Source organism: Streptomyces sp. NPDC040610 (assembly GCF_055594065.1).
Map to the genome: position 1 here is coordinate 1,119,371 of NZ_JBVIXA010000001.1, position 56,559 is coordinate 1,175,929.

General features: G+C 71.5%; 49 protein-coding genes (1 of these 49 running past the window's edge). 25 read left to right on the forward strand and 24 right to left on the reverse strand.

The features are described from left to right. The 7 genes from ACZ6AA_RS05035 to glxA all read left to right on the forward strand — a co-directional run. Positions 1–301: the 3' portion of a DUF3817 domain-containing protein gene (locus ACZ6AA_RS05035; RefSeq protein WP_468452378.1), read on the forward strand. 44 nt of this gene lie to the left of the window's left edge; only the last 301 of its 345 coding nucleotides appear in the window; the start codon falls outside the window, past its left edge; the stop codon is at positions 299–301. Continuing rightward, a complete protein-coding gene (locus tag ACZ6AA_RS05040; RefSeq protein ID WP_087885865.1) occupies positions 298–591 on the forward strand; it encodes an MTH1187 family thiamine-binding protein in 294 nt (97 codons plus the stop codon). The genes ACZ6AA_RS05035 and ACZ6AA_RS05040 overlap by 4 nt, the downstream gene beginning before the upstream one ends. Positions 592–810: 219 nt before the next feature. Continuing rightward, positions 811–1,587, forward strand: a complete 777-nt coding sequence (locus ACZ6AA_RS05045) for a hypothetical protein (RefSeq protein ID WP_471456305.1) — start codon at positions 811–813, stop codon at positions 1,585–1,587. Continuing rightward, complete coding sequence (locus tag ACZ6AA_RS05050) at positions 1,584–2,264, forward strand: DUF4166 domain-containing protein (protein ID WP_468452374.1); 681 nt, start codon at positions 1,584–1,586, stop codon at positions 2,262–2,264. Before ACZ6AA_RS05045 ends, ACZ6AA_RS05050 begins: the two co-directional genes overlap by 4 nt. Beyond that, on the forward strand, positions 2,261–2,905 hold the full coding sequence (locus ACZ6AA_RS05055) for a TetR/AcrR family transcriptional regulator (RefSeq protein ID WP_468481174.1): 645 nt from the start codon (positions 2,261–2,263) through the stop codon (positions 2,903–2,905). The genes ACZ6AA_RS05050 and ACZ6AA_RS05055 overlap by 4 nt, the downstream gene beginning before the upstream one ends. 378 nt (positions 2,906–3,283) lie before the next feature. Further along, on the forward strand, positions 3,284–5,086 hold the full coding sequence (locus ACZ6AA_RS05060; RefSeq protein WP_471456627.1) for a glycosyltransferase family 2 protein: 1,803 nt from the start codon (positions 3,284–3,286) through the stop codon (positions 5,084–5,086). A 4-nt stretch (positions 5,087–5,090) separates the two neighbouring features. Then, positions 5,091–7,070, forward strand: a complete 1,980-nt coding sequence (glxA, locus tag ACZ6AA_RS05065; protein ID WP_468452370.1) for a radical copper oxidase GlxA — start codon at positions 5,091–5,093, stop codon at positions 7,068–7,070. A gap of 54 nt (positions 7,071–7,124) precedes the next feature. On the opposite strand, the gene ACZ6AA_RS05070 is transcribed toward glxA, so the two are convergent. From ACZ6AA_RS05070 to ACZ6AA_RS05080, 3 genes are all read right to left on the reverse strand, one after another. Further along, positions 7,125–7,883: a 2-phosphosulfolactate phosphatase gene (locus tag ACZ6AA_RS05070; protein WP_468452368.1), complete on the reverse strand. Its 759-nt coding sequence runs from the start codon at positions 7,881–7,883 to the stop codon at positions 7,125–7,127. Between the two features lie 107 nt (positions 7,884–7,990). Then, positions 7,991–9,013 (reverse strand): glycoside hydrolase family 6 protein, encoded by a 1,023-nt coding sequence (locus ACZ6AA_RS05075; protein WP_468452366.1) that lies wholly within the window; start codon positions 9,011–9,013, stop codon positions 7,991–7,993. A gap of 160 nt (positions 9,014–9,173) precedes the next feature. Beyond that, positions 9,174–10,154, reverse strand: coding sequence for an ArsR/SmtB family transcription factor (locus ACZ6AA_RS05080; protein ID WP_471456308.1), 981 nt, complete (start codon positions 10,152–10,154; stop codon positions 9,174–9,176). A gap of 125 nt (positions 10,155–10,279) precedes the next feature. Here ACZ6AA_RS05080 and ACZ6AA_RS05085 point away from each other — a divergent pair, with 125 nt between their 5' ends. The 4 genes from ACZ6AA_RS05085 to ACZ6AA_RS05100 all read left to right on the forward strand — a co-directional run bounded on the left by ACZ6AA_RS05085 (position 10,280) and on the right by ACZ6AA_RS05100 (position 14,462). Continuing rightward, the gene (locus tag ACZ6AA_RS05085; protein WP_471456310.1) at positions 10,280–11,626 is read left to right on the forward strand and encodes an MFS transporter; all 1,347 of its coding nucleotides are present in this window, start codon (positions 10,280–10,282) and stop codon (positions 11,624–11,626) included. A 10-nt stretch (positions 11,627–11,636) separates the two neighbouring features. After that, positions 11,637–12,143 carry a MarR family winged helix-turn-helix transcriptional regulator gene (locus ACZ6AA_RS05090; protein WP_468452360.1) on the forward strand — a complete coding sequence of 169 codons (507 nt, stop codon included), beginning with the start codon at positions 11,637–11,639 and terminating at the stop codon, positions 12,141–12,143. A gap of 189 nt (positions 12,144–12,332) precedes the next feature. Next, positions 12,333–12,665 (forward strand): DUF3817 domain-containing protein, encoded by a 333-nt coding sequence (locus ACZ6AA_RS05095; protein ID WP_468452358.1) that lies wholly within the window; start codon positions 12,333–12,335, stop codon positions 12,663–12,665. 96 nt (positions 12,666–12,761) lie between these two features. Next, complete coding sequence (locus ACZ6AA_RS05100) at positions 12,762–14,462, forward strand: acyl-CoA mutase large subunit family protein (RefSeq protein ID WP_468452356.1); 1,701 nt, start codon at positions 12,762–12,764, stop codon at positions 14,460–14,462. Positions 14,463–14,529: 67 nt separating this feature from the next. Here the strand turns inward: ACZ6AA_RS05100 and ACZ6AA_RS05105 are convergent, their stop codons facing one another. Beyond that, positions 14,530–15,972: a sensor histidine kinase gene (locus ACZ6AA_RS05105; protein ID WP_468452354.1), complete on the reverse strand. Its 1,443-nt coding sequence runs from the start codon at positions 15,970–15,972 to the stop codon at positions 14,530–14,532. Next, positions 15,969–16,706 (reverse strand): response regulator transcription factor, encoded by a 738-nt coding sequence (locus ACZ6AA_RS05110; RefSeq protein ID WP_468452352.1) that lies wholly within the window; start codon positions 16,704–16,706, stop codon positions 15,969–15,971. Before ACZ6AA_RS05110 ends, ACZ6AA_RS05105 begins: the two co-directional genes overlap by 4 nt. A 132-nt stretch (positions 16,707–16,838) precedes the next feature. On the opposite strand from ACZ6AA_RS05110, the gene ACZ6AA_RS05115 reads away from it, so the two are divergent. Together ACZ6AA_RS05115 and ACZ6AA_RS05120 are read left to right on the forward strand one after the other, a co-directional pair. Further along, positions 16,839–18,035 carry a UDP-N-acetylglucosamine--N-acetylmuramyl-(pentapeptide) pyrophosphoryl-undecaprenol N-acetylglucosamine transferase gene (locus ACZ6AA_RS05115; RefSeq protein ID WP_471456314.1) on the forward strand — a complete coding sequence of 399 codons (1,197 nt, stop codon included), beginning with the start codon at positions 16,839–16,841 and terminating at the stop codon, positions 18,033–18,035. Then, on the forward strand, positions 18,032–19,081 hold the full coding sequence (locus ACZ6AA_RS05120; RefSeq protein ID WP_471456316.1) for a GDP-mannose 4,6-dehydratase: 1,050 nt from the start codon (positions 18,032–18,034) through the stop codon (positions 19,079–19,081). Before ACZ6AA_RS05115 ends, ACZ6AA_RS05120 begins: the two co-directional genes overlap by 4 nt. Before the next feature lie 9 nt (positions 19,082–19,090). On the opposite strand, the gene ACZ6AA_RS05125 is transcribed toward ACZ6AA_RS05120, so the two are convergent. Then, positions 19,091–19,765, reverse strand: a complete 675-nt coding sequence (locus tag ACZ6AA_RS05125) for a TetR/AcrR family transcriptional regulator (protein ID WP_471456318.1) — start codon at positions 19,763–19,765, stop codon at positions 19,091–19,093. A 372-nt stretch (positions 19,766–20,137) separates the two neighbouring features. Between ACZ6AA_RS05125 and ACZ6AA_RS05130 the strand changes: the two genes are divergently transcribed. From ACZ6AA_RS05130 to ACZ6AA_RS05145, 4 genes are all read left to right on the forward strand, one after another. After that, entirely contained in the window at positions 20,138–21,121 is a 984-nt protein-coding gene (locus ACZ6AA_RS05130; protein WP_468452344.1) for a tetratricopeptide repeat protein, read from the forward strand. A 718-nt stretch (positions 21,122–21,839) separates the two neighbouring features. Then, the gene (locus ACZ6AA_RS05135; RefSeq protein WP_380847693.1) at positions 21,840–22,457 is read left to right on the forward strand and encodes a DUF6230 family protein; all 618 of its coding nucleotides are present in this window, start codon (positions 21,840–21,842) and stop codon (positions 22,455–22,457) included. 212 nt (positions 22,458–22,669) lie between these two features. Continuing rightward, complete coding sequence (locus tag ACZ6AA_RS05140) at positions 22,670–23,248, forward strand: DUF6114 domain-containing protein (protein ID WP_471456320.1); 579 nt, start codon at positions 22,670–22,672, stop codon at positions 23,246–23,248. A gap of 37 nt (positions 23,249–23,285) precedes the next feature. Next, positions 23,286–24,704, forward strand: a complete 1,419-nt coding sequence (locus ACZ6AA_RS05145; RefSeq protein ID WP_471456322.1) for a hypothetical protein — start codon at positions 23,286–23,288, stop codon at positions 24,702–24,704. Between the two features lie 170 nt (positions 24,705–24,874). Here the strand turns inward: ACZ6AA_RS05145 and pyk are convergent, their stop codons facing one another. The 3 genes from pyk to pta all read right to left on the reverse strand — a co-directional run bounded on the left by pyk (position 24,875) and on the right by pta (position 29,733). Then, positions 24,875–26,305 (reverse strand): pyruvate kinase, encoded by a 1,431-nt coding sequence (pyk, locus tag ACZ6AA_RS05150; RefSeq protein WP_468452338.1) that lies wholly within the window; start codon positions 26,303–26,305, stop codon positions 24,875–24,877. Between the two features lie 102 nt (positions 26,306–26,407). After that, positions 26,408–27,616 (reverse strand): acetate kinase, encoded by a 1,209-nt coding sequence (locus tag ACZ6AA_RS05155; RefSeq protein WP_471456324.1) that lies wholly within the window; start codon positions 27,614–27,616, stop codon positions 26,408–26,410. Next, positions 27,613–29,733 (reverse strand): phosphate acetyltransferase, encoded by a 2,121-nt coding sequence (gene pta, locus ACZ6AA_RS05160; RefSeq protein ID WP_468481169.1) that lies wholly within the window; start codon positions 29,731–29,733, stop codon positions 27,613–27,615. The genes ACZ6AA_RS05155 and pta overlap by 4 nt, the downstream gene beginning before the upstream one ends. A gap of 251 nt (positions 29,734–29,984) precedes the next feature. Between pta and ACZ6AA_RS05165 the strand changes: the two genes are divergently transcribed. Beyond that, complete coding sequence (locus tag ACZ6AA_RS05165; protein ID WP_468452332.1) at positions 29,985–31,010, forward strand: ATP-dependent 6-phosphofructokinase; 1,026 nt, start codon at positions 29,985–29,987, stop codon at positions 31,008–31,010. 51 nt (positions 31,011–31,061) lie between these two features. Here the strand turns inward: ACZ6AA_RS05165 and ACZ6AA_RS05170 are convergent, their stop codons facing one another. The 6 genes from ACZ6AA_RS05170 to ACZ6AA_RS05195 form a co-directional block, all read right to left on the reverse strand. Further along, positions 31,062–31,691 (reverse strand): helix-turn-helix domain-containing protein, encoded by a 630-nt coding sequence (locus ACZ6AA_RS05170; protein ID WP_468452633.1) that lies wholly within the window; start codon positions 31,689–31,691, stop codon positions 31,062–31,064. A 193-nt stretch (positions 31,692–31,884) separates the two neighbouring features. Then, positions 31,885–32,727, reverse strand: coding sequence for a carbohydrate ABC transporter permease (locus ACZ6AA_RS05175; protein WP_471456326.1), 843 nt, complete (start codon positions 32,725–32,727; stop codon positions 31,885–31,887). Continuing rightward, positions 32,728–33,534 (reverse strand): carbohydrate ABC transporter permease, encoded by an 807-nt coding sequence (locus ACZ6AA_RS05180; RefSeq protein WP_468452631.1) that lies wholly within the window; start codon positions 33,532–33,534, stop codon positions 32,728–32,730. Between the two features lie 74 nt (positions 33,535–33,608). After that, positions 33,609–34,973: an extracellular solute-binding protein gene (locus ACZ6AA_RS05185; protein ID WP_471456328.1), complete on the reverse strand. Its 1,365-nt coding sequence runs from the start codon at positions 34,971–34,973 to the stop codon at positions 33,609–33,611. A gap of 229 nt (positions 34,974–35,202) precedes the next feature. Beyond that, entirely contained in the window at positions 35,203–35,889 is a 687-nt protein-coding gene (locus tag ACZ6AA_RS05190) for a response regulator (RefSeq protein WP_468452326.1), read from the reverse strand. Continuing rightward, a complete protein-coding gene (locus ACZ6AA_RS05195) occupies positions 35,886–37,658 on the reverse strand; it encodes a sensor histidine kinase (protein ID WP_468481168.1) in 1,773 nt (590 codons plus the stop codon). Before ACZ6AA_RS05195 ends, ACZ6AA_RS05190 begins: the two co-directional genes overlap by 4 nt. A gap of 166 nt (positions 37,659–37,824) precedes the next feature. On the opposite strand from ACZ6AA_RS05195, the gene ACZ6AA_RS05200 reads away from it, so the two are divergent. Further along, positions 37,825–39,261, forward strand: coding sequence for a cation:dicarboxylate symporter family transporter (locus tag ACZ6AA_RS05200; RefSeq protein ID WP_468452322.1), 1,437 nt, complete (start codon positions 37,825–37,827; stop codon positions 39,259–39,261). Between the two features lie 81 nt (positions 39,262–39,342). On the opposite strand, the gene ACZ6AA_RS05205 is transcribed toward ACZ6AA_RS05200, so the two are convergent. Next, complete coding sequence (locus tag ACZ6AA_RS05205) at positions 39,343–40,311, reverse strand: ArsR/SmtB family transcription factor (RefSeq protein WP_471456629.1); 969 nt, start codon at positions 40,309–40,311, stop codon at positions 39,343–39,345. A gap of 177 nt (positions 40,312–40,488) precedes the next feature. On the opposite strand from ACZ6AA_RS05205, the gene ACZ6AA_RS05210 reads away from it, so the two are divergent. After that, positions 40,489–42,300: a helix-turn-helix domain-containing protein gene (locus tag ACZ6AA_RS05210; protein WP_471456331.1), complete on the forward strand. Its 1,812-nt coding sequence runs from the start codon at positions 40,489–40,491 to the stop codon at positions 42,298–42,300. After that, a complete protein-coding gene (locus tag ACZ6AA_RS05215) occupies positions 42,297–44,693 on the forward strand; it encodes an NACHT domain-containing protein (protein WP_471456333.1) in 2,397 nt (798 codons plus the stop codon). Before ACZ6AA_RS05210 ends, ACZ6AA_RS05215 begins: the two co-directional genes overlap by 4 nt. A 63-nt stretch (positions 44,694–44,756) precedes the next feature. On the opposite strand, the gene ACZ6AA_RS05220 is transcribed toward ACZ6AA_RS05215, so the two are convergent. The 5 genes from ACZ6AA_RS05220 to ACZ6AA_RS05240 all read right to left on the reverse strand — a co-directional run bounded on the left by ACZ6AA_RS05220 (position 44,757) and on the right by ACZ6AA_RS05240 (position 48,819). Then, positions 44,757–45,233, reverse strand: coding sequence for a hypothetical protein (locus ACZ6AA_RS05220; RefSeq protein ID WP_471456335.1), 477 nt, complete (start codon positions 45,231–45,233; stop codon positions 44,757–44,759). A gap of 79 nt (positions 45,234–45,312) precedes the next feature. Continuing rightward, a complete protein-coding gene (locus ACZ6AA_RS05225; protein WP_471456337.1) occupies positions 45,313–47,001 on the reverse strand; it encodes an alpha/beta hydrolase in 1,689 nt (562 codons plus the stop codon). Between the two features lie 147 nt (positions 47,002–47,148). Beyond that, the gene (locus ACZ6AA_RS05230; protein ID WP_468452312.1) at positions 47,149–47,592 is read right to left on the reverse strand and encodes a hypothetical protein; all 444 of its coding nucleotides are present in this window, start codon (positions 47,590–47,592) and stop codon (positions 47,149–47,151) included. Positions 47,593–47,736: 144 nt separating this feature from the next. Further along, on the reverse strand, positions 47,737–47,958 hold the full coding sequence (locus ACZ6AA_RS05235; RefSeq protein ID WP_471456339.1) for a DUF397 domain-containing protein: 222 nt from the start codon (positions 47,956–47,958) through the stop codon (positions 47,737–47,739). A gap of 3 nt (positions 47,959–47,961) precedes the next feature. Continuing rightward, the gene (locus ACZ6AA_RS05240) at positions 47,962–48,819 is read right to left on the reverse strand and encodes a helix-turn-helix domain-containing protein (RefSeq protein WP_471456341.1); all 858 of its coding nucleotides are present in this window, start codon (positions 48,817–48,819) and stop codon (positions 47,962–47,964) included. Positions 48,820–48,996: 177 nt separating this feature from the next. On the opposite strand from ACZ6AA_RS05240, the gene ACZ6AA_RS05245 reads away from it, so the two are divergent. Beyond that, positions 48,997–49,431: an ATP-binding protein gene (locus ACZ6AA_RS05245; RefSeq protein ID WP_471456343.1), complete on the forward strand. Its 435-nt coding sequence runs from the start codon at positions 48,997–48,999 to the stop codon at positions 49,429–49,431. Between the two features lie 19 nt (positions 49,432–49,450). Here ACZ6AA_RS05245 and ACZ6AA_RS05250 read toward each other — a convergent pair whose 3' ends face one another. Then, positions 49,451–50,221 carry a TetR/AcrR family transcriptional regulator gene (locus tag ACZ6AA_RS05250; protein WP_471456345.1) on the reverse strand — a complete coding sequence of 257 codons (771 nt, stop codon included), beginning with the start codon at positions 50,219–50,221 and terminating at the stop codon, positions 49,451–49,453. 140 nt (positions 50,222–50,361) lie between these two features. On the opposite strand from ACZ6AA_RS05250, the gene ACZ6AA_RS05255 reads away from it, so the two are divergent. Continuing rightward, positions 50,362–52,050, forward strand: coding sequence for an MFS transporter (locus tag ACZ6AA_RS05255; protein WP_468452302.1), 1,689 nt, complete (start codon positions 50,362–50,364; stop codon positions 52,048–52,050). 54 nt (positions 52,051–52,104) lie between these two features. On the opposite strand, the gene ACZ6AA_RS05260 is transcribed toward ACZ6AA_RS05255, so the two are convergent. Further along, positions 52,105–52,836 (reverse strand): GbsR/MarR family transcriptional regulator, encoded by a 732-nt coding sequence (locus ACZ6AA_RS05260; RefSeq protein WP_468452300.1) that lies wholly within the window; start codon positions 52,834–52,836, stop codon positions 52,105–52,107. Positions 52,837–53,100: 264 nt separating this feature from the next. Here ACZ6AA_RS05260 and ACZ6AA_RS05265 point away from each other — a divergent pair, with 264 nt between their 5' ends. Further along, complete coding sequence (locus ACZ6AA_RS05265) at positions 53,101–54,327, forward strand: serine hydrolase domain-containing protein (RefSeq protein ID WP_471456348.1); 1,227 nt, start codon at positions 53,101–53,103, stop codon at positions 54,325–54,327. A 69-nt stretch (positions 54,328–54,396) separates the two neighbouring features. Further along, positions 54,397–54,804, forward strand: a complete 408-nt coding sequence (locus ACZ6AA_RS05270; RefSeq protein WP_468452296.1) for a hypothetical protein — start codon at positions 54,397–54,399, stop codon at positions 54,802–54,804. Between the two features lie 83 nt (positions 54,805–54,887). Here ACZ6AA_RS05270 and ACZ6AA_RS05275 read toward each other — a convergent pair whose 3' ends face one another. Further along, a complete protein-coding gene (locus ACZ6AA_RS05275; RefSeq protein WP_468452294.1) occupies positions 54,888–56,336 on the reverse strand; it encodes a glycoside hydrolase family 16 protein in 1,449 nt (482 codons plus the stop codon). Positions 56,337–56,559 lie beyond the last annotated feature (223 nt).

Genomic DNA, 56,559 nt, shown 5'->3' on the forward strand with positions numbered 1-56,559 from the left:
CTCCATTCCCGAGGCCGTGTCCTTCCTGCTGCTCATCGTCTGCTCGGTGCTGAAGCGGACCACGGACTTCAACGCCGTACCGGCGATGGGCATGATCCACGGCCTGCTGTTCATCCTGTACGTCCTGTTCTGGCTCGACGCCTGGAACCGCACCAAGTGGGACGCCAGGACGGGCATCCTCTACTTCGTCCTCTCCGTGCTGCCCACCGGCGGCTTCTTCGCCGACCGCAAGCTGAAGCGTGAGGCCGAGGCCGCGGTCATGGCCTCGCGCGCCCGCCGCGAAGGGGTCGTGAACGCATGATCGTCGCTTTCTCCGTGACGCCGCTCGGCGTCGGCGAGGACGTCGGCGAGTACGTGGCCGACGCCGTCCGCGTCGTCCGCGAGTCCGGGCTGCCCAACCGGACCGACGCGATGTTCACCTCGATCGAGGGCGAGTGGGACGAGGTGATGGACGTCGTCAAGCGCGCCGTCGCCGCCGTGGAGGCGCGGGCGCCGCGCGTCTCCGTCGTCCTCAAGGCCGACATCCGGCCGGGCGTGACCGACGGGATGACCTCCAAGGTCGAGACAGTGGAGCGCCATCTGTCGGCGTGACCGCCACCGCGTGACCGCTGCTGAGCCGCGCCCGAACTCCGGCCGCGCCCGAGCCCCCGCCAGGGAGACCAGGCGGGGGCTTTCGCATGCCCGCGCGGGACGACGCCTCCACTACGGAGTGATCGGGCCCGTACTTGAGCGACTGCTCAAACTCGCTGTAGATTGCCGCCCAGGCTATTTGAGCAGTCGCTCAAACACGGGTCTGCCTGGAGGTTTGCCATGGGGTACGGGAGTCCGCCGAGTCTGTACGTCGAGGCGCTGATCCGCGCCGACCTCGACGCGCTGTGGGAGCGCACGCAGGAGCCCGCGTCCCACCAGCGCTGGGACCTGCGCTTCACGGAGATCGACTACCTGCCCGCCGCCCCCGACGAGCCACGGCGCTTCCGGTACGCGACGCGCGTCCTGCCCTTCCTCACCGTCGCCGGGACCGGCGTCAGCGCGGGCGAGAAGCGCCGCCCCGACGGGACCCGGACCTCGGCGCTCCGGTTCGCCTCGCCGCACCCGCTCTCCCTCCTCGCGGAGGGCAGCGGCTACTGGCGCTACGTACCGACCGACGACGGCGTCCGCTTCCTCACCGGCTACGACTACCGGGTGCGCTGGGGGCGGCCGGGGGCGCTCGCCGACCGTTTCGCGCTGCGCCCGCTGATGGGCTGGGCGACGGCGTGGTCCTTCGACCGGCTGCGGCTGTGGCTGGAGCGCGGGATCAGCCCTCGGCAGGCCCTGGTCCACGGTGTGGCGGAGGTGGTCGGGCGGGCGCTGGCCGTCGCCGGGGCGGGGGTGCTCGCCGGGTCGGTGACCGCGGCGACGGGGCCGGTGGCCGCCCTCGTGGCCGTCGCCGCCGCCGCTGCCGTCGCCGTGCTGGTGTGCCTCGTGCCGCCGCTGCCGACGACTCCGGCGGCGCGGCGCTGCGGGCGCACGCCCCCGGCGCGGGCGCGTGCGCCACGGCTCCTGAACGCCCTCACCCCACCCCCCGCCCGGACGGAGCAGCCCGCATGACCTCGATCTTCCGCACCGTGATGGGCGCCGACTTCGAGCGGCTGCACCCGGCGCTCCAGCGGCGCTTCTCCGTGGGGCTCGACAGTGGCGAGGCGTGCTTCGGGCACGGCGTGATGGACCGGATCTGGCACGGGGGCAGCTTCGTGAAGCCGTTCCTGGCGGTCGGCGCGACCCGCAACATCCTCGTCCCGCGCGCCGGCCGGAACATCCCCTTCACCATCGAGAACGTGCCGTACGCCGACTCCTTCGGCCGTGAGACGGTGACCTTCGTGCGTACCTTCCAACTGCCCGGCCGGGCCCGGCGCTTCGACGCCCAGATGGTCCTCGGCCCCCGTGGCGACCGGGTGCTCGACTACCTGGGCACCCATCAACACCTCGCCAGTGACCTGCACTTCTCCGCGCGGCCCGACGGGTCGCTGGTCATCCGGTCCGGGGCGCACCGGTTCCGGGAGGGGCCGGTGGACGTGCCCGTGCCCGAGGTCGTCGGGGGCGACGCGGAGGTGCGTGAGTCGTACGACGACCGGACCGGGCGCTTCCGGATCCGGGTGCGGGTCGTGAACCGGTACTTCGGGCCGCTGTTCGGGTACGAGGGGTCGTTCGCGGCGGAGTACCGCGACGTGCGGGAGTGCGGGGTGCGGGACGGGCTGCGGCCCGTGCGCGAGGAGGTGCGCGCGTGAGTCCGCAGGCGGGACCAGGAACGCGGGAGAAGCTCCTCGACGGGGCCGTGCGGACGCTCACCGAGCAGGGGATCGCCAAGACGTCGGCGCGGAGCGTGGCGGCTGCCGCCGGGGTGAACCAGGCGCTCGTCTTCTACCACTTCGGGTCGGTCGACGAGTTGCTCTCCGAGGCGTGCCGGTACGCGACGGAACAGCGGGTCGGCCGCTATCGGGAGCGGCTCGCCGGGATCTCCTCCCTCTCCGAACTCCTCGCCTTCGGGCGCGAGATGCACGAGGTGGAGCGGGACGCGGGGCATGTGGCGGTGCTGGGGCAGTTGCTCGCCGGGGCGCAGACGCAGCCGCGGCTCGCCGCCGCGACGGCCGCGGGGCTCTCCCTGTGGGTGGCCGAGGTCGAGAAGGTCCTCGTGCGCGTCCTCGGCTCGACGCCGCTCGGGGAGTTCGCCGATCCCGTGGGGCTCGCGCGGGCCGTCGCGGCGTCGTTCGTCGGGATCGAGCTGTACGAAGGCGTCGACCGTGGTGGGGCGCTGCGGGCCCTGGACGCCCTGGACCAGCTGGGCGCGCTGGTCACTGCCCTGGACGAGCTGGGCCCCGTGGCCCAACGAGCAGTCCGCCACCACCTGCGCCGAGCGACACGAAGCTGACGCCCCGGGGTCGGCGTGCCTTTCCCCTCGCATCACAGTGACCGTCGCCCTGGGCTGTGCCCACCCGTTCCGCCCTGCGGAACGCCTGCCCCCAGAGGGGGTGGCAGCACCGGCGCTCGCCCGACGCCTGCTGCCGCCGAACAACCTCAGGCGGCACAGGCGGCCCGAGCCCTGAGGTCGGGTGGAAACGGGCGGGCGGGTGGGAGAGACCCGCCGCGAAGCGGGCGGGAAAGGGCGGCCGCCCAGGGGCACGGGGTGACCCCCGTCCTCAAGCGATCCGCAGGGTAAAACCGCTCGCACGGACGCGCCCCGTTCGACACGCCGACAAATCTCCACTTTTGTGTGGGTATCGGCTTGTTCGATCACCTGGAGGGCGCTGTGCGGCCGGAGGGCTACGACTACGACACCCACAGCCGGCTCGCCGGACCGCTCACCGAGCCGGAGGGCGGCGCCGGCACCGGCACCGGCCACGCCGGTTACCGGGTGCAGTACCGGCCGCTCCTCGCCCGCGAGCCCCACCGAATACGCGCTCTCCTGCTGATGACGCTGGCCCCCCTCCTGACCGGCGCCCTGCTCGTGTACCTCGTCTGGCCCACCCACTGGACGGAACGTGAGGGCGGCGACCGCTGGCTGGTCGGCCTGGATGTGACGATGCTCGTCGCGATCGGCCTGATCGAGCTGTTCATGCTGGTCAACGTGGTGTCCATCGCGCACGCCACGATGGTCGCCCGCGACCCCGTCCCGGTCGTGCCCGAGGAGGGCACCCGCGTCGCCTTCCTCACCACGTACGTACCGGGCAAGGAGCCGCTCGCGATGGTCCGCGCCACCCTCGAAGGCGCCGTGCGGATACACCACACCGGACCGCTCGACGTCTGGCTGCTCGACGAGGGCGACGACGACCAGGCCAAGGCGCTCTGCGAGGAACTCGGCGTACGCCACTTCACCCGCCTCGGCGTCGCGGAGTGGAACCGCAAGAAGGGCCCCCACAAGACCCGCACCAAGCACGGCAACTACAACGCCTGGCTGGCCATGCACGGCGGCGACTACGACTTCTTCGCCTCCGTGGACACCGACCACGTACCGCTGCCGAACTTCCTGGAGCGGATGATGGGCTTCTTCCGCGACCCGGACGTGGCGTTCGTCGTGGGCCCGCAGGTGTACGGGAACTACGTCTCACCCGTCACCAAGGCCGCCGAGTCACAGCAGTTCCTCTTCCACGCCCTGATCCAGCGGGCCGGCAACCGCTACCGGGCGCCCATGTTCGTCGGCACCAACAACGTCGTGCGCATCGCCGCCCTGCGCCAGGTCGGCGGCCTCCACGACTCGATCACCGAGGACATGGCCACCGGCTTCGAGCTGCACCGGCACAAGAACCCGGTCACCGGACGGCACTGGCGGTCGGTGTACACCCCGGACGTGCTCGCCGTGGGCGAGGGCCCGGCCTCCTGGACGGACTTCTTCACCCAGCAGCTGCGCTGGTCGCGCGGCACGTACGAGACGCTGATCAAGCAGTACTGGAAGGCGCCGTTCACGATGCCGCCCGGCCGCCTCTTCTCGTACACGCTGATGCTCGTCTACTACCCGATGACGGCCGTCAACTGGCTGCTCGGCATCCTCAGCTGCGTGCTGTTCCTGTGGTTCGGGGCCTCCGGCACCCAGGTCGCCGCCTCCGTGTGGCTGATGCTCTACAGCGACGCCGCCGCCCTGCAGATCGGGCTCTACCTGTGGAACCGGCGCCACAACGTCTCGCCGCACGAACCCGAGGGCTCCGGCGGCCTGGCCGGGATGGCGATGTCCGCGCTGTCCGCGCCCATCTACGCCAAGTCGCTCGGCGCCGCCGCGCTGCGCCGCCCGTGCCGCTTCGTCGTCACCCCCAAGGGCGGCGGCGCGACCCCCGACCGGCTGCTCACCTTCCGCATCCATCTGTTCTGGGCGGCGGTGCTCGCCAGTTCGCTCGTCGCCTCCTTCGTGCTCGACCACACCCATGTCGCCATGCGGACCTGGGCGGTGCTCGCCATGGCCATCTCGCTGGCGCCGGTCTCGGTGTGGTCCTTCACCGCCGTGCGGGAGCAGCGGGCCCGCAAGGCCGCCGCGGCCCGGCGGCGGCAGGACAGCGGCGCGGACGCCGACGGCGAGCCGGAGCCCGCCTTCGCCACCGGAACGACGACTGGAGGTAACTGACGCCATGCCCCTTCGGCCCCCCGAGTTCTCCAAGCGCACCAAGAAGATCGTCTTCGGCGTGGGTGCGGGCGCCGTGCTCATCGGCCTCAACGCCCCCGCCGCCGTCTCCTTCGCCGAGGAGAAGTACCACGCGTACAAGATCTCCCGGCCCGGCTACATGAAGAAGTACGGGTCGTGGCAGCAGGTCGGCATCCCCGAGGAGTTCCGCACCAACGCCATCCACGCGGCCCTCCTGCACACCGGGAAGGTCCTCATCGTCGCCGGGTCCGGGAACGAGCAGGAGAAGTTCGACGCCGGGTCCTTCGACACCGTGCTGTGGGACCCGGAGAAGAACACCTTCAAGAAGATCGAGACCCCCGAGGACTTCTTCTGCTCGGGCCACGCCCAGCTCCCCGACGGCCGCCTCCTGGTCGCGGGCGGCACCGCGCGCTACGAACTCCTCGACGGCGAGGTGGAGCGGGCCGGCGGCGGCATGCGGGTCAAGAACGAGAACCCGGACAAGCCCGTCGTCCTGAAGAAGGGCACCAAGTTCCGCTCGCCGTCCGGCGTCGAGTACGTCAGCCGCTTCGATGTGAAGGTCCCCAAGGCCGAGCGGGACTTCGAGATCACGTACTCCAAGTCCGGCGCGATGCAGCCCTGGAAGACGAAGGTCGTCGCGAGCGAGGCCCGGGTCTTCGTGGAGGCCGTCCGCGAGGGCGCCCCCGCGGTCACGGAGAAGTCCGCGCAGTACGAGATCGAGGGGCTGACCGGCAAGGAGGCCGACAACACGTACGGCATCGCCGAGAAGCTCACCATGGACAAGCAGGACTTCCAAGGCATCAGGGCCGCCTACGAGTTCGACCCGGTGGCGGAGAAGTACATCGCCGTGGAACCGATGGACAAGGCCCGCTGGTACCCCACCCTGGTCGGCCTGGAGGACGGCCGGGTGCTCGCCGTGTCCGGGCTCGACGACGTCGGCGTCATCGACCCCGGCGACAACGAGATCTACGACCCGAAGACGAAGAAGTGGACCGATGGGCCCAAGCGGTACTTCCCCACCTACCCGGCGCTGTTCCTCACCAAGGGCGGCAAGCTCTTCTACCCCGCCTCCAACGCCGGTTACGGGCCCGCGAAGAAGGGCCGCGCGCCCGGCCTGTGGGACCTGAAGACCAACAAGTTCGAGAAGGTGCCCGGCCTCACCGACCTCGACCAGACCGAGACGTCCGGGTCCGTCCTGCTCCCGCCCGCCCAGGACCAGAAGGTGATGATCCTCGGCGGCGGCGGGGTCGGAGAGTCCGAGAAGGCCACCAAGCGCACCGCCGTCATCGACCTGAAGCAGGACAACCCCGCCTTCAGGACCGGGCCCGAACTGCCCCAGGGAACCCGCTACCTGAACAGCGTCTTGATGCCGGACGACTCGGTGTTCACCACCAACGGCTCGTCCGACTACCGCGGCCGCAGCGCCAGCAACATCCTCAAGGCCCAGTTCTACGACCCCAAGGGTGACGCGGGCCGGGGCGCCTTCCGCGCCGCCGCCGACCCCAAGGTCGGCCGCAACTACCACTCCGAGGCGCTGCTCCTGCCCGACGGGCGCGTCGCCACCTTCGGCTCCGACCCGCTCTTCGACAACGAGCAGAACACCAAGCTCGGCCATTTCGAGCAGCGCATGGAGATCTTCACGCCGCCGTCCCTGCACAAGTCCGGCAAGAACCGGCCCGTGCTCGGCGCCGGACCCGGCGTGCTGCCCGCCGACGGCCGCGCGACCTTCCGCACCGCGCACCCGGAGAAGCTGGTCTCGGCCCGGCTCATGCGGCCGAGCGCCGTCACGCACACCACGGACGTGGAGCAGCGCTCGATCGCGCTCGGGCTCACCAAGGGGCCGGGCTCGGTGACGGTGGACGTGCCCCGCGAGGACGCGGCGCTGGTGCCGCCCGGCTGGTACATGCTGTTCGTGACGGACGCGGCGGGGGCGTCGTCGGAGGCGAAGTGGGTGCACGTGAAGTAGCGGCTTCCCGTGCCGTGAGGGCCGGGGCCGGGCGTCCGGACCCCGACCCCGGCTTCACTCGGCCGCCACGAACGCCCCGTGCGTGAGCACCGGCACCACCGCGCACGCGTCCAGCTCCGTCGCGATGGCCACGTCCTCCGCGTAGCCGCCGTCGGTCAGCTCCCGGCCCGAGGAGCAGGACGCGACCGCGTCCCCCACGTCCACCGCCGCGACGAACGCCGACGCCGCCGACGCGGCCTCCGGGGAGAGCGCCGTGCCACCGCGGTCCCGCAGCGCGGTGATCACGGCCCCGGCGCCGAGGAGGTCCTCCAGGGCGGGCCGCAGTGTTCCGTCCGGCCAGCGCTCGCCCGACGCGATCACGCCGACGGGGTGCTCGGGGGTGCCGTGGCCCCGGTCCGCGAGCCACCGGCCCACGGCGGTCGCGTTGCGCAGCGACCCGGCGGCGATGTCCACGCCGCCCGCCGACGCGGCGATCGCCGAGCCGTTGGGGGAGGGCAGCACCAGGCGCGGGGCGAGCGGGGCGCGCCGCAGGGCGGCCGGGGACAGCGACCAGGGGCTGGCCTCCGTGACGGCCCGGCGGCCCACCGCGAGCCGGGCGTCCATCTGGCGGGCGAAGGCCGTCGCGCTCTCGTCGCGCCAGGGATACGGGAAGACGCGGGAGCCGGACTCGACGGCGACCGACACCGACGTGGTGAAGGAGAGGACGTCGACGATCACCAGACAGGAGACGGCGGGCGCGAGGCGTTTCGCTCCGGACGTGCCCCACTCGAACCGTACGCCGTAGCCCGCCTGCGAGAAGTCTTCACGCCCCATGCGCCCTCAGGCTGCCAGGTGGTCGGGGCCTTTGGCCAGCGTGGCCAAGGGCCTTTCCCCGTGCGCGAGTTGACCTGCACAGGCCGTCCACTCGATCATCAGACCGGCTACGCCTTCGCGTTGCGCACGAGCCCGAGCGCGTAGTCCGGCCACCACTGTCCGGCGGCCGGTCCGCCGCGGCAGGGGCCGTCGGAGTCGCCGGGCCGCTTGATCCACAGGTAGGCGTCCAGGAGCGGGTCGCCGGTGCGGTCGGTGGGCGGGGTGCCGAGGCCACGTCCTGGCGGGTTGCACCAGGCGTCCTGGCGGTCCCCGGCGAGGGGGCCCTTGCCGTTGCGGCTGGTGTCCATCACGAAGTGCTTGCCGCCGACCGTGGCGGCGAGGGTGCGGCCGTAGGCGCTGGTCGTGCGGTCGCTCTGGAAGTTGGAGACGTTCAGCGAGAAGCCGTCGGCCTGGTCGATGCCCGCCCGCTGGAGCGGCAGGGTGAGCTTCCGTGCGTCGTTGATCCAGCCGGGGTTGCCCGCGTCCAGGTAGACCTTGACGTTCGGCTGCCGCTTGAGGCGCTGGATCGCCTCCGACAGGAGCTGGTAGCGCTGCTCGTGGTACTGGGCGGGCGTGCAGCCGTCCACGATGTGCGGGATGGCGTCCGGCTCCAGGACCACGAGCGCCTTGCTCCGCCCGATGGCGTCGGCGAACGCGCCGAGCCACTGGCGGTAGTACGCGGCGTCCTGGGCGCCGCCCGCCGAGTGCTGGCCGCAGTCGCGGTGCGGGATGTTGTACGCGACGAGCACCGCCGTGCGGCCCTCGTCCGCCGCGCCCGCGGTGGCCTTCGCGATGTCCGGCGCCGGGTCGTCCCCGGCCGGCCACACCGCCATCGGCTGCTCGGCGATCCGGCGCAGCGCCTCGGCGTCCTGCGTGCGGCCCTCCTGCTGCCACTCCCTGACCTGCCGTGCCGCCGCGCTCTGCGGGTCGACCCAGAAGCGGTGCTGCGCCGACCGCGCCGCCTCGGGGCGGACGGCGGACGTCCCCTCGTCCTTCTCCTCGCCCGGGCCGGACCCGGACGAGCACCCCGCCGCGAGCCCTAGGGCCGCGACGGCCGTGAGTGCCGTGAACGTACGGAGCAGCCGGTGCATCCAGACCCCTTGAGCGACGGTGTCGACGGTGACGGGCAGGCGAGTCGTGCGGCAATCGTGACATAAGGGACCAATCGTCCCCGTGTACGACACCGCGCATGCCGCCGTAGTCAGCCGCCCGCGTCCAACCGCCCTGGCGAGGGCCGCCCCCTGTCGGCCTTCAGCCGCCCGCCGTCAGCGCGATCCCGAGCGGGGTCCGCTCGTACAGGACCTGGTGTCCGTACCGGCGCGAGGTGAGCAGGCCCGCGTCCCGCAGTGCCGTCAGATGCGCCGAGACCGACGAGGGGGCCAGGGCCAGGCGGTGGGCGAGGGCCGAGGTGCCTGCCGGTTCGGCGAGGGCGGTGAGGACGGCGGCGCGGTTGCGGCCGAGGAGGCGGGCGAGAGCGTCCGGGGCGTGGTCGGCCGGGGCGCTCCACAGACCGGCCAGGCCCCGGGCCGGGTACACCAGCGTCGGCTGCCAGGGCGGGTCGTAGCCACTGATCACGTCCGGCCAGCTGAAGACGCTCGGCATCAGGACCAGGCCGCGTCCGTCCAGGTCCCGCACGTGCCGCCCGCGCCACTGTGCCGTCAGCGTCCCGGAGTCCCAGGCCAGGCGGCGGTCGAGCTCGGGCAGCAGGGCGCCGAGGCCGACCTCCGCGAGGCGCCGGGAGTGGTACGCCACGTCGGCTTCGAGCAGGGCGCGCAGGCGGGGCCAGTACGGCTCGACCAGCGCGTGCCAGGCGCCCTCCAGGGCGTCCGCCAATTCCCCTACCGCCCGCGCCGGGTCGTCGAGCAGGCGCCGCCCGAGCGGGCTCGCCGCCGCCCCCGGAGTCTCCGCGAGGGCCCGCGCCATGTCGTCCCGCGCGGCCTCGGGGTCGGCCGCCCGCACCGCCGCGATCTCCTCGTCGAACCCCGTAGCGGGGCCGAGCGGCGGCGGCCCGAGGAAGTCCGGGCTGTGCCCGCGCGACGGCATCAACAGCCACACGGCCTCCAGGTCGAGCCCCGCCCCCGCCTCCTTGATCCGCCGCAGCCACCCCGGGTGATACCCGTGCCGCTCGCGCCGCTTCAGCGTCCGCACCGCCTCCTGCGTCTCCCACAGCGGCGACACGGCGAACCGGCACCGCAGCAGATCGTTCTCCCCGAACCGCAACTGAAAGGGCACGGCCCGTCCTCCTCACCTCATGCCGCTCGCACCGTCGACGTCATACCCCGGGTGCCGTCGGCGCCGAAGATTCGGCTGAAGCCGAAACTTTAGGGACCGGCGCCGGGCCCCGCCAGGGTGAGCGCATGAGCGACGGACACGGGGCTGAGGCGACGGGCGTGGACACGGGGGAGAGGGGAGCGGCGGGGGCCGGGGGCGGGGAGCCGCGGGACGGGTACGGGCGGGTCTTCGCCGTCCGCGAGTTCCGGGCCGTCTTCGTCGCGCACGCGTTGTCGTTGCTCGGGGTGGTCGTCAGTGAGATCGCGTTGACGGTGCTCGTGTACGACCTCACCGGGTCGCCGCTGCTCAGTGCGCTGGCGTTCGCGCTGGGGATGCTGCCGTACCTCGTGGGCGGGACGCTGTTCGCCGGGGTCGCCGACCGGTATCCGCCGCGACGGGTCCTCGTCGGCTGTGACCTGGTGTGCGCCGGGTGCGCGGCGCTGATGGCCCTGCCCGCGACACCGGTCGCCGGGCTGCTGGCGCTGCGCTGTCTGATCGCGGCCGTCTCGCCGGTGTTCAACGGCACCCGGATGGCGACGCTCACCGACGTCCTCGGTGACGGCGACCTGTTCGTGCTCGGGCGTTCGCTGCTGCGGATGGTGTCGCAGAGCGCCGTCCTCGTCGGCTTCGGGCTCGGGGGCGTCCTGCTCACCGTCGTGTCCCCGCGCGGGGCGCTCGTCATCACGCTGGTGACGTTCCTCGCGTCGGCGCTGCTGCTGCGGACCGGGACGAAGCGGCGGCCCGCGCGGGGCGGCGACCGGGGGCGCGGGGGCGGGGAGGCCGCGCTCCTGCGGTACTCGCTCGCGGGTGCCCGTGAGGTCCTGGCGCACCGGCGGATCCGCGCGCTGCTGCTCCTGCTCTGGGCGCCCCCGATGTTCGTCGTCGCCCCGGAGGCCCTCGCCGCCCCCTACGCCGAGCAGATCGGCGTCGGCACCGCCGGGGTCGGCCTGCTGATGTGCGCGATGCCCGTCGGCACCATCGCGGGCGAGGTGTACGCGGGGTCCGCGCTCACCCCCGCCACCCGCTCCCGCATCGTGCTCCCGCTGGCCGCGACCACCCTCCTCCCGCTGCTCGCGTACGTCTTCGCCCCCGGCCTGGCCTGGGCGCTGCCCGCGCTCGTGCTCGCCGGGGCCGGATCGGCGTACACGCTGGGGCTCGACCGCTGGTTCGTGGACGCCGTGCCGCCGGAGCTGCGCGGGCGCGCCATGACCGTGCACACGGCGGGCCTGATGACCCTCCAGGGCGTCGGCATGGCGCTCGCCGGGCTCGCCGCCGAGTTCTTCGCCGTCAGCACGGTGGTCGCGGGCGCCGGTGCGCTCGGCACCGTGTGCTGCCTGCTCCTGGTGCGTGAGGTCCGGTCGACAGGACGGCGGGGTGCGAACGCGCTGCCGAATTCTGAGACTGGGGCTGACCGGTATGTGACCGGCGGCTAAGGTCGACGCTGTGCCGAAGCCGCTCAGTCTCCCCTTCGATCCCATCGCCCGAGCCGACGAACTCTGGAAGCAGCGCTGGGGTTCCGTGCCCGCGATGGGCGCCATCACCTCGATCATGCGCGCGCACCAGATCCTGCTCGCCGAGGTCGACGCGGTCGTCAAGCCGTACGGACTGACCTTCGCGCGGTACGAGGCGCTGGTGCTGCTGTCCTTCTCCAAGGAGGGCGAGCTGCCGATGTCCAAGATCGGCGAGCGGTTGATGGTGCATCCGACGTCCGTCACGAACACGGTGGACCGGCTTGTCCGGTCCGGGCTCGTGGACAAGCGGCCCAACCCCAACGACGGGCGCGGGACGCTGGCCTCCATCACGGAGAAGGGGCGTGAGGTCGTCGAGGAGGCGACGCGGGAGCTGATGGCGATGGACTTCGGGCTCGGGGTCTATGACGCGGAGGAGTGCGGGGAGCTGTTTGCGATGCTTCGGCCCCTGCGGGTTGCTGCGCAGGACTTCGACGGTTAGTCCTATGGGGCTGCGCCCCTCTCCCCGCTCCATCGGCCCTGCGGGCCTCGTCCTCAAACGCCGGACGGGCTCTTTCCCCGCCCGCCCTTCTTGCCCTCCGGGGCGGGGTGCTGCCGGAGGCAGGCCAGGGCGGGTGGGAGGAAAGGGGCAGCTGAAGATCGCGTGGGGGAGCGGGCTACGCTCGTAGCCATGAAACGCAGCGTGCTGACCCGCTACCGGGTAATGGCCTACGTCACCGCCGTCATGTTGTTGATCTTGTGCGCCTGCATGGTGGCCAAGTACGGCTTCGACAAGGGCGAGGGCCTGACGCTCGCGGTCTCCCAGATCCACGGCGTCCTCTTCATCATCTACCTGGTCTTCGCCTTCGACCTCGGCTCCAAGGCGAAGTGGCCGTTCGGCAAGCTGCTCTGGGTGCTGGTGTCCGGCACGATTCCCACGGCCGCCTTCTTCGTCGAGCGCAACGTCGTCCGCGAGGTCGAGCCCCTGCTCACGGACCCCGCGACCCCGCTCGCCAAGGCCTGAGGCGCCCGCGCCGCAGCCGCGCCACACCCCCGCCACGGGCAGCCCGTGGCGGTTGGCCATCGACATTTACTAGGACGTCCAAGTAAATTGGGTGGCATGGACGCTGACGCCATCGCAGAGGGCCGCCGTCGCTGGCAGGCCCGGTACGACGCCGCGAAGAAGCGCGACGCCGATTTCACGACGCTCTCCGGTGACCCGGTCGAGCCTGCCTACGGGCCCCGGCCCGGGGACACCTATGAGGGCTTCGAGCGCATCGGATGGCCCGGCGAGTATCCGTTCACGCGCGGCCTGTACCCCACGGGATACCGGGGGCGTACGTGGACGATCCGCCAGTTCGCGGGCTTCGGCAACGCCGAGCAGACGAACGAGCGGTACAAGATGATCCTCGCCGCCGGCGGCGGCGGCCTGAGCGTCGCCTTCGACATGCCGACGCTCATGGGCCGCGACTCCGACGACCCGCGCGCCCTCGGCGAGGTCGGCCACTGCGGCGTCGCCATCGACTCCGCCGCCGACATGGAGGTCCTGTTCAAGGACATCCCGCTCGGCGACGTCACGACGTCGATGACGATCAGCGGCCCCGCCGTCCCCGTCTTCTGCATGTACCTGGTCGCCGCCGAGCGGCAGGGCGTCGACCCGGGCGTGCTCAACGGCACGCTCCAGACCGACATCTTCAAGGAGTACATCGCGCAGAAGGAGTGGCTCTTCGAGCCCGAGCCCCATCTGCGCCTCATCGGCGACCTGATGGAGCACTGCGCCCGCGACATCCCCGCCTACAAGCCGCTCTCCGTCTCCGGCTACCACATCCGCGAGGCCGGGGCGACGGCCGCGCAGGAGCTGGCGTACACCCTCGCGGACGGCTTCGGGTACGTGGAGCTTGGCCTGAGCCGCGGCCTCGACGTCGACGTCTTCGCCCCCGGTCTCTCCTTCTTCTTCGACGCCCACGTCGACTTCTTCGAGGAGATCGCCAAGTTCCGGGCCGCCCGCCGGATCTGGGCCCGCTGGATGAAGGACGTGTACGGCGCCAAGTCCGACAAGGCCCAGTGGCTGCGGTTCCACACCCAGACCGCCGGTGTCTCGCTGACCGCCCAGCAGCCGTACAACAACGTGGTCCGCACCGCCGTGGAGGCCCTCGCCGCCGTCCTCGGCGGCACCAACTCCCTGCACACCAACGCCCTCGACGAGACCCTCGCCCTGCCCAGCGAGCAGGCCGCCGAGATCGCCCTGCGCACCCAGCAGGTCCTCATGGAGGAGACCGGCGTCGCCAACGTCGCCGACCCGCTCGGCGGCTCCTGGTACGTGGAGCAGCTCACCGACCGCATCGAGGCCGACGCCGAGAAGATCTTCGACCAGATCAAGGAGCGGGGGCGGCGGGCGCGTCCCGACGGGCAGCACCCCATCGGGCCCATCACCTCCGGCATCCTGCGGGGCATCGAGGACGGCTGGTTCACCGGTGAGATCGCCGAGTCCGCCTTCCAGTACCAGCGGTCCCTGGAGAAGGGCGACAAGCGGGTCGTCGGCGTCAACGTCGCCCATGGCTCCGTGACCGGTGACCTGGAGATCCTGCGCGTCAGCCACGAGGTCGAGCGGGAGCAGGTCAAGGTGCTCGCCTCCCGCAAGGACGGGCGGGACGACGCCCGCGTCCGAGCCTCCCTCGACGCCATGCTCGCCGCCGCCCGCGACGGGTCCAACATGATCGCGCCCATGCTGGACGCCGTCCGGGCCGAGGCGACGCTCGGGGAGATCTGTGGGGTGCTGCGGGACGAGTGGGGGGTGTACACGGAACCGGCCGGGTTCTAGCCCTCCGGCCGGAGGACTTCCGGTCGTCCGGCCGGAGGCGCTGCGCGCTGCTTCGGCGCCGTCCGGCCTAGGACGGCCACGCCAGACGGAACAGCGCGCCCCCGCCGGGGGCGTGTTCCGCCGTCAGTTCCGCGCCGTGGGCACGGGCGATCTGGCGTGCCATGGCCAGGCCCAGGCCGGAGCCGGGCAGTGCCCGGGCCCGCTCGGCGCGGTAGAAGCGGTCGAAGACGTGCGGCAGGTCCTCCGGGGTGATGCCGGGGCCGTGGTCGCGGACGGCGAGGCCGGTGGTGGTCAGGGAGACCTCGACGGCCGCCCCGGGCGGGCTGAACTTCGCCGCGTTGTCCAGCAGGTTGGTGACGAGCCGGGCGAGGCGTGCGGGCACACCGGGCAGGGTCGTCCCGGCAGCGTCGGGAGCGACGTCGTACAGGAAGACGATCGCGGGCCAGTGCTCGCGCGCCGCGTTCACGACGTGCTCGACCAGCGGCGCGAGGCGCACCTCCTCCAGGAGCGGCTGCGGCTCCTCGTCGCGGGCCAGTTCGATCAGGTCGTTGACCAGGCCGGTGACCTCGCGCAGCTGACGGCCGAGCGCGGCCGACGCCCGGTCCCGCTGCTCCGTCGTCAGGCGATCGGCACGGGCGAGGAGTTCCGCGTTCGTACGCAACGACGTCAGTGGCGTACGCAGCTCGTGCGAGGCGTCGGCGACGAGGCGGCGGCGGGCCGCGACCGATTCCTCCAGCTCGCCGAGCATGGTGTTGAAGGCCGTGGCGAGCCGCGTCACCTCGTCCTCGCCGCGTCCGCCGGGCGGGCCGGGCGGCAGCTCGATGCGGTGCCGCGCGTCGCGGGTCGCGGCGATGCGCTCCGCCGTCGCCGTGAGCCGCGCGACGGGGGCGAGTCCTGTGCGGGAGACCCAGTAGCCGCCGAGCGCGGACAGGAGCACGCCCGCGCCGCCCACCACCGACAGGATCGCGGCCGTCTGCCGCACCCCGCGCTCGGCGATGTCGGCGCGCAGCGCGACCTGGACGGCCGCGCCCTTGCCGTAGGTGGTGGTGAACATGCGTCCCGGCTTGCCGCCGGGCAGGGTGAAGTTCGAGTAGTAGGGGGCGAGTTCGCCCGCCGCGACCTGCCGCGTGGAGCGGTTCACGGGCAGCGGGTACGGCTTCCTCGGGTCGTCGGCCGAGGCGGCGGGGACGACCTGCGCGCAGGCCGGAGCGCCCAGGAAGCGGCACTCGCCCGCGAGCACGCCGTAGCCCTGCTCCTCGGAGCGGTGCTCTTGTGCGGCCAGGGTCGCGGACTGGGCGAGGTTCTGGTCCAGCTGTTGGTAGAGCTTGTAGCGCAGGACGAAGAACGACGCCGTGCAGACGCAGATCGCGACCAGCGCCACCGCGGCGGACGCCGCCACCGCGAGGCGGGTGCGCAGTGGACGGCGGCGGCGCCAGCGGGCCCCAAGGGCGCGGCGGCCACGGCCGCCTCGGGGGGCGTGGGGCGCGCGGGGGGCGCGGGGCGTGCTCATGGCGAACCGAGCCGGTAGCCGACGCCGTGCACCGTGTGCACGAGCCGCGTCTCGCCCTCGGCCTCCAGCTTCCGGCGCAGATAGCCGACGTACACCGCAAGGGAGTTGGAGTCGGGCCCGAAGTCCCGGCCCCACACCGCCTCGTGGATCAGCTCGCGCGGCAGTACCTGCCCGGAGTTCCGGAGCAGCAGTTCCAGGAGCGTGGACTCGGTGCGGCTGAACTCGATGCGGCGCCCGCCGCGCGCACCGGTGCGGGTCCGGGTGTCGAGCGTCAGATCGCCGTACGACAGCGCGTCGCCGTCGGTCTCCCGGCCGCCCGGCCCCGCCGGGTCGGGGGCGGCGCGGCGCAGGAGCGCCCGGACCCGCGCCACCAGCTCGTCCAGGGCGAACGGCTTGACCAGGTAGTCGTCGGCGCCCGCGTCCAGGCCGTCCACGCGGTCGCTCACCGAGTCAAGGGCCGTCAGGACGAGCACCGGGGTGCGGTCGCCCGCCGCGCGCAGCCTGCGGCACACGGCGAGGCCGTCGAGCACGGGCATCTTCACGTCCAGGACCAGGAGGTCCGGCTCCCACCTGGCCACCGCGGTCAGCGCGCGGTGGCCGTCGGCGGCACCGCGCACATGGTGGCCCTCGACGGTCAGCGCGTCCTCGACGGCGGCGCGCACCTCGGGGTCGTCGTCGACGACGAGGACCCTGGACAGGGGCGCCGGGTGCGCCGGGTGCGCGGGCGGCGTCATGCGGCGACGCCCGGGGCGGGCCGGGGCCCGGGAAAAGCGCACCTCGTGCGGCTCAGGAAGGAACTCATGCACCAAAGGTGCCAAACCCGGCTCTTAAAACCCTCTTAGGACGGGTCGCGAAGCTCCGGCGTCATGAGAACTCCCGTCACTCCCGCCGCGGCCCGCGCCGCGGCGACCCACACGTACAGGCCGCTGTCCGTCGTGATCGGCGCGGGCGGCACCGGCGGCCACATCTACCCGGGCCTCGCCCTCGCCGACGCCCTGCGCCGGGCCGTGCCGGACGCGGTGATCTCCTTCGTGGGCACCGAGCGCGGCCTGGAGACCCGGCTCATCCCCGACGCCGGGTACCGGCTGCACACCGTCGACATGATCCCCTTCGACCCGTCCCTCGGCGCCCGCCGCTATCTGCTGCCCGCCGCCCTGGTGAAGTCCGGCGCCCAGTGCCGAGCCATCCTGCGCGACCAGGGCGCGCAGGTCGCCGTCGGCATGGGCGGCTACCCGAGCGCCCCCGTCATCGTCGGCGCCCGCATGGCCGGGCTGCCCAGCCTCATCCACGAGTCCAACGCGGTGCCGGGGCGCGCCAACCGCTTCGCCGCCCGCCTCACCCCGCACATCGCCGTCGCCTTCGACCGCAGCCGCGCCCATCTGCCCGGCGGCGACCGCGCCACCACCACCGGCATGCCCATCGCCGCCGCCCTCGCCGCCCTCGACCGGGACGCGCTGCGCGCCGAGGCCCGGCGCGCCTTCGGGGTGCCCGAAGGGGCGCGGCTCGTGCTCTTCAACGGCGGCAGCCTCGGCGCCGCCCGGCTCACCGAGGCGGCGCTCGGGCTCGCCGCGCGGTGGCGGTGGCGTGGTGACGTATCCCTGCTGATCAAGACCGGTCCGGCCGCGCTCGACGAGACGCGGCGGCGGCTCGCGCGGGAGGGCGGGGAGTCGGTCGCCCACGCCGTGCCCTACCTGGACCGGATGGACCTCGCCTACGCCGCCGCCGACCTCGTCGTCTGCCGCGCGGGCTCCGCCACCGTCGCCGAACTCGCCGCCACCGGCGTGCCCGCCGTCCTCGTGCCCTACCCGCACGCCCCCGGCGACCACCAGACCCACAACGCGCGGGTCCTCTCCGACGCGGGCGCCGGGCTGCTCCTGCCCGACGCCGAGACCACCGCCGACCGGCTCGCCGCGCTCCTCGAACCGCTCCTCGCCGAGCCCGCGCGGCTCGCCGCCATGAGCGGCGCCGCGGATCCCGGGCCGCACGCCCGCGCCGCCGATCTGCTCGCCGAGCGGGTCCTGCACCTCACCCACCACACCGATCACCTGGAGTACGCGGCATGAACGCCCCTTCCCCTTCCCCCTCCCCGAATGACCTCGCCCCCGCCGCCCCCTTCGCCCCCTTCTCTTGGCAGGACCGCACCGTCCTCGTCACCGGCGCCGAAGGCTTCATCGGCTCCACGCTCGTCGACCTGCTCCTCGAACGCGGGGCGCACGTCCGTGCCTTCGTGCACTACAAGCCGTACGGCGACAAGGGGCATCTGGCGCACCTCGCCGGGGACCCGCGCGTCGAGTTCGTCGCCGGTGACGTGCGCGACGCCGGGCGCGTGATGGACGCCGTCGACGGCTGCGACACCGTCTTCCACCTCGCCGCGCTCATCGGGATCCCGTACTCCTACGACTCTCCCGGCGCGTACGTGCAGACCAACGTCGTCGGCACGGAGAACATCGCCGAGGCCTGCCGCCGCCACTCCGTGCGTCGCCTCGTCCACACCTCCACCAGTGAGGTGTACGGGACCGCGCTGACCGTTCCCATCAGCGAGAGCCACCCCCTCCAGCCGCAGTCGCCGTACTCCGCCTCGAAGATCGGCGCCGACATGACGGTGCTGTCGCACTGGCACGCCTTCGAACTGCCCGTCGCCGTGGTGCGGCCCTTCAACACCTACGGCCCGCGACAGTCCGCGCGCGCCGTGATCCCCACGATCCTCGCCCAACTGCACGCCGGGGCCCGCGAGATCAAGCTGGGTTCGCTCACGCCCACGCGGGACTTCACCTACGTCACCGACACCGCGCGCGGGTTCCTCGCCGTGGCGGAGCACGACGCGGCCGTCGGCCAGGTGGTCAACCTCGGCGTGGGCCGGGAGATATCCATCGGGGACCTGGCCCGGGAACTCATCGCCGCCAGCGGCCGGGACGCCGTCGTCGTCACCGACCCCTCCCGCATGCGGCCCGCGGGCAGCGAGGTGGAACGACTCGTGTCCGACAACTCCCGCGCCCACGAACTCACCGGCTGGCAGCCCCTCGTCCCCCTCCGCGAGGGCCTCACCCGCACCTCGACCTGGGTAGCCGACAACCTCACCCTCTTCGCGGCCCACACGTACCAGGTCTAGGGGCCCGTGCTACGGGGCGCCGCCGTGGGTGGTCGCCGGGGTGCCCGGTTCGGGGGCCGGGCCGGTGGTTGCCGAGAGGCCGCCGAGGACCAGCCAGGTGAAGCGGCGGGCCCACTCCGCGTCGACCGGTTCGGCGCTGACCAGGGCGCGGTGGACCACCGCGCCGGCGATCACGTCGAAGATGAGGTCGGCGGTGCGGGCCGCCGTGGCGGGGTCCGGCTCGACGGGGAGTTCGCCGCGGTCCTGGGCGCGGGCGCGACCCGCGAGGACGAGGCGTTTCTGGCGGTCGACGATGGACGCGCGGATGCGCTCGCGCAGGGGCTCGTCGGTGGTGGACTCGGCGACGACCGCCATCAGCGCGGTCTTCGTCTCGGGCCGCCCCAACAATGCGGCGAACTGCAGCACCACACCCTCGATGTCCGTGGCCAGGCTGCCGCTGTCGGGCAGCTCCAGCTCGTCGAAGAGCTCGGCCACCGCGTCCACGACCAGCTCGCTCTTGCCCGCCCAGCGCCGGTAGAGCGTGGTCTTGGCGACCCCGGCCCGGGTGGCCACGTCGCCCAGGGTGAGCTTGGTCCAGCCGAGGTCGACCAGGGCCTGCCTGGTCGCTTCGAGGATGGCGGTGTCCGCCTCGGTGCTGCGGGGGCGGCCCCCGGCGCGCGTCGGCGGTGTGTTGCGGCTCTGCATGCCCGCGACCATACCGGCGAGTATGACCGCCCTGGCCAGCGCCGAGTGAGGCAGATCACGCGACGCCCGCTGCCGCGCCCCGTGTCCTGCAGTTACGCTACGAGCCGTAGCGAAAGCCGTGTTCGACGGCAGACCGCTGCGAGCGAGTCTCACCGCCCGTCGGGCGGCAACCACAGAGCGGGGTGGGGACCCCGCGAGATCCACGGTCCTCCTCGGGCCCGAAGGAACAGGCGAATCGGTTCAGCCGACGGCACCGCAATCCGGCGGGGGGCCGCGATCGGGCCGGGGGGCGAAGCGACTTCCGCGGCGGGGTGGCGGCGGGAGTCGGGCGGGCGGGCACGGTTCCCGCGCGGCTTGGGGGAGGATGTACTCATGCAGCCACGGAACATGTCCATGAGCGGAGTCGTCGACCTCGCCGCGGTGAAGGCGGCCCAGGAGGCCAAGGCGAAGGCGGAGCAGGCGCGCGCCGAAGCGGCCCGGCAGGGCGGCCCGGGCGCGGGTGCCGGGGTGTCTCCCGCGAGTCTCGTCATCGACGTCGACGAGGCGGGTTTCGAGCGGGACGTCCTGCAGCGCTCCACCGAAGTACCGGTCGTCATCGACTTCTGGGCCGAGTGGTGCGAGCCGTGCAAGCAGCTCAGCCCGCTCCTGGAGCGCCTGACGCTGGAGTACAACGGCCGCTTCCTGCTCGCCAAGATCGACGTCGACGCGAACCAGATGCTGATGCAGCAGTTCGGGGTGCAGGGCATCCCGGCGGTCTTCGCGGTGGTGGCGGGCCAGGCCCTGCCGCTCTTCCAGGGCGCGGCCCCCGAGGCGCAGATCCGCCAGACCCTGGACCAGCTGATCCAGGTCGGCGAGGAGCGCTTCGGCCTGACCGGCCTGGTCGTCGACCCGAACGCCTCCGGCGACGAGCCGCAGGCCGCCCCCGCCGCCCCGGCCGGCCCCTATGACGCGCTGCTCGAAGCGGCCGTCCAGGCCCTGGACGCGGGCGACCTCGGCGGCGCCATCCAGGCGTACAAGAACGTGCTGAGCGACGACCCCGGCAACACCGAGGCCAAGCTCGGCCTCGCCCAGGCCGAACTGCTGCGCCGGGTCCAGGACCTGGACCCGGCCGTGGTCCGCAAGGACGCCGCGGAGAAGCCCGGCGACGCGGCGGCGCAGATCGCCGCGGCCGACCTGGACCTGGTCGGCGGTCATGTCGAGGACGCCTTCGGGCGCCTGGTGGAGACGGTCCGGCGCACCGCCGGTGAGGACCGGGAGGCGGCGCGGCTGCGGCTGCTCGAACTCTTCGAGGTCGTCGGCGCCGACGATCCGCGCGTGACGGCGTCGCGCACGGCGCTCGCCCGGGTGCTCTTCTGATCGCTGACTGGCCGGTGGGCGGGGGCCCTTGGGCCCCGCCGGTCCCGCCAGTCCCACCCCGGCAATCTGTCGGATTTGCCCCGGCCCGTTCGCTGACCTGTGGTTAAGCGTTCCGGGCCGTGGTGCGCAAGTGAAAAGTCTGCCGAGGCAGCGCCACAGTGGCCGCGTTTTACCGAATCTTGGTAAACGCGGCCACTGTTACTTGGAGTAAGAGCAGCGCAGCGATCTGTCCGCTTCTATTCGCCAATCACCCGATATTTTGCGGCCGTTAGGGCCACCGTGTGTCGTTGACCGATGCCGGGCGGTGCCGGGTCGGTTATCCGGCCGTTACCAGCCAGTAACGAACCCCCTTGTGCGGACGCCGAGAATGCACCACGATCGGCCACGCTCGGTCCATTGCCCGCAGCCCGACAGCCAATCGGGAGACGGGAATTCTGGGTCCCCACCGAGCAGGCCGACGGCACCGTCGCCGGTCTGGGACAGGGGGGTCTCTGCCGGTTCCGGCAGGGCCTGTCCAGCAAGGTTGTGCGTGATGCGTCAGGCGCGACCAGTGGTTGTCGCTCGGGGGTGATCGCCGGTGATCGAGGCGCGCTGCGCGCCCCTTTACGCGGGCGCTCTCCTTACCGAGGACGTAGCACTTCTCCCATCCCTGCCCGGCTGAGCCGCCCGAACGGGAGCAGTCAGGGCCGGAGATGTACGTCCGAGAAGGAGGAAAGTCATGGAGTCCGTGGCTCGTGGCGGAACCAGATGGAAGCGGTTCGCCGTGGTCATGGTGCCGAGCGTCGCGGCGACGGCCGCGATAGGCGTGGCCCTCTCGCAGGGTGCGCTCGCGGCATCGTTCAGTGTGTCCGGTCAGCAGTTCAAGGTGACCGCGGATCAGCTCGACGGTACGGGATTCGTCCAGTACGGCGGGATGGACAGCGGCAAGTCGGGTAACCACCCGGTCGCCGTCGTCGGCATGGAATCGGCGAAGATCACCAACCTCTGCCAGTCCGTGGTCGTCCCGGTTCCGGTCTTCGGCGATGTGTCGATGGTCCTCAAGGCCGGTGGCAAGGGCAGCCCGAGGGTCGAGGCGAAGAAGCTCTACATCGACGCCGACGACCTGAAGGCCAACGCGACCTTCACCAATGTCGACATCGGTGTCTCGATCGACCGTACGACGAAGGGCCCGGGTCCGGCCAAGGGCGACAAGTACGTCCCGGACTCGTTCGCGCAGCAGGCCGACAAGGTCCGCTTCACCGATGTGAAGCAGCGCGCGTGGGCGACCACGGCCGGCACCTTCAAGCTCTCTGGCCTCGGCATGTCGGTCAAGAAGGGCAAGCACGAGTGCTACTGAGGCGGTAGCGGCCTCGGTCACCTCAGTCTCATCCGCTTCGTCTTGACCGACGCCGTCGTTGAGGCCGTTGTCGAGGCCGATGCTGTCCTGAGCCGCACTTGTCGCGCTGAAACGGCCGGGCGCGGGGGCGCCGTAACTCACTTCAACCAGCCGTCCCCGTGCCCGAATCCGCACACACAGAACCAAACGCCATACCCGAGGAGCTGTACGACATGAGCGCCGAAGCGCAAGTGGGCCTTGGCAACAGGCTTGGCCGGATGCGCCAATCGTTCCGAGGGTGGCGCGGTCAGCGCCCGTTCTGGGGTGGACTGCTGACACTGCTCGGCGGCATCCCGATCATGTACTTCCCCTATGCGAACCTCACCCTGGGCACGATGACCATCCGGATGGCGACCACCGCCGGTGCCGGATCGCTGATCATCGGTGTGCTGTTGGTCGTGCTCGGCCTGACCATGTGGTTCCAGCCGATGTCCCGCGTGTTCGCGGGCGTCGCGGCGATTCTGCTCGCCCTGGTCTCCCTGGTGGTGTCCAACTTCGGCGGCTTCGTCATGGGCTTCCTGCTCGCCCTCATCGGCGGTGCGCTCGGCGTCTCCTGGATGCCGACCAAGCCCGAGAAGCGCTCCAGGCGGCGCGCCCAGGCGCCCGACGCCGGGGGATTCGACGACGGGGCTCCGGAGCCCGCGGCCGCGGGGGCCGCGTACGGAGCCGTGCCGGAGGTGGGCGGTGCGACCGATGACTTCTCAGGAACGAGCCCGGACAACGGGACGAACGGGAGGAACCGTGCCGGCTGACGAGGCGCGCCGCGGGACTGATGCGGACACGTCCCGTGTGAGAACGGGGCCGCGGCACGCGGCCCCCAAGAAGCCGCTCCTGACCCGGCTGCACGTACCCGCCGGGAAGGCGATAGCCCTCGCCGCCATGCCCACCGCCGTACTGATGGGCATGGGTCTGACCCCCCAGCTCGCCCAGGCGAAGCCGGGCGTGCCCAAGAACCCCTTCCGCGACGGCCCTTGCGTCACGGCGCCGGACGAGCAGTCCAAGGAAGCCGAGCAGGACGCCAAGGACGAGCAGGACGCCAAGGAGAAGGCCGCGAAGGAGGCCGAGAAGAAGGCCGAGGCCGCCCGCAAGAAGGCCGACGAGGCCAAGGACAAGGCCGACGGCGAGGACGGCGACGGCTCCTCCGGCGACTCCGGTACGTCCAAGCCCTCGGGCGGCGACGCGGACGGGGGCACCTCCGGGTCCGGGCCGTCCGGTGACGCCGGCTCCGGCAAGGACTCCGACGGCGACTCCGACAAGGGGTCCGGGGACAGTGGCAAGGACGACGAGGACACGGCCGACGAGCCGGACCCCGCCAAGCCCAAGAACCCGCTCGACCCGCTCGGCCTCGGCGACGCCATCAAGGACATCCTCACGCCCGAGGAGAAGAGGGCCGCCGAGGAGAAGGCCGAGAACGACGAGTCGGGCGACGGGAAGTCCTCGGGCTCCTCGGACTCCTCGGACGACGACGGCAGGGACAGCAGGGACGGCAAGGAGTCCGACCGGGCCACCAAGCCCGTCGAGGACACCCTCGGCAAGGCGAAGGACGGCCTGAAGGACACCTCCGACAAGGCCGAGGACCGTCTGAAGGACGCCGCCGAGAAGGCCGACGAGGTCGCGGAGAAGGCCGAGAAGGCGGCGGAGAAGGCCAAGGACAAGGCCGAGGACGGGGACGAGGACGAACCCGAGGAGTCCAAGGACCCGATGGCGCCGGACGAGGACGGCAAGAAGCCGTTCCCGTGCGTGGTGGAGAAGAAGGTCGACGGTGACGACGAGCAGTCGCCCGCGCCGATTCCGAACCAGCCCTGGCACCTGGAGGCCAGCTCGCTGCTCCTGAAGGGCGCGGACTACAAGGGCGTCGTGAACCTGAAGATGCCCGACGGCCGCACCAAGCAGGCGCTGAAGTACATCATCAGCGGCGGCACGGACATCGGCGACCTGCACCAGATCGTCGAGAGCCCGAACGGCAAGAAGTACCACGTGCAGGCGGCCAAGGGCTCCACGTCCACGATCCGTAACGGCGACACGACGATGTACACCGAGCGGATCTCGGGCAACCTCTTCGGTCTGATCCCGATCACGTTCGACCCGGAGCACCCGCCGCCGCTCAACCTGCCGCTGATCTACTTCACCAACGTGAAGGTCCAGCAGGCGGGCCAGTTCGGCGGCGAGCTGACCATCCCCGGCCTGCACCAGTCGATCACCGACTGAGCACCGAGTCCCGTTCCGGGAGCCGCGGCACGTCGAACACCGAGGGCGCCCCCTTGCGCAGGGGGCGCCCTCGATGCTTTTCAGGTACTCACGGGAGTGCCGGAGCACTCCCGGGAGACAACGGGTCCCGGTCCGGTTCTGGTCGGGGATCCGGACCGGGGACCCGTGGCTCAGTCGCGGTCGCCGCCACCCAGGTGGTGGACGCGGACCATGTTGGTGGTGCCGGGGATGCCGGGGGGCGAACCGGCCGTGATGACCATGGTGTCGCCGTCGTTGTAGCGCTGGAGCTTGAGCACCTCGGCGTCGACCAGCTCGACCATGGCGTCCGTGTTGTCCACGTGCGGCACGACGTACGCCTCGACGCCCCAGCTCAGGGCGAGCTGGTTGCGGGTGCTGGTGTCCGTGGTGAAGGCCAGGATCGGCTGGGCCGCGCGGTAGCGGGACAGTCGGCGTGCGGTGTCACCGGACTTGGTGAAGGCGACCAGCGCCTTGCCGTCGAGGAAGTCGGCGATCTCGCAGGCCGCGCGGGCCACCGAACCGCCCTGCGTGCGCGGCTTCTTGCCGGGGACCAGCGGCTGCAGGCCCTTGGAGAGAAGCTCCTCCTCCGCCGCCGTGACGATCTTCGACATGGTCTTGACCGTCTCGATCGGGTACGCGCCCACGCTGGACTCGGCCGACAGCATCACCGCGTCCGCGCCGTCCAGGATCGCGTTGGCGACGTCGGACGCCTCGGCGCGCGTGGGGCGGGAGTTGGTGATCATCGACTCCATCATCTGGGTCGCGACGATCACCGGCTTGGCGTTGCGGCGGCACATCTCCACGAGGCGCTTCTGCACCATCGGGACCTTCTCCAGCGGATACTCGACCGCCAGGTCGCCGCGCGCCACCATGACGGCGTCGAAGGCCGCGACGACGCCCTCCATGTTCGCCACCGCCTGCGGCTTCTCCACCTTGGCGATGACGGGGACCCGGCGGCCCTCCTCGTCCATCACCTTGTGGACGTCCTTGACGTCGTCGGCGTCGCGGACGAAGGACAGCGCGACCATGTCGCAGCCCATCTTCAGCGCGAACCGCAGGTCCTCGATGTCCTTCTCGGACAGGGCGGGGACGTTCACGGCCGCGCCGGGCAGGTTGATGCCCTTGTGGTCGGAGATGACACCGCCCTCGACCACGATCGTCTTCACCTGCGGCCCGGTGACCTCGACGACGCGCAGCTCGACGTTGCCGTCGTTGATGAGGACCTGGTCGCCCTTGGAGACGTCGCCGGGCAGACCCTTGTAGGTCGTGCCGCAGATCGACTTGTCGCCGGGCACGTCCTCGGTGGTGATGGTGAACTCGTCACCGCGCACCAGCTCGACGGGGCCCTCGGCGAAGGTCTCCAGACGGATCTTCGGGCCCTGCAGGTCGGCGAGGACGCCGATCGCGCGGCCCGTGCGCTCCGCCGCGGCCCGGACGCGGTCGTACCGGCCCTGGTGCTCGGCGTGCGTGCCGTGGCTGAAGTTGAAGCGGGCCACGTTCATTCCGGCTTCGATCAGCGAGACGAGCTGATCTTCGGAGTCGACGGCGGGGCCCAGCGTGCAAACGATTTTGGAACGGCGCATGGGGGCGATCCTATCGGTTTGTTTCGCTTCGGAATATTCCATCTGGCGGAAGATACAAATGGGCGGGTCGGCGCTCAGTTGCTTACGCGGCGGAGCGGCATTTCAATGCCGCCCGACCAGTGCATAAGTCTGCGCGGCGATTTCCAGTTCCTCGTCGGTCGGCACGACGGCGACCTTCACCCGGGCGTACTCGGGCGAGATCAGCCGCGGCTCGTCACTCCGTACGGAGTTCAGCTCGCCGTCCACCGCCAGGCCAAGCTCCTCCAGACCCGCGACGGCGGCCGCGCGCACCGGTGCCGCGTTCTCCCCGACACCCGCCGTGAACGCGATCGCGTCCACCCGGCCGAGAACCGCGTAATAGGCGCCGATGTACTTCTTCAGCCGGTGAATGTAGATGTCGAAGGCGAGCCGGGCCTGTTCGTCGCCCTCGTCGATGCGGCGGCGGATCTCCCGCATGTCGTTGTCGCCGCACAGACCGATAAGGCCGCTCTTCTTGTTGAGAAGAGTGTCGATCTCGTCGATGGACAGCCCGCCGACGCGCGCCAAATGGAAGATGACGGCCGGGTCCAGATCTCCCGACCGCGTGCCCATGACGAGCCCTTCGAGCGGCGTCAGGCCCATGGAGGTGTCCACGCACCGGCCGCCGCGCACGGCGGACGCGGACGCGCCGTTGCCGAGGTGAAGGACGATCACGTTCACGTCCTCGGGGGCCTTGCCGAGCAGCTCCGCGGTCGTCCGCGACACATACGCGTGCGAGGTGCCGTGGAAGCCGTAGCGCCGCACGCGGTGCTCGTCGGCGGTGGCCACGTCGATGGCGTAGCGGGCCGCGGCCTCCGGCATCGTCGTGTGGAAGGCGGTGTCGAAGACGGCCACCTGGGGCAGGTCGGGGCGCAGCGCCTGGGCGGTGCGGATGCCGGTGAGGTTGGCCGGGTTGTGCAGCGGGGCCACCGGGATCAGGCGCTCGATCTCGGCGAGCACGGCGTCGTCGACGACCGTCGGCTCGGTGAAGTGCTTGCCGCCGTGCACGACGCGGTGGCCGATCGCGGCCAGCTCCGGCGAGTCCAGGCCGAGGCCGTCGGCGGCCAGCTCCGCGGCGACGGCCTTCAGGGCGGCCTCGTGGTCGGCGATCGGGCCGGTGCGCTCGCGCTCGGCGCCGTCGCCCGTCAGCGGGGTGTGCTTGAGCCGGGAGGTCTCCTCACCGATGCGCTCGACGAGGCCCACGGCCAGACGGCTGCTGTCCGCCATGTCGAGCAGCTGGTACTTCACCGACGAGGAGCCGGAGTTGAGGACGAGGACACGGGACGCGCTCACTGGGGGATTGCCTTCTCGGTGGGGGACTGGGGCGTGGAGGACGGGGACGTGGGGGTCTGGGACTGGATGGCCGTGATGGCGACCGTGTTGACGATGTCCTGGACGAGCGCGCCGCGGGACAGGTCGTTCACGGGCTTGCGCAGGCCCTGGAGGACCGGGCCGACGGCGATCGCGCCGGCCGAGCGCTGCACGGCCTTGTAGGTGTTGTTGCCGGTGTTCAGGTCGGGGAAGATCAGCACGCTGGCCTGGCCCGCCACGTCGGAGCCCGGCAGCTTGGTGGCCGCGACCGACGGCTCGACGGCCGCGTCGTACTGGATCGGGCCCTCGATCTTCAGGTCCGGGCGCTGGCCGCGCACCAGCTCGGTGGCCTCGCGGACCTTGTCGACGTCGGCGCCCGAGCCGGAGGTGCCGGTGGAGTACGACAGCATCGCGATGCGCGGCTCGACGCCGAACTGGTCGGCGGTGGCGGCCGACTGCACGGCGATGTCCGCGAGCTGGACGGCGTTGGGGTCCGGGTTGACCGCGCAGTCGCCGTACACGAGGACCTTGTCGGCCAGGCACATGAAGAAGACGGACGAGACGATGGACGCGTCCGGCTTGGTCTTGATGATCTCGAAGGCCGGGCGGATCGTCGCCGCCGTGGAGTGCACGGAGCCCGACACCATCCCGTCGGCCATGCCGCCCTGCACCATCAGCGTGCCGAAGTAGTTCACGTCCGCCACGACGTCGTACGCCAGCTCGACCGTCACGCCCTTGTGGGCGCGCAGCCGCGCGTACTCCTCGGCGAAGCCCTGCCGCAGGTCCGACGTGGCCGGGTCGATGAGCTGTGCGTCCTTCAGGTCGACGCCCAGGTCGGCGGCCTTCTTGCGGATGGCCTCCACCGGGCCGAGCAGGGTCAGGTCGCAGACGCCCCGGCGCAGCAGCACGTCGGCGGCGCGCAGCACGCGCTCCTCGGCGCCCTCGGGCAGCACGACCCGGCGGCGGTCGGTGCGGGCCCGCTCCAGGAGCTTGTGCTCGAACATCATCGGCGTGAGGCGGTCGCTGCCGAAGACGGAGAGGCGCTTGAGCAGGTCGGCGGTGTCGGTGTACCGCTCGAAGAGGCCGAGCGCGGTCTCCGCCTTGCGGGGCGTCGCCGCGTTCAGCTTGCCCTCCAGGGCGAACAGCTCGGCGGCCGTCGGGAAGGAGCCGCCCTCGACGGCGACCACGGGCGTGCCCGGCGCGAGCCGGTCGGCCAGGCGCAGGATCTCCGGGCCCGGCTGCTCGTTCAGGGTCAGCAGGACGCCCGCGATGGGCGGGGTGCCCGCGCTGTGCGCGGCGAGGGCGCCGACGACCAGGTCGGCGCGGTCGCCGGGGGTCACGACCAGACAGCCCGGGGTCAGGGCGTTCAGGAAGTTCGGCAGCATGGCGCCGCCGAAGACGAAGTCGAGGGCGTCGCGGGCCAGGCCCGAGTCGTCGCCGAGGAGCACCTTGCCGCCGAGGGCGTGGGTGATCTGCGCGACGGTCGGCGCGGCCAGGGCGGGCTCGTCCGGCAGGACGTAGCAGGGCACCGGGAGGCGGGCGGCGAGGCGCTCGTGTATCTCGTCGCGGTCGGCGGGGGCGACCCGGTTGGTGACCATCGCGAGGACGTCGCAGCCGAGGCTGTCGTAGGCGCGGTAGGCGTTGCGGGTCTCGGCGCGCACCGACTCGGCGGTCTGGTTCTTGCCGCCGACCACGGGCAGGACCGAGGCGCCGAACTCGTTCGCGAGCCGGGCGTTCAGCGCCAGCTCGTCGGGGAGCTGGGTGGCGGCGAAGTCGGTGCCGAGGACCAGGACCACGTCGTAGGCGCGGGCGACGGCGTGAAAACGGTCGACGAGCTGGGAGACCAGCTCGTCGGTGCCCTTCTCGGCCTGCAGCGCGGACGCCTCGTGGTAGTCCATGCCGTACACGGACGCGGGGTCCTGCGCGAGCCGGTAGCGGGCGCGGAGCAGCTCGAAGAGGCGGTCGGGTCCGTCGTGGACGAGCGGGCGGAAGACGCCCACGCGGTCGACCTGACGGGTCAGGAGCTCCATGACTCCCAGCTCGACGACCTGGCGGCCGTCGCCCCGGTCGATCCCGGTCACGTACACGCTGCGCGTCACGCGTGCTCTCCGTTTCTTCTTGGCCTGCGCCGGTCCTTCGGTGCCTACGCCGGCGTGGATTCGCTGGTCAGGAGGGGAGGGCAGCTCCGGCAGCGCCGGAAATACACCCGATATTGTTGGCTGTGCCCTCTTGACAATACCTCTGCGGCTGGCTAGGTCGCAGAGCGGACGACGGGGCGGCGGCCCCGCCGGGGCCGTGGAACAATCGGATCGGCTCACAAGTACCAGCAGCGAGCAGGAGACACAGCGCGATGCGTATCGGAATTCTCACCGCGGGCGGCGACTGCCCGGGCCTCAACGCAGTGATCCGGTCGGTCGTGCACCGAGCGGTCACGAACTACGGCGACGAGGTCATCGGCTTCGAGGACGGATACGCGGGCCTGCTGGACGGCCGCTACCGCACCCTCGACCTGAACGCGGTCAGCGGCATCCTCTCGCGCGGCGGCACCATCCTCGGCTCCTCCCGCCTGGAGCGCGACCGCTTCCGCGCCGCCTGCGACAACGCCAAGGAGCTCATCGAGAAGAGCGGCTTCGACGCGCTCATCCCGATCGGCGGCGAGGGCACCCTGACGGCCGCGAAGATGCTGTCGGACGCGGGCGTCCCGGTCGTCGGCGTCCCGAAGACCATCGACAACGACATCTCCTCCACGGACCGCACCTTCGGCTTCGACACCGCCGTCGGCGTCGCCACCGAGGCGATGGACCGCCTGAAGACCACCGCCGAGTCCCACCAGCGCGTCATGGTCGTCGAGGTCATGGGCCGCCACGCGGGCTGGATCGCGCTGGAGTCCGGCATGGCCGGCGGCGCCCACGGCATCTGCCTGCCCGAGCGGCCCTTCGACCCGGCCGACCTGGTCAAGATGGTCGAGGAGCGGTTCGCGCGCGGCAAGAAGTTCGCCGTGATCTGCGTCGCCGAGGGCGCGCACCCCGCCGACGGCACCATGAACTACGGCAAGGGCGCCATCGACCAGTTCGGCCACGAGCGCTTCCAGGGCATCGGCACGGCCCTCGCTTTCGAGCTGGAGAGCCGCCTCGGCAAGGAGGCCAAGCCGGTCATCCTCGGCCACGTCCAGCGCGGCGGCACCCCCACCGCGTACGACCGCGTCCTCGCCACCCGCTTCGGCTGGCACGCCGTCGAGGCCGTGCACCGCGGCGACTTCGGCCACATGACGGCCCTGCGCGGCACGGACATCGTGATGGCCCCGCTCGCCGAGGCGGTCACCGAACTGAAGACGGTCCCCAAGGACCGGATGGACGAGGCGGAGTCGGTCTTCTAGAGCCGGTACGCAACGGCTTCCGGGCCGGTAGGCAGCGGCTTCCGGGGCCGGTCAGTCCGTGCGGTCCGGCACCAGCGGCCAGAAGTGGTCCAGGATCCGGTCCAGGAAGTCGCGGCCCGCGTGGCCCGACGCGTCCGCGCTCGCGCCGCCGCCCCAGCTCAGGGTGCGGACCATGCGGGACTGGTAGTCCTCGTGGAGCTTGCGCAGGGGGCCCTCGATGTCGCGCTTGTCCGCGGCGAGCAGCTTGCTGACCGGGCGTACGTAGCCCTGCCAGCGGGTCGTCACCGCGCTGCGCAGCAGTTCCGCCAGGTCGTCCGCGCGGCCCGTGACCGTGACGAAGTCGGGCAGGGGGAGGCGGAGGGTGCGGCTCAGGGCGGCGGACTGGCGGTCGGTGCCGCGCCACTGGTTGGTCTCCTCCATGCGCAGATACGCCTGGATCTCCACGCCCGCCCCGCGCGCCACGTCCTCCGGGGCGAGGCCGCGGGCGAGGCGGTGCTCGCGCAGCGTCGTGGCCGCGCCCATCAGTTCGCCGGGCGAGCACCACAGTGTCGCGGCGAGCGCGGCCAACTCGGCGGCGTTCGGCGCGGCGAGCCCGCGCTCCCAGGCCGTCACGGTGTCCGGCGTGACATGGGCGAGGCCGTAGCTCGCCCGCATGCCGTACGCGACGTGGCCCGGCGCCATCCCCAGTGCTTCACGGAGGCGGCGCGCTGCGGGGAAGTTGAACGGAGGCGTGGGCTGGCTCGGTTGCACGGGCACACGGTATGGCCGCGTGGGTGCGGCGACTACGGTTTGTTCACACAGGGTTGCGCCTCGTACGAAAGTACGGCGGGCGGGCGCCCTCTCCGTGCTCCGAGCGCCCCTCTTTGTGCCGGAATCACCCCTTGACCGCGCCCCCCAACGCGAACCCCCCGCCCAGCCTCCGCGCCACCAGGACGTACAGCAGGATCACCGGTGTCGAGTAGATGAGGGAGAACGCCGCCAGCTGGCCGTAGATGATCGCGCCCTTGGAGCCGAAGAAGTCGTTGATGCTGACCGCCGCCGGCATCTGCTCGGGGGACAGGAGGAGCATGAAGGGGACGAAGAAGTTGCCCCACATCATGACGAAGGAGAAGACCGTCACGACGGCCACGCCGGGGCCCATCAGGGGCAGGACGATGCGGATCAGGGACTGGAAGGGCGAGGCGCCGTCGGTCCAGGCGGCCTCCTCCAGCTCCTTGGGGACGCCGTCCATGAAGTTCTTCATCAGCCAGATGGAGAACGGGAGCTGGGACGCGGCGAAGAAGAAGATCGTGCCCTGCATGGTGTCGATGAGGTCGACGCGGACGAACAGCGCGTACACCGGGACCATGATCGCGGTGATGGGCAGGCTCGTGGCGAAGAGGATCGTGAGCATGAACGGGCGGTTCAGCCGGGACCTGTAGCGGGACAGCGGGTACGCGGCGAGGGCCGCGCTGATCACGGTCAGGAGGGTGCCGCCGCCGCACAGCAGGAGGCTGTTGAGCATCGGCGTGAACGTGATCTCGTCGGTGAGGACCGCGTCGAAGTTGTCGAGCGTGATGCCGTCGGGGGCCTTCATGCCCACGTCGGCCTTGGGGTCGAGGGCGGACAGGAGCACCCAGGCGAGCGGCACCGCGAAGGTCGCGGCGACGGTCAACAGGCCGATGTTCGCGGCAAGTTTGCGGCTTCTCGTACGGCGCGCGGACGGTGTGGACGACACTCAGACCTCCGTGCGCAGCAGGCGCATGTAGATGAGTGAGAACAGGGATCCGACCAGGAGGAGGAGCAGGGCCACGGCCGTGCCGTAGCCGATCATGCTCTTCTGGAAGGCCTGCTCGTACATGAACAGCGGGAGGGTCTGGCTGCGGTTGCCGGGGCCGCCGCGCGTCATCACCCAGATCAGGCCGAAGACCGACAGGGTCTGCAGGGTGTTGAGCATCAGGTTCGTGCCGATGGAGCGGCGGATCATGGGGAGCGTGATGTGCCACATGCGGCGCCAGCCGCTGGCGCCGTCCACCTCCGCGGCCTCGGTGATCTCCTTGGGGATCTCGTTGAGGGCGGCGGAGTACACGAGCATCGAGAAGGCCGTGCCGCGCCAGACGTTGGCGAACGACACCGCCAGGATCGGCAGGGTGAACAGCCAGTTCTGCGACGGCAGGTGCAGGAAGTCCAGGACCGCGTTGAGAGTGCCGTCGCGGCGGAAGAAGGCGTACAGGAGGAAGCCCGCGACCACCTCCGGCAGCACCCACGCCGTGACGACGACCGCCCCGGTGATCGTACGGACCGTCTTGGACGCCCGCTGCATCAGCGCCGCGAGGGCCAGGCCCAGCGTGTTCTGGCCGACGATCGACGACAGGAACGTGAAGACGAGCGTCAGCCAGACCGCGTTGATGAAGTCCTCGTCGTCGAACGCCGTCCGGAAGTTCTCGAAGCCGACGAACGACTCGTGGGCCTGGCCGGTGAGCTGGAGGTCCGTGAAGGCGATGTACGCGCAGTAGCCGATCGGGCCCGCGAGGAACAGGGCCATGAGGACGACCGCGGGCGACACGGGCAGGGCCCGGGCCAGCGAGCGGGCGAGCCGCCGGTGGCCCGGGGGAGCCGTCACTTCTCGATCACCTTGCCGTCGGTCGCCGACTCGACCTCGTCGTCATAGCCGCTCGCCGCCTTGTCCACCGAGCCGTCCCCCGTCGTGACCTGCTCCATGGCCTCCTGCATCGCCGTGGAGACCTTCGGGTAGGCCGGGAACGCCGGGCGGTAGTGCGTGGACGCGACCAGGTCGGTGAAGAACTTGATGCCGGGCTGCGCCTTGATGTACGCAGGGTCCTTCGCGACGTCCTCGCGCACCGAGATGCCGGAGTTCGCGATGTACCACTTCTTCGCGTTCTCCTTGGTCTGCATCGTCTCGATGAACTTGAACGCCAGGTCGGCGTTGTCCGCCTTCGACGGGATCGCCCACGTCCAGCCGCCGGACATGCTGACCTTGCCGGGCGCCTGACCGTGCTGCGTGGGCATCGCCGCGAGCCCCAACTCCTTGGACCACTCGGGCCACTCGTGCCCCGAGCCCGGCAGCCAGTCCTGCGGCAGCCAGGAGCCGTCGAGGTTGATGCCGAGCTTGCCCTTGGGCAGGAACTCGCCGCGCACCCGCGTGGCCATGTTCGGGTCGAGGGCGTCCTCGACGTCCGGGCCGAGCTTCTCCTTGTAGACGGTCTCCACGAACTTCAGGGAGTCCTTGAAGCCCTGGCCGCCCACCACCCACTTCTTCGCCTTCGGGTCGTACAGCGGGTTCTCGCCCGTGCCGTACAGGAGCATCTCCATGCCCTGCATGGACGAGGTCTCACCGCCGGGTTTGCCGGTGTAGACGTTCAGCGGGACGACGTCCGGCACCTTCTCCTTGATGGTGCGGGCCGCGTCCAGGATCTCGTCCCAGTTCTTCGGCTGCCAGTTCGCGGGCAGGCCCGCCTTCGCGAAGATGTCCTTGTCGAACCAGAGGCCGCGGGTGTCCGTGCCGTCCGGCACGCCGTACGTCTTGCCGTCCTCCGCCTTCGCCGCCGCCTTGGCAGTGTCGATGAACTTCGGCCACTCCTTCCACTTGTCCAGATACGGGTCGAGCGGCTTCAAGTACCCGCTGGTGATATCGGAGTTGATGAGGAAGGTGTCCTCGTAGACCAGGTCGGGGGCGGTCTTCGGCGAGCGCAGCATCTGCTGCACCTTCGTGTAGTACTCGGCGTCCGGCGCCTTGATCGGCACCAGTTTCACCTTCTTGCCGGGGTTCGCCTTCTCGAACTGCTTCTTCATCGACTCCAGGTAGTCGTCCATCACCCGGATCTTGTTGTCCATGGACTGCTTGTACGAGACCTTCACGGTGTCCGGGTCGTCGCCGGAGCCGCCGCCGCACGCGGTCAGGGTGGAGGCGGCGAGCACGGCTGCCAGGAGCAGAGGGGCGGGGGCGGTGGGGCGCACGGGCACGACCTCCTACGGTCCGACGCGGCCGCGCCGCGGCGCGGGGGTGCTGCCGCGCGGGGCTGCTGCCGGTGAACGTAAGCGCGGGCTCGGAGCAAGGTCAATGCCCTTGCAACGGGGTTGCGGAGGCTGTGCGTTGACGCTTGTCAGTAACGTGACAACGTTGTTATGGGGTGGGGGTTTGGGGGCTCGCGGGCGTTGATCAGGACGGCGGGACGGGCGTGCCGTCCGGTGGTCAGGACGGCGGCAGCCAGCGGTAGATCAGTTCGGGGCGGCCCACATGGCCGTACTGGGGGCTGCGGGCGGCTCGGCCGGTCGTCACCAGGTGCTCCAGATAGCGGCGGGCCGTGATGCGGGAGAGGCCGGTGGTGTCCGCGGTGGCCGCCGCGGTGAGGCCGTCGGGGGCGGCGTCCTGGAGCGTGCGGGTCACCTTCTCCAGGGTGGGGCCGCTGAGGCCCTTCGGGAGGGCGGCGGGGGCGGGGGCGCGGAGGGTCGCCAGGGCGCGGTCCACCTCGTCCTGGCCCGTCGCCTCGCCCGCGGCGGTGCGGAATTCCGCGTAGCGGGTGAGGCGGTCGCGGAGGGTCGCGAACGTGAAGGGTTTCAGTACGTACTGGACGACGCCGAGGGAGACGCCCTCGCGGACCACGGCCAGGTCGCGGGCCGAGGTGACCGCGATGACGTCCGCGCGGTGGCCGGCCGCGCGCAGGGTGCGGGCGAGGGCCAGGCCGTGGCCGTCGGGGAGGTTCAGGTCGAGGAGGATCAGGTCGACCGGGGTCCTGTCCAGGGCGCGGCGGGCCTCGGCGGCGGTGTGGGCCGTGGCGGTGACCTCGAAGCCGGGCACGCGGTTCACGTAGAGGACGTGGGCGTCGGCCGCGACGGGGTCGTCTTCGACGACGAGGACCCGGATGTCTGGCTCGGTCATCTGTCGGCCTCATCTTCTGTACGTACGCCTGCGTGGGCGCTTGCATTATCGGCACCGTCGGCCTGTCGCTGTGCCCACCCGTCCCGCCCTGCGGGACGATTGCCCACAGCGGTGGCGGCAGCATTGGACGAGCCGCCCACGGGCGGCAGCGTTGCTGTGAACTCTGCGCCGCCCCCCTCCGGTTCCGTCAAGGTCAGAGTTCCCCCGTGTCGCGTCACCGTCTGGTGGACCAGGGAGAGGCCGAGGCCCCGGCCCGAGGGGGCCTTGGTGCTCCAGCCGTGCTGGAAGACCGACTCGCGTCGGGAGGGGGCCACGCCCGGGCCGGTGTCCGTGACGCGGAGGAGGAGGCCACCGGACTCCGCGCGGACCGTGACCGTGACGCGGGCCGAGGGGGAGCCCTGGGCGGCGTCGACGGCGTTGTCGATGAGGTTGCCGAGGATGGTGACGAGGTCGCGGGGCGGCAGGCCGGTGGGGAGCATGCCGTCGTCGACGCTGGTGTCGGCGGAGACGACCAGCTCCACGCCGTGCTCGTTGGCCTGGGCGGCCTTGCCGAGGAGGAGGGCGGCGAGCACGGGTTCGTTGACGGCGGCGACGACCTGGTCGGTGAGGGCCTGGGCCAGCTCCAGCTCGGCGGTGGCGAACTCCACGGCCTCGTCGGCGCGGCCCAGCTCGATGAGGGAGACCACGGTGTGCAGCCGGTTCGCGGCCTCGTGGGCCTGCGAGCGCAGCGCCCGGGTGAAGCCGCGTTCGGAGCTCAACTCGCCCGCGAGGGCCTGGAGTTCGGTGTGGTCGCGCAGGGTCACGACGGTGCCCCTGCGGTCGCCGCCCGACACCGGCGAGGTGTTCACGACGAGCACCCGGTCGGCCGTCAGATGCACCTCGTCCATGCGCGGCTCGGCGTCGAGCAGCGCGCCGGTGAGCGGCGCGGGAAGGCCGAGGTCGGTGACGTACCGCCCGACGACGCCCTCGGGCACGCCGAGCAGCTCGCGCGCGCCGTCGTTCATGAGGGCGACGCGCCGCCGCCCGTCCAGCATGAGCAGCCCCTCGCGCACGGCGTGCAGCGCGGCCTCGTGGTAGTCGTGCATGCGGCTCAGCTCGGCGGCGTTCATGCCGTGGGTGCTGCGGCGCAGGCGGGCGTTGATCACGTACGTACCCACCGCGCCGAGCGCGAGCGCGCCCACCGCGACGCCGAGCAGCGCCACGAGCTGGCCGCGCGCCTTCGCGCTGATCGCCTCGATGGTGATGCCCGCGCTGACCAGGCCGACGATGCGGCCGTTCTCGCCGCGCCGGTCGTCGCCGCCGTCGAGGACAGGCGTGACCACGCGTGCGGAGGCGCCGAGGGTGCCGGTGTAGATCTCGGTGAAGGTCTGGCCGCGCAGGGCCTCCGCTGTGTGGCCGAGGAAGCGCTCGCCGATGCGGTCGGGGTCGGGGTGGGTCCAGCGGATGCCCCGCGGGTCCATGATCGTCACGAAGTCGACGCCGGTGTGCCGCTGCACGTCGGTGGCGTACGGCTGGAGCCTGCGGGACGGGTCCTCGCCGCGGATCGCCTCGCGCACCGAGGGCGCGTCCGCGACCGCGCGGGCGGCCGCCGTGGCCTGGCGGAGCGCGGCCTCCTCCGCCTGGTGCCGGTCGCTGAGGTACGTGAACAGCGCGCAGCCCGCGACCACGACCGCCACCAGGACCACCTGCATCGCGAAGAGCTGACCGGCGAGGCTGCGCGGGCCGCGGGGTCGGCGGGGCGGGCGGGGTGGTCGGGGGACCTGGGGCATATGGCCAGTCTGCCGTGTCGTGTATGTGCGAACTAAATGAACGTAATCGTGACCGCCGTCACAGGCCGGGAGATAGTCACCCGGAATCGCCAGGACGTGAGCCGCACGACTAGCGAGGACGCAGACGCCAGTCGTACCCAGCGTACGTAGCCCAAGGAGGCACCCCGTGGCAGAGGGACAGACGGCGGCCGACACCGCCGGGGCGGGCGCACCGCCCGCGAAACGGGACCGGACCCACTACCTGTACATCGCCGTCATCGGCGCCGTACTGCTCGGTATCGCCGTCGGCTTCATCGCGCCGGACTTCGCCAAGGAGCTCAAGCCGATCGGCACGGGCTTCGTGAACCTGATCAAGATGATGATCTCGCCGATCATCTTCTGCACGATCGTCCTCGGCGTGGGCTCGGTCCGGCAGGCGGCGAAGGTCGGCAAGGTCGGCGGGCTCGCGCTCGCCTACTTCGTCGCGATGTCCGTGGTCGCGCTGGCCATCGGCCTGGTCGTGGGCAACATCCTGCACCCCGGCGACGGCATGGACCTGACCTCGTCGGACAAGAAGGCGGGCCACACCGCCGCCGACGAGGCGGACAAGGGTCTGGTCGACTTCGCGCTCGGCATCATCCCCAAGACGATGGTCTCCGCCTTCACCGCGGGCGAGGTGCTCCAGACCCTCCTCGTGGCCCTCCTCGTCGGTTTCGCCCTGCAGGCCATGGGCAAGGCGGGCGAGCCGATCCTCCGTGGCGTGGGGCACATCCAGAAGCTGGTCTTCCGCATCCTCGGAATGATCATGTGGGCGGCGCCGCTCGGAGCGTTCGGCGCGATGGCCGCCGTGATCGGCGAGACCGGCACGGACGCGCTGAAGGCGCTCGCCACCATCATGATCGGCTTCTACGTCACCTGCGCCCTGTTCATCCTCGTGGTGCTCGGCACGCTGCTGCGCCTGGTGACCGGCGTGAACCTCTTCAAGCTGCTCAAGTACCTGGGCCGCGAGTTCCTGCTGATCCTGTCCACGTCCTCCTCGGAGTCCGCGCTGCCGCGCCTCATCGCGAAGATGGAGCACCTGGGCGTGAGCCGCCCCGTCGTCGGCATCACCGTCCCCACCGGGTACTCCTTCAACCTCGACGGCACGATGATCTATCTGACGATGGCCTCGCTGTTCATCGCCGACGCGATGGACCAGCCGCTGGGCGTCGGCGAGCAGATCTCGCTGCTCCTGTTCATGATGATCGCGTCCAAGGGCGCGGCGGGTGTCTCCGGCTCGGGCATCGCGGTCCTCGCGAGCGGCCTGCAGTCCCACAAGCCCGCCCTCGTCGACGGCGTCGGCCTGATCATCGGCGTCGACCGCTTCATGAGTGAGGCTCGGGCGCTGACGAACTTCGCGGGCAACGCGGTGGCCACGTTGTTGATCGGTACGTGGACCAAGGAGGTCGACCGGGAGCGGGTTGCCGCCGTCCTGGACGGCAAGCTTCCCTTCGACGAGCGGACGTTGCTCGACGACGACCACGAGGGCGTGGGGCCTTCCCTGGAGAAGAAGCCTGCGCCCGGGGCCGACGACGAGGGTGCGTCGGGGCGGCCTGTGGACGAGGCGGCCGCTGTGAAGGTCTGACGGGGGCGTCGCCCTTGGACGGGGCCGGGGCCGGATCGGCCTTCGGCCTCGTCCTCAATCGCCGGACGGGCTCACATGTCCTCAACCGCCGGACGGGCTATTGCCCCGCAGCAGCGCCGAGCCCAACGGTGTCAGTACGTGGCGTACCGCGTTGCTCTGGCGGACGCTGGAGACCAGGCCCGCTTCCCGCAGGACCGCGGCGTGTTCGCTCGCCGAGGAGAGGGAGACCCCGGCCCGGCGGGCCAGTTCCGTGGTGGTGGGGTCGCCGCCGAGTGCCTGGAGTACGGCGGCCCGGGTGTGGCCGAGCAGGGGAGCGAGGCCGTCGCACGCGGGCCGGGTGTCGTCGGCCGGGCGCGGCCGGGCCGGATAGACGAGCGTCGGCGGCAGCGCGGGGTCCGCGAGGGCGACCGGGCCGCGGGCGAAGCAGGACGGCACCAGGAGCAGCCCGCGCCCGTCGAGCCGCAGGTCCCGGTCGACCGGGTACGCCACTTCGAGCACCGGCGGCCGCCACCGCATCGACGGGCCGAACGTCCGCAGCATCGCCTCCGCGCCGCCGTGCCACAGCGTGTGCAGGCGCAGGGCGCGGTCGGTGCCCACGCGCCGGGCGACGCGGGGCCAGCCGGGGCCGAGTGCCACCTGGTGGTACGTGCGCAGGGCGTGGGCGAGGCGGCGCAGCGCGGCGGGTTCGCCGTCGGCCAGGGAGCGGGTCCAGGACGGCAGCGGGTTGCGGGCGCCGAGGACGGCCAGCTCGGCGCGGAGCCGGGTGCGCGGTGTGGACATCAGCGCCTCCAGGCCGGGCTCCACTCCGGCCGCGGCGGCCGGTGGCGTGAGGAAGTCCGGGAAGTAGCCGCGTTTCGGTACGAGCGGCAGGAGCGTCCCGAGCGGCCCCCGCCTGTCGCCGTGCCCTGAACGGCGGCAGACGGCGAGGGCCGGATCGGGACGCTGGTCCTGGAGGCGGTGCAGGCTGAGCACGGTCTCCCAGAGCGGATCGGCTCCGTCGGAGACCCGGGTGCGGACGAGGTCGGTCGCGGTGAAGTGGACGCGCAGCACGGTGTGTTCCCCCGTTGGTGTCGAGCGGTCGCCGATCCCCCGAACGGCGACAGGGACGACGATCTCGACGAGGCGTGCCGTCGGCAAGCAGGACGCGTCCCGCTGGGACGGTGGGACGCCCGAATCCGCCCGGCCTGCTATGTTCTGCCGCTGTGGGACGGACACAGGGGCAAGCCCATGAGTGAGACTCACGAACTGGCCGATCTTCTGCAGGAGTTGAAGGAGCGCAGCGGCCGCAGCTACACGGCTCTCGCGAGCCGCACGGGCCTGAGCCGCTCCTCGGTGCACCGCTACTGCCAGGGCCTGACCGTGCCCGCGAGCTTCGGCACGGTCGAGCGGATCGCGCGGGTGTGCGGGGCGGGGCCGGGGGAGTTGGACCGGCTGTACGGGGCGTGGGCGCGGGCGGAGGCGCGGGCGCGGGAGGCCGAGGCGGAGGTGGAAGCCGCGGGTCCGGCGGCCGAGTCGCCCGCCGGACCGCCCGCCGCGCGGGACGCGACGCGAGACGCTGTCCGGGAGAGCCGGGAAGCGTTCCCGCACCCGCGCGGAACGACCTGGACCGCCCGCCGGCTCCGCCTCCCCCGCCCCGCCCCGCTCTCCCGGCACCGCTTGCGCGCGCTCCTGCTCGCCGTCGTCGTCACCGTTTCCGTGGTGAGCGCGGTGACCTTCGACGGGTGGCCGGACCCGGGCGGCAAGGGCGACGGCGGTACGGCGAGCGGCGGCACGGTGGGCGGCGGCAAAGGGAGCGGCGACGGCACCGTGGACCGGTCGTCCGGCCAGCGGATCGACGGCCCGTACTGGGCCCTGGCGCCCAAGCCGCTCGACCGCGAGTACTTCGGCATCACGATGAACACCGACACCGGCCTCATGCCGGACTTCGACGTCGGCGGTGTCCGCTTCTGGGAGAGCGAGACCCGCTGGGCCCAGGTCGAGCCGCGGCGGGGCACGTTCGACTGGAAGATCCTCGAACGTTCGGTGCGGGGCGCCGAACGCGAGCGCCTGCCCATCGTGTTCACCTTCGGCGCCACTCCCGGCTGGGCGGCCCCCGACGGCCCGAGGACGCCGTACCCGGACGACTCGCGCGCCACACCACCCGACGACCTGGCCGACTGGGACCGCTTCGTCGAGGCGGTCGCCACCCGCTACCGCTCCCGGATCGGGGCGTACGAACTCTGGGACAACGTGGGGGCCACGACTCACTACGTCGGGAGCATGACCACCCTGGCGAAGATGGTGCGCAGGGCCGCGCGCATCATCAAGCGTGCCGACCCGGACGCGAAGCTGGCATGCCCCTCCTTCGGCAAGCTGTGGGAGCCCGAGGGCAGGGCGAGGCTGGAGAAGTTCGTACGGACCGGCGCCTACGACTACTGCGATGCCGCGGCGCTCAAACTGCACCCGCGCCGGGCCGACGGTCCGCCCGAGGACATCATCGAGGTCGCGGAGAAGGTCCAGGACATGTTCCGCGAGAACAGCGTGGGCCACCGCGTGTGGAACACCGGGCCGGGTGCCGAGATCGACGACGGGGCCCGGCTGTCCCGCCGGCGTGCCGACGACTACGCCGTGCGTTTCTATCTGGTCGGCCTCTATCTCCGTAAGTTGAACGTCGAGCGGATGTACTTCTACTCCTGGGGCAGCCGGGGTGTCCCCCTGGTCGTCCAGCCCGTGGGCGGCCCGCCCACGGAGGCGGGCCGCCGCATCGGGCGGCTGCACGGCTGGCTGGCGGACCGGCCGATCTCGTCCTGCGGGAAGGGCCGCGGCGTCGGCCTGCCCGACGGCGTCTTCGAGTGCGTCTTCCTGCGCGGCGAAGGCCGTGAGCCCGACGCGGCGGGTCCCTGGATGGCGGTCCGGTGGACCCAGCGGGGGCGTGCGCGCGGCGAGTTGGGCAAGGGTGCCGAACTGCTGCGGCGGATGGACGGCGGGGTGGAGCGGGTGCGGGCGGGGGAGCGGGTGGAGTACGGGGAGAGTCCGGTGCTCGTGGAGTACCGCGGGTGAGGGAGTCCGCGGGTGTGCGGTGGCTGCTCGGTGGCGGGGTGGTCGTGCTGGTCGCCGGGTGCGGGTGGGCGGGGTGGTCCGTGCGGGGCGGAGGGCTCGGGCCGCAGGACGTGGCCGGGGTTCTCGGGGTGCCGTTGGGGGTCCTCGGGATCCTGGTGGGGGCGGGGGTCAGCCTCAGCGCGTTGCGGTTGCAGCGGGCCAGCGACGCTCGTGCCGTCGCTCTCGACCAGCTCGCTCGGGCCGTGGAGGACGTGGAAGTCGCCGAGCGCACACACATGCTGGGCACCGGGGCGCACCTGATCGACCTGTCGGTGGAGGTGACGCCGCGGTGGGGCGGGGCCGAGCCGCCGGGACGGCAGCGGTTGTCCGACGTGGCGCGGTGGTACTGCGCGGAGCCCGGGCGGCTCGTCGTGACCGGGGAGCCGGGGGCCGGGAAGACGGTCTTCGCCGTGCACCTCGTGGTGCGGCTGCTCGGCGTGCGCGGGGCCGAGGACGCGGTGCCCGTGCGGCTCGCCATCCGGGATCTGCCTCCGGCGCGGACCCGGCGCCGCTGGTGGGGCGGGCGCCGGACCGTCGGCGGCTTCGAGCACTGGCTCAAGGACAGCCTGGTCAAGGCGTACGAGGTGCCGGTGGCTGTAGCCGCCGACCTCGTCGCTCGACGGCTCGTGGTCCCTGTCCTCGACGGGCTCGACGAGATGGACCCCGAGGACGGGGAGCCGGAGCGGGCCTGCCAGGCCCTCGCCGAACTCAACGCCTACCAGGCCGTGGACGGTAGCGCGCCCCTCGTCCTGACCTGCCGAGAGCAGCGGTACGAGGAACTGTCCGGCCTGCACACGTGGCTCCGTGAGGCCACGCTGCTGCGCGTCGGCGGCGTCGACGCCGAGCAGGCGCGGCGGTACGTCGCTCTCCGCTCCGACGGGCGGGCCACCCCGATGGACGCCGTCGTCGACGCCATGCGGGACGGAGGCGAGGGCGGGGCCGTCGCCGAGGCCCTCAGTTCGCCGTTCTACCTGGGCCTCGCCCTCGCCGTGTACGGGGAGTCCGCCGAGGTGGCGCCGCCGGTGCCCGGTGCTTCGGCCGCCGAGATCCGTGAGCAGTTGCTCGCGCGGTACGTCCCGGCCGCCACCCGGTCCGCCAACGCGGCGGTGCGGCGGGCGCGGGGGAGTCTGACCGGGGACCGGACCGTGTGGGGGCGGCAGCGGGAGTACGCGCCCCGGCGGGTTCATCGGTGGCTGCGGCGCATGGCCCAGACCGCCGAGCACGGGGGTGCCACGCACGGGCGGGTGGTCGGGCCCTACATGACCCGTGCCGTGACGGTGCTGCTGGGCGGTGCCGTCACCGTCGGTGCGCTGTACTTCGTCCCGGACCTGGTGCGCGGGCTCGTACCCGAGGGGTGGTGGGTCCACCGCGAAGGCCTTCCGCAATCCCTGGTGTTCGCGGGACTCGCCGGGCTGGGCGCCTCCTTCGCGTGGTCGACCACCCTGTGCGAGGTCATTCCCGTGGGGTCTTCGGAGCGGGTCCGCCAGTCGCGGTCCCGGTGGCCGGACCGGCTGCGCCGAGCCGGGACGTCCGCCGCCTCCGCCGTCGGCCGGACGGCCCTGCCCCTGGCACCTTTCCTCCTCGGTGTCACGGCTCCCTTCAGCGACGCGTACGCCGCCGTGCCTTCGGAGGCCTGGTACGCGGTGGGCGTCCTCATCGGCCAGTGCGTGGGCCTGGCCTACCTGGTCGCCACCCCCTTCGTCGCCTACCGCGACCGGCGCGGGCTCGTCGCCTGCGTGGCGATGCCCCTGGTGGCCGGGCCAGTCGCCTGGACCGCCATGGCGTACGACCCCGTGCTCGCCGTCGCCTGCGCGGTCGGGCTCGCCCTTGCCGCCGTCTTGCTGTGGCGCGCCCGCGTCGTACCCGGATTCGCCCTGGTCGGCGGGGCCATGGCCGCCGTGGTCGGCGCGGGGCACGACTTCCCGGCACCGGGCGACGGCTTTCGCGGCGGCGCCATCGTGGGCGTCCTCCTCTTCTACGTCCTCGCCTGCGTCTTCCTCGGCCCGGGCACCGAGCCCCGCGCGGCCGCCGTCGGCCACCTCTGGCGACAGGCCACCCGGACGTCGAACCTGCCCACGTTCGCCCTCGCCTTCCTCCTGGGGCGGGGCAGCGAAGCCATGGTGGGTTTCGCCGGAGTCGTCCATTTCGTCATCGCCCTCGGCGCCGCCGAACTCGGCTGCAACATGGCGCGGGGCGCGTCGACCCTGGGCGGTGCGGTTCTGGGCCGGGTGCCGCTGCGCCTCGGCCTGTTTCTGGCCTGGGCCTACCACGCGGGGCTGCTGCGCGTGGTGGGCGGGGAGTACGAGTTCCGGCACCGGGAGCTGCGGGAGTGGCTGGCGCGGAATCCCGGGTGACCTCGAAGTGCCTCGGCTGCCTGCGTCGGCCCTGCCGTCCGCTGACGGCTGGGCCTCGGGCTTTCAGAGGCCGTACGGATCGACCTTCTCGCCGTCCGGGACCTTGTAGCAGCCGGAGATGAGATCCAGGCTCAGCATGGGCCGTTCGGCCTTCGCCATCTTGATGATGATGACACTGACCTTCTTCTTGTCGTTGTCGGCGGTCAGGTTGATATTTCTGTTCCTGCTGGTGTCAGGTCCGTACTCGACGATCTTCCACCCGTGCTTCGGCAGTTCGCTCTTGAGCCGCGCCATCGCTTCGTCGAGATCACTGGCCGACGTGGGCCGGAAGCTCCATGGATGGTGGATGCGAAAGTATGTCTTCTTGTCCTTGCCCGCACACTCTGTGACTCCTGGAAAGTTCTCCGACGCCTTTCCCTTCACGCCCATCAGGTCGTATATGTCGCTGGACACCTTTTCCATCGCATCGGAAGCGTCGCGTGAGGTGCTCGTGCCTGCGAACGGGACGCCATCGGAACTGTCCTTCTTGTCGTCACTCATGCCGCATCCTGTCAGAACGAGTGCAAGGGGTGCAGCGAACATGGATGCACGCGTGCCGGTCTTCACGTCAGGGTCTCTCCTAGTGTGCGCGCGTCAACTCTTCGGGGGGTCCGACAGGAGTCTCCACCAGCTTCACGTCATCCTCCTTTCCGACCACCACCAGAGCCTGGTTCAGCAGGCTTCTTGAGCCCTCATCCCAGTAGCCGCTGTGGCCTTGGGTATCCGTGGTCATCTGGTTGGCTCCAAATTCCGGATCGCTGGGAATCTTGGGCTCCTCCCATATGTGCTCCCGTCCGCCGTGCAGAAGGCGCCCACCTTCCGGAACGAGGTCGCCCTTGGCTTCCTCGTTCCACACGTGCCCCTTGGGGACGTCCAGCTGATCGGCATGCGACACCTTGGCGCCCGGGCTGCCCGCGAAGACGACGTCATCGGAGTTGAGATCGCCGGTCTGGGCTGCCGCGCCGATCAGGGTCGATCCGTACGAATGGCCGATCACGGTGCGGTGCGGTGCCGTGTCGCCGGTGTGCGCGGTCTCGAGACCGTCCAGGAACCGGTTGAGTGCAGGTGCACCGTCGTACGCATAGTGCTCGAAGGTGGCATCCTTCAAGACGGCGTCGGGCGCGTCGTATCCGAGCCAGGTGATGGTGGAAACGGAGGCCCCATCGGATTTCGCGTCGGCCGAGTTCCATACCTTCACCCCGCGTTCAACGTCCCCCTCGATGTTCCCGAGAGCCGCCTTCGTGCCCGGCACGTACACCGCCTGGTGATCTGCGGTGTCCGGGTTCCCATTGGCGATGATCGCGCGGCCGTCTCCCTCGGTGCTGAAGCCCAGCAGGTACGCCTCGGGGATTCCTTTCCAGCCCGTCGCGTCGAAGCGGCGCTGGATCGCGTCCATGCCGTCAATGGTTTTGTGGGCGGCTTCCCTTTCCTTTTTCCACTTCCACCACTCCGGGTTCTCGACCTTCTTGTTCACCTCCCCGGTCTGGGGGTTGGTGAATTCCGTGTACCGAGCGGGCTCCGGGTGTTTCCTCAGCCAGGTGTCGTACTCGACCTGCGCGTTGCCGCGGGCCTCGGCGAGGACCATCCGGTTCGCCTCGTCGCGGACCGTGGACGGCAGGCCGTCGAGTTCGCCGACGGAGTCCGGGCGCATGGCGACCCACGCCGCCTTCTCATCGGCGTCGAGGCCGCGCCACCACTCCGCGTTGGCCTTCGGGTCGCCGTTCTTGGGCGGTTGCGGCAGCGAGTCGAGGTAGTCCTTGCCTGCCGACTTCACGCCCCGGGTGTCCGAACCGGCGTCGGCCCAGTCCCGGTCGCTGACCGTCAGGTCGTCGTCGGCCTTGAGGGCCTTCAGCTTCGGGGCCCACTTCGTGTCGGCCTCCGTCGCTTCCTTGAGGGCCGTGGCGATGGCGTCCGCGCAGTCCTGGGCGAGGCGGGCCTTGGGGTTGGGGTTGAAGTTGGCCGCCTGGCGGCCGACGGCCGAGGCGGTCTCATCCGTCAGGCCGGAGGCCGTGCCGCCCTCCGGCGTCCTGCCGTCCTTGTCCTTGTCGCCGCCCGGCGGATAGCCGACCGAGCCGTCGGCGTGCACGGTGAGGCCCCCGGCCTTCGCGTCGGCCAGGGCCGCGTCGAGCTTCTTCTTGGCCGCTTCCATCTCGTACGAGAACGCGTCGAGGGCCGAAGCGACGAGGCCGCACTCGGTCTGGACGTAGTGGAAGTTCTTTCCCAGCTCCGCCAGTTGCTTGATCGCCGCCGACGCGGCCTCGCCCTTCAACGACTTCCGCATGGCCGCGGCGATCTGCGTCCCGACGCGGTCGTGGGCCGCCCGCGCCATGTCCGAGGTGCGGCGGTATCCGTTCGCCGCCTCCGCGTACTCGTTCGGCTTGAGGGCTTTGAGTGTCGCGAGGTCCATGACGTCCGACTACCGCCCCTTGCCCTGTCCGCCGATCGCGGGCGTGTCCTCGTACGCGATCTTCAGATTGCCGAGCGCGACCCTGACCGAATCGTCGGTCTTCAACTGCTCGTTGCCGGCCTTCTCCAACAGTCCCGCGAGTGTTCCGCAACGGCGGCTCACCGCCTTGACGTAGCGTTCCCAGGAGGCGTGGACCTCCTTCTGGGCGCCCGCCGTCCGGCAGCCGGTGTCCGCTCCCAGGCCGTTCTGACCTTCGGAGAGCTGATCGAGAGCCTTGCCGATGCCTTCGCGCAGCGAGCCGATGTCATGGCCCGCCTTCGCCCAGGCCCTCTTGTTCGACACCAGGTTTCCGGTGTCGACCCCGGAGTCGGGCTCCGCCTGGTTCAGTTGCATTCGTGCGGTGTGCTGCTCGGCCGCTTCGGCTTTGAGCCGCTCCCACTCCTCCCATGCCATCCGTGCTCTTCCCCGTTCTGTCCGCCGTGCCGTCGGGCAACGCGCGTGTGCCACTGCGACGTTGCATTGATCGACTTGTACCGTACGGCTTCGCGCGTGTGTGCCCGATCCGTTTCGGTCATCACGGCTTCTGAGTACGCGTACTCAGGCCCGGACGACCGACGTCAGGAATGCCGTCCAGGCGGGGAGGGTGAGGAGGAGGGCGGGGCCTTGGGGGTTCTTGGAGTCGCGGACTCCTATGCCTTCGGCGGAGTGGGCGGTGAGGTCGGCGACCTCAAGGCAGTTCAGTCCTTCGCCGTCGCTGTACGACGACTTGAACCAGGCGCCCTCGGGGGCGAGTTCGTGTGCGTTGGCGTGCGTGGTCATGGGTCAGAGCTCTCGTTGTAGTCGGGCCAGGAATTCTTGCGTGCGCTCGGGCGGCTCTGCGGAGGCCGCCATGCTGTCGAAACGACGGGTGAACCGGTCGACTTCGCGGCGCTTGTCCGACGTGAGCGCTCCGCTCCAGCTGTCGATCTGGACTCGGGCCGGTAGCGGGTCGCCGAAATCGAGGATCGCGAAGTCGCTCACCGAGCGGTAGCCGTTCTGGAACGGCAGTACCTGGAGCGTGATGTGTTCCAAGGATGCCATCTTGACCAGCTTCTCGTACTGCTCGTGCATCACCTCCGCCCCGCCGACCGGGTAGCGCAGAGCGGCCTCGCCGAGGATGGCGCGCAGCTTGACCGGGTTCTCCCGGGTGAGGCATTCCTGCCGCCTCATGCGCACTTCCACGGCGCTGCGGATGAACTCCGACGTGGTCTCCTCCACCGGCTTGTTCAGGTCGTGGATGGCTTGCGCGTACTGGCGTGTCTGGAGCAAGCCGTAGACCAGCGTGGGGTGGTAGATCCGCATGCTCTTGGCCTCTGGTTCAAGGCCGACGAAAGCTGGCATGCCGGGCTTCATCTGCCCTCGGTACTGCGTCAGCCAGTCCTGACGGGATGTCTCCCGGTTGAGGGCGACGAACGAGTCGACGACCTCCTCGTCCGTAACGCCGTACTTGGTCAGCGCCTTCCGTAGGTCGCCTACGTTGCGGAAGTTCAGGGCCCCGTTCTCGATCCGCAGCAGCGACGCCTCCGAGATGCGCAGTCCTTGGACCGCCTGCTTGCGTGTCAGCCCACACTCCTCCCTCAACTGTCGCAACTGAAGGCCGAGTTCCAGCCTCTGTCCGGTCCGCCCACGCTTGGCTGCCATGTGCACCGCCCGCGTTCCCTTGTGCGTGTCACCTGCCCTTGCGTGCGGAGTGTGACACCTCGTGTGCGGCTGTCGCAGCCGGATGTGCAGATTCGCGCATAGTCCATTTTTCCCCGTCCCTGAAATTTCAGGGAAGTTCGATTGTGAGCGAACGGGGGTGCCCGCAACGGTAGTTGCGTGACCAACCCCACGGCTCCGCAAGCGCGCAGCGCTCTCCCCACCCGAAACTGGTTCTCCAGCTATCCCCTGACCCCCGCCTCCGCCCGCCTCGCGCGACAGCACACCCGCCTTCGGCTGGCCGCCTGGCGCTGGCCGGGCGACCTCGACGACGCCGTCCTCGTCGTCTCCGAACTCGTCGCCAACGCCGCCCGCCACGGCAAGGTGACCGGCCACCACCTCTGGCTGCGCCTCGCCCTCGCCGAGGACGACGAGCTGATCGTCGACGTTTCGGACCCCAGCCGGGAGTTCCCCGGGTTCGAGGGCGGGACCACCACCCCCGGCGAGGGCGGCCGCGGCCTCCTCGTCGTACGTCAACTCGCCCATGAACTGGAGTGGTTCCTGCGGGACGGGCAGGGCAAGACCGTCCGCGCCAAGCTGCCCCGCAGGGGGTGAGGGCGGGCGGGTGGGGAAGTCAGGCGCCCCGCTCCGGCACCCGCCCCGACGCCGCCTCGCAGGCCACCTCGCAGGCCACCTCGGCCACCAAGCTCTCCGCCTCCGCCGGAGGCAACCCCGCCGCGCAGAGGAACGTGACCGCCGCCGCCCGCCCGGCCTCCTCCGCCGCCATGAGGCCGTCGTTCACGGTCTCCATCAGGGCGAACATGATGTTCTCGACGACGTAGGCGAGGGCGTTCGCGGGCATCGGGGAGACGAACCGGCCCTCGTCCAGGCCCCGTTGGAGCATCGCGGTGCCGCGCTCGTGGACGGGGGCGAGGCGTTCCCGGATGCCCTCCATGGCGATGGCGCGCTGCGCGAGGGAGATCAGCAGGCGGTAGCGGTCGGTGACGTCCCAGACGGCGAGCATCGCGCTGGCGACGGCACGCGGCGGGTCGTCGATGCCCTCGTACCCGGCGGCGTGCGCGGCACTGACCGCCTCGACGGCCTCGTCGAGGATCGCGGTGACGAGGGCGTCACGGCTCGGGAAGTGGCCGTACACGGTGCGGCGTACGACACCGGCGGCGCGCGCGATCTGGTCCATGGACGCGTCCGGGTCCCGGGTCAGCTCGGTGAAGGCGACGTCGAGGATGCGGCGACGGTTGGCGTCGGCGCGGGCCTGCGCGGCGGAGACGGCGACGGGCGCGGCGGCGGCACCGGCGGCGGCCCCCGCGGAGGGCGCGGCGGCGGCACCCGCCGAGGGGCCTGCGGGAGGCACGGACGGCGTCGGCGTCGGCTGCGTACGGCTCATGGGCCCATTCTGCCGCCCCACGGGTACTTGCACAGCGATGTGCAACACAGTCGCTCATCGCGTACATTGCACAGAGACGTGCAATTGCACAGTGCTGTGCAAGTACTGTGCTGGCGACATTCTTGCGAGGGGTGGACCCGATGCCTTTGCTGATCAAGGAGCCGGTCGAGCGGATGGACCGGCCCTACGCCCGCCGCTGGTGGGCGCTGGGCGTGCTGTGCCTGAGCCTGCTGATCGCCGTCATGGCGAACACGGCGCTCACGGTCGCGGCCCCGGACATGACCCGCGACCTCGACTTGTCCAGCTCCGACCTGCAGTGGGTCATCGACGCCTACACCGTCCCGTACGCGGCCCTGATGCTGCTGTTCGGTGCGCTCGGCGACAAGTACAGCCGCCGTGGCGCCCTCGTCCTCGGGCTCGTGGTCCTCAGTGCGGGAGCCGGGGCCGGGGCACTCGCCGACAGCTCGACCCTCGTCATCGCCGCACGCGCGGTGATGGGCGTGGGCGCGGCCATGATCATGCCCGCGACGCTCTCGCTGCTGGCCTCGACGTTCCCGCGCGAGGAGCGGGCCAAGGCGATCACGCTGTGGGCGGCGACGTCCGGCATCGCGATCGCCGCCGGACCGCTGATCGCGGGCGCGCTCCTGGAGCACTACGGCTGGGCCTCGACGTTCCTCATCGACATCCCGGTCGCGGCGGTCGCGGTCGTCGGCGCCTTCGTCCTCGTACCGCCGTCGAAGGCCGTGACCACCGGCCGCATCGACTATGTCGGCGGGCTGCTGTCCGTCGTCTGGATCGGCGCGCTCATCTACATGATCATCGAGGGGCCGGGCTTCGGCTGGGGCGCGAGCGCGGTGACGGCCGCCGTGATCGCCGCCGTGGGCCTCGCCCTGTTCGTCGTCTGGGAGCTGCGGCACCCGCGGCCCGTCCTGGACGTGCGGAAGTTCGCCGAGCGCGGCTTCTCCGGCGCCAACCTCGCCGTCGCCCTGTTCTTCGTGGCCGTCTTCGGTGCCTTCCTCTACCTCACCCAGCACCTCCAGTTCGTGCTCCTGTACGACCCGCTGGAGACCGGTGTCCGCATGCTGCCGCTGGCCGGAGCGGTGTTCGTGGGCACGGCGCTGACCGGCGTTCTCACCCCGCGCCTCGGTGCGAAGGTCATGGTGACGGCGGGCATGGTCGGCGGCACCACGGCCCTGGCCCTGCTGACGGCCACCGACGCCGGTTCCACGTACGGCGACTTCGTGCCGGCCCTGATCATCCTCGGCGTGTCCCTCGGCTTCGCCGTCTCGCCGTGCACGGACGCCATCATGGGCGCCTTCCCGGAGTCCGAACTCGGCGTCGGCGGCGCCGTCAACGACACCTCCCTCGAACTCGGCGGCTCCCTCGGCATCGCCGTCCTCGGCTCGGTGCTCGCCACCTCGTACGCCGACGGCCTCGCCGACGAGACCAAGGGCAGCAAGCTGCCGGCGTACGCCCTTGACCAGGCGCAGGACTCCGTGGGCGCGGGCGGCGGCGTCGCCCAGGCCATCGGCGGCCAGGCCCGCAAGCTCGCCGAGCAGGCCGGGGCGCCCGGTACCACGCCCCAGAAGGCCGCCGAGCTGAAGGCCCAGGCGGGCGAACTCGCCCAGGGCGCCGAGCAGATGAAGCACGCGGTGGGCTCGGCGTTCTCGGACGCGGTGGCGCACACGAGCCTCGTCGGGGCCGTGGTCCTGGGCGCGGGAACGGTGATCGTGGCCTTCCTGCTGCCGAGGAAGGGGCAGGAGAAGCGGCAGCCCGCCGAGGCGGCCTCCGAGAGCGCCCGGGAGACGGCCAAGGAGCCGGTGGCGTAGGGGCGGGGCCCGTCCGACGAGTCCGCGCGGTGTCGTGGACCCGTCGGACGGGCCTCAGTCGCGTGGTGCGTCGGACCGGGCCGCGGCCTGGTTCTGTCGCCACTGGTCCATGGCCTGCCGCAGCGCCTCGTTCACGAGCAGGAGGAACTCGGCGGAGGAGCCGAAGCGGGCCCCGGCCGGGGTCGCGGCGCCGAGCACCTCCGTGCCGCGCTGCGACGCGGCCGCGAGCACGTCGTTCATCTGGAACGCCGCCAGCGTGGACCGGAGCCAGATCTCGTCGTCGACGACATAGCGTTCGCGGCGCGCGCCGGGAGCCCGGTCCCGCGTGATCATCCCTTGCTCCTCAAGGAAGGTGACCGCGTGTGAGATCGACGCCGGGCTGACCCGCAGCCGCTGGACCAGTTCGGCGGCGGTGAGGGCGCCGGAGTCGGCGACGAGCAGGCTGGCGAGGACCCTGGCCATCATCCGGGGAAGCCCCTGTTGCACGAGGAGTTCGGTGAAGGACTCCGTGAAGTCCTGGACCGCCCGCGGGTCGCGCCCATGGCTGCTCTCGGGCAGTGGCGGTGCCGCCGGCGGATCCTGTTTCTGGCGGCGCGCGCGGTGCCGGGTCGCCTCCTGCGCGCGCTCCGCCCCGTAGCCCTCGGGGCCGCCGTTGCGGGCGACCTCCCGCATGATCGTCGACGCGGGCCGCTCCAGGCGGCGGCCGATCTCCGTGTAGCCGAGCCCCTCCGCCAGTCCCGCGGCGATGAGCCGCCGGTCCTCATTGGTGAGTCTGCCTCCGGGCATCGGTGTTCCCCTCCGGTTCTGTGGCCCCGCGCGGGCCTCGGCGCCCGCACCTGCGCAGTATGCGTTCATTCACAGCCCATTGCAATCACGGTACTGGTCGCCCATTGCATTCAGCTCCAGACTCATTGCAATATATTTCTGTGAGTCGCTGCTTTGGTGGGCTGTTCGGCCTTCGCTGACCTTTGACGGATCGGTGAATGCAATGTACCTTCGTGCTCGTTCAGTGATTGCTGAACGCAGGAGACGGTACGCAGGGGGTTCGTGATGGGCAAGGGCAACGGCTTCTCCGAGGCAGGGCTCGACCGGCTGCGCGAGGTGCTGGCGGGGCACGTCGAGTCCGGCAGGATCCCCGGGCTCGTCGCCCTGGTCGGCCGGGGCGACGAGACGCACGTCGAGGCGGTCGGCACGATGCGGCACGAGGGCGGCGCGCCGATGCGCCGGGACACGATCTTCCGGATGGCGTCCACGTCCAAGCCGGTCACGATGGCGCCGGTGATGGTCCTGCTCGACGAGTGCAGGCTGCGCCTCGACGACCCGGTCGACGAGTGGCTGCCCGAACTCGCCGACCGCCGGGTCATGAAGCGGATCGACGGCCCGCTGGACGACACCGAGCCCGCGCGCCGGTCGATCACCGTACGAGACCTGGTCACCTCCACGTTCGGGCTCGGCATCGACCTGACGGCGATCGGCACCCCGATCATGAACGCGGTCTTCGCGAGCGGCGTCTTCAGCCAGGGCGCGACACCGCTGCCCGGCCCCGATGCGTGGATGAGCGCCCTCGGCGAACTGCCCCTGATGCGGCAGCCCGGACAGCACTGGCAGTACCACCTCAGCCACGACGTGCTCGGCGTGCTCGTCGCCCGTGTCACGGGGCAGCCATTCGAGACCTTCCTGCGCGAACGCGTCCTGGACCCGCTGGGCATGAAGGACACCGGCTTCCACGTCCCCGCCGACAAGATGGACCGGCTGCCGCCCAGCTACGCCCCCGACCCGGAGTCCGGCGCGTTCACCGTCTGGGACGAGGCCGCCGGCGGGCAGTACAGCTCACCCCCGCCGTTCCAGGCGGGCGGCGGCGGTCTGGTCTCCACCGCCGACGACTACCACGCGTTCTTCCGGATGCTGCTGAACGGCGGCACGCACGGCACCGAGCGGATCCTGTCCCGGCCCGCCGTCGAGCTGATGACCACCAACTGCCTCACGCCCGAGCAGGAGAAGGCCCGCACCGCGCTGGCCCGCGACAGCGTCCAGGTGTCCTTCGGGCAGGGCCAGCAGGGCGGTTGGGGCTTCGGCATGGCGGTCCGCACCTACCGCGGCGACTACGCGCCCATCGGCCAGTTCGGCTGGGACGGCGGCACCGGCACCTCGACGTACGCCGACCCGCACACGGGCCTCACCGGGGTCCTGCTGACCCAGGTCGGCCTGACCACACCGCACCCGGCGCGGCTCATCCACGACTTCTGGACCACGCTCTACCAGGCGATCGAGGACTGAACCCGGCCCGCCCGCACGGCCCCGCACCGCCTCTCACACTCTCGTACCGACTCGAAGGAGCACACCACCATGTCCGTCAACCTCACCGCCCAGGACAAGTCCACCCTCCGTGCCGCCGCGTACGGCGCCGTCGCGCTGATGGCCGCCGCCGACGCCGCCGGGAAGCCCGGCAGGATCGCCGCCGAGGGCTCCATCGCCCTGACCTCCGCGACCGGCCTGGTCGGGCACGTCCTCGCCGAGTACCCGAAGGACAGCGACCTCGGCGGCAAGTCCGTGGCCGACCTCGCCGACCGCGTGCTGCCGGACCTGACGGCGGCCATGGCCCTGCTCAAGAAGCAGGACCCGGCCGAGGCCGACAACTTCCGCACCACCGTCCTCGTCGCCGCCGAGACCGCCGCCCGGGCCGCCAAGGGTCAGCCGAGCCCGGTCCTGGTCGACATGGGCCGCAAGATCACCGAAGCCCTCGACGCCGCCTGACGGCAGGCGGGGTGAGGGAGGGGGCGGGCCCGTACGGGCCCGCCCCCCGGCATTTCCCCGGCTGGGACGCGTGATCTCCCCGGCTAGGACGCGTACGGGATCCGTACGAACGACTGATTCCCGGTGCCGACCGTGCTCGCGGCGTTGCCGATCGCGTTCCACACCTCGACGCGCACGGTGCCGTTCGTCATCGTGCCGTGTGCGCCCGTGGCCGATGCGAGCCCCTTGGACTGGGTGTAGTGCTCATATCCCGGTACCGGATCGGTGGCGAAGTACCGATACGTCTCGGTGCGTTCCCAGGAGCCGTCGCCCGTCCGGTCGTAACTCACCCGCACCTGCTGGCCGTTGGCGACAGCCGAGCCCGCGTCGACGAGCAGGTCGAACTCCGTTGCCCCGCCGCCGTAGGTGCCGTTCACGCCGGTGGCCGTGAACGTCTGCGGGCTGTGCGGGGTGCCGTCGTGGTTGGCGCCGCCCGCCGAGGCGAGGGTGGTGGCCGCGGCGGACCCCGTCGACTGGCCGAGGGTGCCGCCCGGGCGCAGATGCAGGGTCGCGGGCGTGCCGGGGTCGCCGCCCCCGCCGCCGCGCGTCCACACCGCCACATAGTCCACGGCCATCGCGCGGCCCGGCGCGGTGGCCGCCACCGGGGTCGCCCGGCCCGCGACGCCGTCGGGGAACGCGCCGCCCATCGCCACGTTCAGGAGGATGAAGTAGCCCGCGTGGCTCGTCATGTCGTTCCACGCCTCGGCGCCCACCCGGTTCTCGTCGACGCTGTGGTACAGCTGCCCGTCGACGTACCAGCGCAGGACGTTCGGGCTCGCCGACCGGTCCCACTCGAAGCGGTACGTGTGGAAGGCCGACTGGCACGAGGCGCCCGGGCAGGCGCGGCTCGCGCCGATGCCGTTCGTCTCGTTGCAGGGGCCGCCGGGGTTCACCCCGCAATGCAGCACGCCCCACACCGAGTTGATGCCGTTGACGTTCTCCATCACGTCGAACTCGCCGATGCCCGGCCAGTTCCAGTAGTTGCCCCGGTAGGGCGCGCCCAGCGCCCAGAACGCGGGCCAGTAGCCGAGGGCCTGCTCGCCGGTGACGTTCGGCATCTGGATGCGGCCCTCGATGGCGAGGGTGCCGCCCGCAGGGGCCTTGAAGTCGGCGCGCTTGGTCTCGATCCGGGCCGAGGTCCAGTTGCCCGCGCCGTCCCGCAGCGGGGTGATGCGCAGATTGCCGTTGCCGTCCAGGCCCAGGTTGTCGGGGGACGAGGTGTAGTTCTGGATCTCGCCCGTGCCCCAGTTCGGCGGGCCGCCCGGGTAGTTGTGGCCGGTGTCGATCTGCCAGTTCGCGGCGGAGGGCAGCGAGCGGGCGGGGCCGTTGAAGTCGTCGCTCCACTGCAGGGTCCAGCCGGGGGCCGGGGGGACGTCGCCCCGCGCCTCGGCGGGGCTCAGGAGCGCGGCGCACAGGCCCGCGGCGGCGAGCCCGGCGAGGAGGGGGGTGGTGCGTCTCGTGCGGAAGAGGCGGCTCGTGCGGCTCGTGCCCATGGGGCACCTCCGTGAGGCTGGGGGTGGTGGGGCGGGGACGTGGGGCGGATGGCACGGTGACGCTGTTCGCTGAGAGCGCTCTCAGGGTTTTGTAGTTGTGGGCGGCGGTGCCGTCAATGGCCGTACGCCGTCAACTTCCCGAAGGGGGTGGGGAGTTCGCCGTCGGGAGTCGCCGACGGGGCCGACCGGGTCCGGTGCGTCCGCAATCCGGTTGCGTCCCGCC

Excerpts from the sequence above, each read along its gene's own strand:
- ACZ6AA_RS05075 (WP_468452366.1), bottom strand. The coding sequence starts at position 9,013 with ATGCACCGGCTGCTCCGTACGTTCACGGCACTCACGGCCGTCGCGGCC.
- ACZ6AA_RS05195 (WP_468481168.1), bottom strand. The coding sequence starts at position 37,658 with ATGCCCCAGGTCCCCCGACCACCCCGCCCGCCCCGCCGACCCCGCGGC.
- ACZ6AA_RS05095 (WP_468452358.1), top strand. The coding sequence starts at position 12,333 with ATGAAACGCAGCGTGCTGACCCGCTACCGGGTAATGGCCTACGTCACC.
- ACZ6AA_RS05210 (WP_471456331.1), top strand. The coding sequence starts at position 40,489 with ATGAGTGAGACTCACGAACTGGCCGATCTTCTGCAGGAGTTGAAGGAG.
- ACZ6AA_RS05140 (WP_471456320.1), top strand. The coding sequence starts at position 22,670 with ATGAGCGCCGAAGCGCAAGTGGGCCTTGGCAACAGGCTTGGCCGGATG.
- ACZ6AA_RS05250 (WP_471456345.1), bottom strand. The coding sequence starts at position 50,221 with ATGAGCCGTACGCAGCCGACGCCGACGCCGTCCGTGCCTCCCGCAGGC.
- ACZ6AA_RS05220 (WP_471456335.1), bottom strand. The coding sequence starts at position 45,233 with ATGAGTGACGACAAGAAGGACAGTTCCGATGGCGTCCCGTTCGCAGGC.
- ACZ6AA_RS05040 (WP_087885865.1), top strand. The coding sequence starts at position 298 with ATGATCGTCGCTTTCTCCGTGACGCCGCTCGGCGTCGGCGAGGACGTC.
- ACZ6AA_RS05110 (WP_468452352.1), bottom strand. The coding sequence starts at position 16,706 with ATGACGCCGCCCGCGCACCCGGCGCACCCGGCGCCCCTGTCCAGGGTC.
- pyk (WP_468452338.1), bottom strand. The coding sequence starts at position 26,305 with ATGCGCCGTTCCAAAATCGTTTGCACGCTGGGCCCCGCCGTCGACTCC.
- ACZ6AA_RS05180 (WP_468452631.1), bottom strand. The coding sequence starts at position 33,534 with ATGGCCCTGTTCCTCGCGGGCCCGATCGGCTACTGCGCGTACATCGCC.
- ACZ6AA_RS05240 (WP_471456341.1), bottom strand. The coding sequence starts at position 48,819 with ATGGCAGCCAAGCGTGGGCGGACCGGACAGAGGCTGGAACTCGGCCTT.
- ACZ6AA_RS05070 (WP_468452368.1), bottom strand. The coding sequence starts at position 7,883 with ATGGGGCGTGAAGACTTCTCGCAGGCGGGCTACGGCGTACGGTTCGAG.
- ACZ6AA_RS05260 (WP_468452300.1), bottom strand. The coding sequence starts at position 52,836 with ATGCCCGGAGGCAGACTCACCAATGAGGACCGGCGGCTCATCGCCGCG.
- ACZ6AA_RS05190 (WP_468452326.1), bottom strand. The coding sequence starts at position 35,889 with ATGACCGAGCCAGACATCCGGGTCCTCGTCGTCGAAGACGACCCCGTC.
- ACZ6AA_RS05105 (WP_468452354.1), bottom strand. The coding sequence starts at position 15,972 with ATGAGCACGCCCCGCGCCCCCCGCGCGCCCCACGCCCCCCGAGGCGGC.
- ACZ6AA_RS05270 (WP_468452296.1), top strand. The coding sequence starts at position 54,397 with ATGTCCGTCAACCTCACCGCCCAGGACAAGTCCACCCTCCGTGCCGCC.
- ACZ6AA_RS05135 (WP_380847693.1), top strand. The coding sequence starts at position 21,840 with ATGGAGTCCGTGGCTCGTGGCGGAACCAGATGGAAGCGGTTCGCCGTG.
- ACZ6AA_RS05165 (WP_468452332.1), top strand. The coding sequence starts at position 29,985 with ATGCGTATCGGAATTCTCACCGCGGGCGGCGACTGCCCGGGCCTCAAC.
- ACZ6AA_RS05045 (WP_471456305.1), top strand. The coding sequence starts at position 811 with ATGGGGTACGGGAGTCCGCCGAGTCTGTACGTCGAGGCGCTGATCCGC.
- ACZ6AA_RS05050 (WP_468452374.1), top strand. The coding sequence starts at position 1,584 with ATGACCTCGATCTTCCGCACCGTGATGGGCGCCGACTTCGAGCGGCTG.
- ACZ6AA_RS05235 (WP_471456339.1), bottom strand. The coding sequence starts at position 47,958 with ATGACCACGCACGCCAACGCACACGAACTCGCCCCCGAGGGCGCCTGG.
- ACZ6AA_RS05255 (WP_468452302.1), top strand. The coding sequence starts at position 50,362 with ATGCCTTTGCTGATCAAGGAGCCGGTCGAGCGGATGGACCGGCCCTAC.
- ACZ6AA_RS05265 (WP_471456348.1), top strand. The coding sequence starts at position 53,101 with ATGGGCAAGGGCAACGGCTTCTCCGAGGCAGGGCTCGACCGGCTGCGC.
- ACZ6AA_RS05275 (WP_468452294.1), bottom strand. The coding sequence starts at position 56,336 with ATGGGCACGAGCCGCACGAGCCGCCTCTTCCGCACGAGACGCACCACC.
- ACZ6AA_RS05130 (WP_468452344.1), top strand. The coding sequence starts at position 20,138 with ATGCAGCCACGGAACATGTCCATGAGCGGAGTCGTCGACCTCGCCGCG.
- ACZ6AA_RS05115 (WP_471456314.1), top strand. The coding sequence starts at position 16,839 with ATGAGAACTCCCGTCACTCCCGCCGCGGCCCGCGCCGCGGCGACCCAC.
- ACZ6AA_RS05120 (WP_471456316.1), top strand. The coding sequence starts at position 18,032 with ATGAACGCCCCTTCCCCTTCCCCCTCCCCGAATGACCTCGCCCCCGCC.
- ACZ6AA_RS05125 (WP_471456318.1), bottom strand. The coding sequence starts at position 19,765 with ATGCAGAGCCGCAACACACCGCCGACGCGCGCCGGGGGCCGCCCCCGC.
- glxA (WP_468452370.1), top strand. The coding sequence starts at position 5,091 with ATGCCCCTTCGGCCCCCCGAGTTCTCCAAGCGCACCAAGAAGATCGTC.
- ACZ6AA_RS05085 (WP_471456310.1), top strand. The coding sequence starts at position 10,280 with ATGAGCGACGGACACGGGGCTGAGGCGACGGGCGTGGACACGGGGGAG.
- ACZ6AA_RS05100 (WP_468452356.1), top strand. The coding sequence starts at position 12,762 with ATGGACGCTGACGCCATCGCAGAGGGCCGCCGTCGCTGGCAGGCCCGG.
- ACZ6AA_RS05170 (WP_468452633.1), bottom strand. The coding sequence starts at position 31,691 with ATGGCGCCGGGCCACGTCGCGTACGGCATGCGGGCGAGCTACGGCCTC.
- ACZ6AA_RS05230 (WP_468452312.1), bottom strand. The coding sequence starts at position 47,592 with ATGGCATGGGAGGAGTGGGAGCGGCTCAAAGCCGAAGCGGCCGAGCAG.